General features: G+C 39.1%; 57 protein-coding genes, 1 pseudogene and 1 riboswitch (2 of these 59 running past the window's edge). Of the genes and pseudogenes, 17 read left to right on the plus strand and 41 right to left on the minus strand.

Going from position 1 to position 57671, the window contains the following annotated elements; translation table 11 throughout:
* The 3 genes from WKH56_RS13655 to WKH56_RS13665 all read right to left on the minus strand — a co-directional run.
* Positions 1–170, minus strand: partial view of an aldo/keto reductase gene (locus tag WKH56_RS13655; protein WP_048020102.1) — the beginning only. The gene continues 658 nt to the left of window position 1, outside the view; 170 of the gene's 828 nt are visible here — the first part of the coding sequence; it begins with the start codon at positions 168–170; its stop codon lies off the left edge, out of view.
* Positions 171–201: 31 nt separating this feature from the next.
* The gene (locus WKH56_RS13660) at positions 202–957 is read right to left on the minus strand and encodes an IclR family transcriptional regulator (RefSeq protein WP_310884217.1); all 756 of its coding nucleotides are present in this window, start codon (positions 955–957) and stop codon (positions 202–204) included.
* A gap of 217 nt (positions 958–1174) precedes the next feature.
* Positions 1175–1483, minus strand: coding sequence for a hypothetical protein (locus WKH56_RS13665; RefSeq protein WP_034269656.1), 309 nt, complete (start codon positions 1481–1483; stop codon positions 1175–1177).
* A 497-nt stretch (positions 1484–1980) separates the two neighbouring features.
* Here WKH56_RS13665 and WKH56_RS13670 point away from each other — a divergent pair, with 497 nt between their 5' ends.
* Both WKH56_RS13670 and WKH56_RS13675 read left to right on the plus strand, forming a co-directional pair.
* Positions 1981–2316 (plus strand): DUF485 domain-containing protein, encoded by a 336-nt coding sequence (locus WKH56_RS13670; protein WP_048020457.1) that lies wholly within the window; start codon positions 1981–1983, stop codon positions 2314–2316.
* A 16-nt stretch (positions 2317–2332) separates the two neighbouring features.
* On the plus strand, positions 2333–3883 hold the full coding sequence (locus WKH56_RS13675) for a solute symporter family protein (RefSeq protein WP_028412169.1): 1551 nt from the start codon (positions 2333–2335) through the stop codon (positions 3881–3883).
* Positions 3884–3923: 40 nt separating this feature from the next.
* On the opposite strand, the gene WKH56_RS13680 is transcribed toward WKH56_RS13675, so the two are convergent.
* Positions 3924–4409, minus strand: coding sequence for a DUF6985 domain-containing protein (locus WKH56_RS13680; RefSeq protein WP_028412168.1), 486 nt, complete (start codon positions 4407–4409; stop codon positions 3924–3926).
* 126 nt (positions 4410–4535) lie between these two features.
* Between WKH56_RS13680 and WKH56_RS13685 the strand changes: the two genes are divergently transcribed.
* Together WKH56_RS13685 and WKH56_RS13690 are read left to right on the plus strand one after the other, a co-directional pair.
* Entirely contained in the window at positions 4536–6278 is a 1743-nt protein-coding gene (locus WKH56_RS13685; protein WP_342835913.1) for an ABC transporter ATP-binding protein, read from the plus strand.
* A 16-nt stretch (positions 6279–6294) separates the two neighbouring features.
* The gene (locus WKH56_RS13690) at positions 6295–8079 is read left to right on the plus strand and encodes an ABC transporter ATP-binding protein (RefSeq protein WP_255906605.1); all 1785 of its coding nucleotides are present in this window, start codon (positions 6295–6297) and stop codon (positions 8077–8079) included.
* Positions 8080–8193: 114 nt separating this feature from the next.
* Here the strand turns inward: WKH56_RS13690 and WKH56_RS13695 are convergent, their stop codons facing one another.
* Complete coding sequence (locus tag WKH56_RS13695; protein WP_108674402.1) at positions 8194–9177, minus strand: zinc-binding dehydrogenase; 984 nt, start codon at positions 9175–9177, stop codon at positions 8194–8196.
* Positions 9178–9340: 163 nt separating this feature from the next.
* Here WKH56_RS13695 and WKH56_RS13700 point away from each other — a divergent pair, with 163 nt between their 5' ends.
* A complete protein-coding gene (locus WKH56_RS13700; RefSeq protein WP_014461394.1) occupies positions 9341–9688 on the plus strand; it encodes a winged helix-turn-helix transcriptional regulator in 348 nt (115 codons plus the stop codon).
* Positions 9689–9901: 213 nt separating this feature from the next.
* Positions 9902–11236, plus strand: coding sequence for an RNA polymerase factor sigma-54 (gene rpoN / locus WKH56_RS13705; RefSeq protein WP_342835917.1), 1335 nt, complete (start codon positions 9902–9904; stop codon positions 11234–11236).
* Positions 11237–11294: 58 nt separating this feature from the next.
* Here the strand turns inward: rpoN and WKH56_RS13710 are convergent, their stop codons facing one another.
* The 3 genes from WKH56_RS13710 to WKH56_RS13720 all read right to left on the minus strand — a co-directional run bounded on the left by WKH56_RS13710 (position 11295) and on the right by WKH56_RS13720 (position 15254).
* Positions 11295–12146 (minus strand): class I SAM-dependent methyltransferase, encoded by an 852-nt coding sequence (locus WKH56_RS13710; RefSeq protein WP_342835919.1) that lies wholly within the window; start codon positions 12144–12146, stop codon positions 11295–11297.
* A 97-nt stretch (positions 12147–12243) separates the two neighbouring features.
* Positions 12244–14577 carry a YhgE/Pip family protein gene (locus WKH56_RS13715; protein WP_342835921.1) on the minus strand — a complete coding sequence of 778 codons (2334 nt, stop codon included), beginning with the start codon at positions 14575–14577 and terminating at the stop codon, positions 12244–12246.
* A 191-nt stretch (positions 14578–14768) separates the two neighbouring features.
* Positions 14769–15254: a GNAT family N-acetyltransferase gene (locus WKH56_RS13720; RefSeq protein WP_013081920.1), complete on the minus strand. Its 486-nt coding sequence runs from the start codon at positions 15252–15254 to the stop codon at positions 14769–14771.
* A 178-nt stretch (positions 15255–15432) separates the two neighbouring features.
* On the opposite strand from WKH56_RS13720, the gene WKH56_RS13725 reads away from it, so the two are divergent.
* The 3 genes from WKH56_RS13725 to WKH56_RS13735 are packed head-to-tail and all read left to right on the plus strand — an operon-like array spanning position 15433 to position 17828.
* Entirely contained in the window at positions 15433–15660 is a 228-nt protein-coding gene (locus WKH56_RS13725) for a FeoA family protein (RefSeq protein WP_025749730.1), read from the plus strand.
* Complete coding sequence (feoB, locus tag WKH56_RS13730) at positions 15657–17627, plus strand: ferrous iron transport protein B (RefSeq protein ID WP_342835923.1); 1971 nt, start codon at positions 15657–15659, stop codon at positions 17625–17627. The genes WKH56_RS13725 and feoB overlap by 4 nt, the downstream gene beginning before the upstream one ends.
* 15 nt (positions 17628–17642) lie before the next feature.
* On the plus strand, positions 17643–17828 hold the full coding sequence (locus WKH56_RS13735; RefSeq protein ID WP_013081918.1) for a FeoB-associated Cys-rich membrane protein: 186 nt from the start codon (positions 17643–17645) through the stop codon (positions 17826–17828).
* A 43-nt stretch (positions 17829–17871) separates the two neighbouring features.
* Here WKH56_RS13735 and WKH56_RS13740 read toward each other — a convergent pair whose 3' ends face one another.
* Positions 17872–18195: a DUF3243 domain-containing protein gene (locus WKH56_RS13740; RefSeq protein WP_013081917.1), complete on the minus strand. Its 324-nt coding sequence runs from the start codon at positions 18193–18195 to the stop codon at positions 17872–17874.
* Positions 18196–18211: 16 nt separating this feature from the next.
* Positions 18212–18796, minus strand: coding sequence for a hypothetical protein (locus tag WKH56_RS13745; RefSeq protein WP_033578155.1), 585 nt, complete (start codon positions 18794–18796; stop codon positions 18212–18214).
* A 261-nt stretch (positions 18797–19057) separates the two neighbouring features.
* Here WKH56_RS13745 and hxlR point away from each other — a divergent pair, with 261 nt between their 5' ends.
* From hxlR to hxlB, 3 genes are all read left to right on the plus strand, one after another.
* The gene (hxlR, locus tag WKH56_RS13750; RefSeq protein ID WP_028412158.1) at positions 19058–19423 is read left to right on the plus strand and encodes a transcriptional activator HxlR; all 366 of its coding nucleotides are present in this window, start codon (positions 19058–19060) and stop codon (positions 19421–19423) included.
* Between the two features lie 268 nt (positions 19424–19691).
* On the plus strand, positions 19692–20321 hold the full coding sequence (gene hxlA / locus WKH56_RS13755; RefSeq protein WP_013055599.1) for a 3-hexulose-6-phosphate synthase: 630 nt from the start codon (positions 19692–19694) through the stop codon (positions 20319–20321).
* Between the two features lie 10 nt (positions 20322–20331).
* Positions 20332–20889, plus strand: coding sequence for a 6-phospho-3-hexuloisomerase (hxlB, locus tag WKH56_RS13760; RefSeq protein WP_342835926.1), 558 nt, complete (start codon positions 20332–20334; stop codon positions 20887–20889).
* 113 nt (positions 20890–21002) lie between these two features.
* On the opposite strand, the gene WKH56_RS13765 is transcribed toward hxlB, so the two are convergent.
* The 12 genes and pseudogenes from WKH56_RS13765 to nei all read right to left on the minus strand — a co-directional run bounded on the left by WKH56_RS13765 (position 21003) and on the right by nei (position 31497).
* Positions 21003–21248, minus strand: coding sequence for a ferredoxin (locus WKH56_RS13765; protein ID WP_028412157.1), 246 nt, complete (start codon positions 21246–21248; stop codon positions 21003–21005).
* An 86-nt stretch (positions 21249–21334) separates the two neighbouring features.
* The gene (locus tag WKH56_RS13770; protein WP_033578153.1) at positions 21335–22345 is read right to left on the minus strand and encodes an ABC transporter substrate-binding protein; all 1011 of its coding nucleotides are present in this window, start codon (positions 22343–22345) and stop codon (positions 21335–21337) included.
* The gene (locus tag WKH56_RS13775; protein WP_028412155.1) at positions 22342–23085 is read right to left on the minus strand and encodes an ABC transporter permease; all 744 of its coding nucleotides are present in this window, start codon (positions 23083–23085) and stop codon (positions 22342–22344) included. The genes WKH56_RS13770 and WKH56_RS13775 overlap by 4 nt, the downstream gene beginning before the upstream one ends.
* Positions 23082–23846: an ABC transporter ATP-binding protein gene (locus WKH56_RS13780; protein WP_028412154.1), complete on the minus strand. Its 765-nt coding sequence runs from the start codon at positions 23844–23846 to the stop codon at positions 23082–23084. The genes WKH56_RS13775 and WKH56_RS13780 overlap by 4 nt, the downstream gene beginning before the upstream one ends.
* Entirely contained in the window at positions 23839–24510 is a 672-nt protein-coding gene (gene tenA / locus WKH56_RS13785; protein ID WP_168760381.1) for a thiaminase II, read from the minus strand. The genes WKH56_RS13780 and tenA overlap by 8 nt, the downstream gene beginning before the upstream one ends.
* Before the next feature lie 5 nt (positions 24511–24515).
* Positions 24516–25793, minus strand: coding sequence for an acetylornithine deacetylase (locus WKH56_RS13790; RefSeq protein WP_034269620.1), 1278 nt, complete (start codon positions 25791–25793; stop codon positions 24516–24518).
* 114 nt (positions 25794–25907) lie between these two features.
* Positions 25908–26010, minus strand: a riboswitch (TPP riboswitch).
* Positions 26011–26232: 222 nt separating this feature from the next.
* Entirely contained in the window at positions 26233–27243 is a 1011-nt protein-coding gene (locus tag WKH56_RS13795; RefSeq protein WP_047751584.1) for a MupG family TIM beta-alpha barrel fold protein, read from the minus strand.
* Positions 27240–28601, minus strand: coding sequence for a PTS transporter subunit EIIC (locus WKH56_RS13800; protein ID WP_033578151.1), 1362 nt, complete (start codon positions 28599–28601; stop codon positions 27240–27242). The genes WKH56_RS13795 and WKH56_RS13800 overlap by 4 nt, the downstream gene beginning before the upstream one ends.
* Positions 28602–28690: 89 nt before the next feature.
* Positions 28691–29545 carry a MurR/RpiR family transcriptional regulator gene (locus tag WKH56_RS13805; RefSeq protein WP_033578150.1) on the minus strand — a complete coding sequence of 285 codons (855 nt, stop codon included), beginning with the start codon at positions 29543–29545 and terminating at the stop codon, positions 28691–28693.
* Positions 29517–29918, minus strand: a pseudogene (locus WKH56_RS13810) (N-acetylmuramic acid 6-phosphate etherase family protein); the annotation flags it as partial. The pseudogene WKH56_RS13810 and the gene WKH56_RS13805, both read right to left, overlap by 29 nt.
* Positions 29919–30196: 278 nt before the next feature.
* A complete protein-coding gene (locus tag WKH56_RS13815) occupies positions 30197–30574 on the minus strand; it encodes an FAS1-like dehydratase domain-containing protein (protein ID WP_013055587.1) in 378 nt (125 codons plus the stop codon).
* Positions 30575–30678: 104 nt separating this feature from the next.
* Positions 30679–31497, minus strand: coding sequence for an endonuclease VIII (gene nei / locus WKH56_RS13820; protein ID WP_028412142.1), 819 nt, complete (start codon positions 31495–31497; stop codon positions 30679–30681).
* 247 nt (positions 31498–31744) lie between these two features.
* Between nei and WKH56_RS13825 the strand changes: the two genes are divergently transcribed.
* The gene (locus WKH56_RS13825) at positions 31745–32746 is read left to right on the plus strand and encodes a DUF3231 family protein (RefSeq protein ID WP_033578148.1); all 1002 of its coding nucleotides are present in this window, start codon (positions 31745–31747) and stop codon (positions 32744–32746) included.
* Between the two features lie 26 nt (positions 32747–32772).
* Here the strand turns inward: WKH56_RS13825 and WKH56_RS13830 are convergent, their stop codons facing one another.
* From WKH56_RS13830 to WKH56_RS13890, 13 genes are all read right to left on the minus strand, one after another.
* Positions 32773–33789, minus strand: coding sequence for a FecCD family ABC transporter permease (locus WKH56_RS13830; RefSeq protein WP_342835931.1), 1017 nt, complete (start codon positions 33787–33789; stop codon positions 32773–32775).
* Positions 33790–33795: 6 nt separating this feature from the next.
* Positions 33796–34830, minus strand: a complete 1035-nt coding sequence (locus tag WKH56_RS13835) for a FecCD family ABC transporter permease (protein ID WP_033578146.1) — start codon at positions 34828–34830, stop codon at positions 33796–33798.
* A 79-nt stretch (positions 34831–34909) separates the two neighbouring features.
* A complete protein-coding gene (locus tag WKH56_RS13840; RefSeq protein WP_028412138.1) occupies positions 34910–35854 on the minus strand; it encodes an ABC transporter substrate-binding protein in 945 nt (314 codons plus the stop codon).
* Between the two features lie 302 nt (positions 35855–36156).
* Entirely contained in the window at positions 36157–37344 is a 1188-nt protein-coding gene (locus WKH56_RS13845) for an acyl-CoA dehydrogenase family protein (RefSeq protein WP_063248265.1), read from the minus strand.
* A gap of 15 nt (positions 37345–37359) precedes the next feature.
* Positions 37360–38493 carry an FMNH2-dependent alkanesulfonate monooxygenase gene (ssuD, locus tag WKH56_RS13850; RefSeq protein WP_168760377.1) on the minus strand — a complete coding sequence of 378 codons (1134 nt, stop codon included), beginning with the start codon at positions 38491–38493 and terminating at the stop codon, positions 37360–37362.
* A 106-nt stretch (positions 38494–38599) separates the two neighbouring features.
* Positions 38600–39781, minus strand: coding sequence for an acyl-CoA dehydrogenase family protein (locus tag WKH56_RS13855; RefSeq protein ID WP_063248267.1), 1182 nt, complete (start codon positions 39779–39781; stop codon positions 38600–38602).
* Entirely contained in the window at positions 39778–41163 is a 1386-nt protein-coding gene (locus WKH56_RS13860) for an LLM class flavin-dependent oxidoreductase (RefSeq protein WP_034269593.1), read from the minus strand. The genes WKH56_RS13855 and WKH56_RS13860 overlap by 4 nt, the downstream gene beginning before the upstream one ends.
* A gap of 306 nt (positions 41164–41469) precedes the next feature.
* Complete coding sequence (locus WKH56_RS13865; RefSeq protein ID WP_063248268.1) at positions 41470–42129, minus strand: HAD family hydrolase; 660 nt, start codon at positions 42127–42129, stop codon at positions 41470–41472.
* Positions 42130–42242: 113 nt separating this feature from the next.
* Positions 42243–43622: an APC family permease gene (locus WKH56_RS13870; RefSeq protein ID WP_168760376.1), complete on the minus strand. Its 1380-nt coding sequence runs from the start codon at positions 43620–43622 to the stop codon at positions 42243–42245.
* 301 nt (positions 43623–43923) lie between these two features.
* Complete coding sequence (gene speB, locus WKH56_RS13875; RefSeq protein WP_168760375.1) at positions 43924–44880, minus strand: agmatinase; 957 nt, start codon at positions 44878–44880, stop codon at positions 43924–43926.
* 122 nt (positions 44881–45002) lie between these two features.
* A complete protein-coding gene (locus tag WKH56_RS13880) occupies positions 45003–46379 on the minus strand; it encodes a putrescine aminotransferase (protein WP_033578138.1) in 1377 nt (458 codons plus the stop codon).
* A 25-nt stretch (positions 46380–46404) separates the two neighbouring features.
* The gene (locus WKH56_RS13885; RefSeq protein ID WP_047751593.1) at positions 46405–47892 is read right to left on the minus strand and encodes an aldehyde dehydrogenase family protein; all 1488 of its coding nucleotides are present in this window, start codon (positions 47890–47892) and stop codon (positions 46405–46407) included.
* Between the two features lie 135 nt (positions 47893–48027).
* Positions 48028–48615, minus strand: a complete 588-nt coding sequence (locus WKH56_RS13890; protein ID WP_028412132.1) for a TetR/AcrR family transcriptional regulator — start codon at positions 48613–48615, stop codon at positions 48028–48030.
* 595 nt (positions 48616–49210) lie between these two features.
* Between WKH56_RS13890 and WKH56_RS13895 the strand changes: the two genes are divergently transcribed.
* Genes WKH56_RS13895 through WKH56_RS13905 form a run of 3 tightly spaced genes read left to right on the plus strand, consistent with a single transcriptional unit; the run spans position 49211 to position 52153 of the window.
* A complete protein-coding gene (locus tag WKH56_RS13895; RefSeq protein WP_168760373.1) occupies positions 49211–50074 on the plus strand; it encodes a glycine betaine ABC transporter substrate-binding protein in 864 nt (287 codons plus the stop codon).
* Positions 50075–50109: 35 nt separating this feature from the next.
* The gene (locus WKH56_RS13900) at positions 50110–51315 is read left to right on the plus strand and encodes a quaternary amine ABC transporter ATP-binding protein (protein WP_013081886.1); all 1206 of its coding nucleotides are present in this window, start codon (positions 50110–50112) and stop codon (positions 51313–51315) included.
* Entirely contained in the window at positions 51308–52153 is an 846-nt protein-coding gene (locus WKH56_RS13905; protein WP_013081885.1) for an ABC transporter permease, read from the plus strand. The genes WKH56_RS13900 and WKH56_RS13905 overlap by 8 nt, the downstream gene beginning before the upstream one ends.
* 38 nt (positions 52154–52191) lie before the next feature.
* Here WKH56_RS13905 and WKH56_RS13910 read toward each other — a convergent pair whose 3' ends face one another.
* Complete coding sequence (locus WKH56_RS13910) at positions 52192–52965, minus strand: class I SAM-dependent methyltransferase (protein ID WP_048020081.1); 774 nt, start codon at positions 52963–52965, stop codon at positions 52192–52194.
* Positions 52966–53030: 65 nt separating this feature from the next.
* Positions 53031–54149, minus strand: a complete 1119-nt coding sequence (locus WKH56_RS13915) for an AbrB family transcriptional regulator (protein WP_028412129.1) — start codon at positions 54147–54149, stop codon at positions 53031–53033.
* 140 nt (positions 54150–54289) lie between these two features.
* Between WKH56_RS13915 and WKH56_RS13920 the strand changes: the two genes are divergently transcribed.
* Complete coding sequence (locus WKH56_RS13920) at positions 54290–55162, plus strand: LysR family transcriptional regulator (RefSeq protein ID WP_028412128.1); 873 nt, start codon at positions 54290–54292, stop codon at positions 55160–55162.
* A 74-nt stretch (positions 55163–55236) separates the two neighbouring features.
* On the opposite strand, the gene WKH56_RS13925 is transcribed toward WKH56_RS13920, so the two are convergent.
* The 4 genes from WKH56_RS13925 to WKH56_RS13940 form a co-directional block, all read right to left on the minus strand.
* The gene (locus WKH56_RS13925) at positions 55237–55374 is read right to left on the minus strand and encodes a hypothetical protein (RefSeq protein ID WP_310884215.1); all 138 of its coding nucleotides are present in this window, start codon (positions 55372–55374) and stop codon (positions 55237–55239) included.
* Between the two features lie 134 nt (positions 55375–55508).
* Positions 55509–56477, minus strand: a complete 969-nt coding sequence (locus tag WKH56_RS13930; RefSeq protein ID WP_310884214.1) for a tripartite tricarboxylate transporter substrate binding protein — start codon at positions 56475–56477, stop codon at positions 55509–55511.
* 24 nt (positions 56478–56501) lie between these two features.
* Positions 56502–57173, minus strand: a complete 672-nt coding sequence (locus WKH56_RS13935) for a response regulator (RefSeq protein ID WP_047751596.1) — start codon at positions 57171–57173, stop codon at positions 56502–56504.
* Positions 57174–57200: 27 nt separating this feature from the next.
* Positions 57201–57671: the final stretch of an ATP-binding protein gene (locus WKH56_RS13940; RefSeq protein ID WP_028412125.1), read on the minus strand. It continues 1119 nt past the right edge of the window; the window shows 471 of its 1590 coding nt (coding positions 1120–1590); its start codon lies off the right edge, out of view; its stop codon occupies positions 57201–57203.

Below are 57671 nucleotides of genomic sequence, written 5' to 3' on the forward strand. Positions count from 1 at the left end.
TCTTCATTTTCATAAATTTTAGCCGTATCAATGCTTTTGTATCCAGCTTTGATTGCATATTTAACTGAATCTACAACTTCTTGACCATCTTCTACTTTATAAACACCTAAACCTAACCACGGCATTTTAACGCCGTTTGCTAAGGTCGTTGTTGACTGTAAGTTTTCCATGTTGCTGTTCATCCCCTTTTTTACTGTTGAATTATTCGTAAAGAGTAATTGCTTGTGAAATTTGTTCTGCGCACTGTTTAACAAGTGCAGCATGTTCTTCGTCTTTCTCCTCTGAAATACGAACGGATGGACCTGATAAAGCAATAGCTGCCATTATTTTTCCTTTTCTGAAAATAGGGGCTGCAATACAGCGAACGCCAGGCTCCCGTTCTTCATCATCGACAGCATATCCTCTTTCCTTACTTAAAGCTAAGTCAGCTTCCAGCTCGTCCAGCTCGGTGATCGTTCGATCTGTATAAGCTTCAAGCGAAAGTTCGTGAAGAATAGATTTTTGCACGCTGTCCTCTTGATAAGCAAGAATACACTTTCCAATAGCATTTGCATGAAGCGGCTTTTTATTTCCTACTTCGGAATGCGTACGAGTGCCATATTGCCCGTTCACCACCTGAGTTGTAACCATCTGTTTATGATGGAGAATTCCCGCGTAAATGGTCTCATTGGTCTCTTCACTCAGCTTCTGCATAGCAGGAACAGAGAGCCAATTCATTTCATAGTTCGTATGCATCGTATTTTGTACGAGTGCCAGCACCAGTTGTGGTGAAACCGTATAGCGGTTAGACGGGTTTCTTACAATAAATCCGTTTTGTTCAAGCGTGCTCACAAGACGATACATCGTACTCTTATTAAAACCGAGCGCTTCCATCATTTCCGGAATAGTCATATTCGGACGGTTTAAAAGCAAAGAGAAGATATCTAATCCTTTTTTTAAAGTTCCAACCTCGGACATGCCCTTCTTCCTCCTTTTATCCGAACAACAATTTTATTATAAAACAAAGCTCTTTATCGTATCAAATAAGGAAACTAAACCAAGTTATTTTCCCTATATAAGAGAATACATAACGTAATTGTTCTTCTTAATCTATTCCACTGTTTTTTCTATTTAAACATAAAAAAAGCCGTAACAATAGAATTTTTTTACAGTTTTTTAAAATTAACTTTGCTTTTCATTCGTTAACTTCTTCAAATCGCTTCAGCTGCTCCAGCTGATTTTCCTTTTTCATAATTTCTTTCTGACGCTCGCCTAGTAAATCGAAATGAGGATAGCCGGATCGATTATCAATATACTTAGCGGGAATACCATACTTTTCTCCCCACTTAATCAGCTTATTTAAGTCACTGCAACCTACTTTTGTTACGGTAGTTGCGTGTGGAAAACGCTCATCGAGCCAGTAATGAGTTAAAAATGCGATCTCTCCTCGCTTAACAGCTGCTTTCCATGCGTTTAGTTCCGGGCGTTTGATTCCAAATGCCATTATTTCACCTTTTCTCTTTTATATAAGTAGTCACATTGTTTGTTTACTATAAAGAAAAAATATCATTCATATAGAAATCTTTCATAATATCTTGTCTATTTATAACCATCTCTGAATAATAGCGTACTTTCTTCACCTGTTTCCTATCTAACATTATTGTGTGCTTATGATTTTATCATCATCTTCTTTTATTTTTCAAAAGATCAAACAAAAAAATAACGTTTAGATAATAAAGAAAAGCCTTATATGTAAAAGAAACTAAGGGTTAATTTCAACATTTCTATTGTGAACGATTTCTCCTTTATATTGAATGTTGTTCTTTTTTTATTATGGCAGTATGCATTTAGTTTGAAGCTTTAGTATATTAAAAAACTTCCAAAGTTACCATTCTCACAAAAAGACAGAATTTACTTTTTATTCCGAAAATAATATAATTCAAGTGATATGGAGCTTTTTGCTTCATCTATTTATTATCAAAGGGGGAATTCCGCTTGGCGATGAATGAAAATTCTTTAAAGAAGGTAAACAATGCTTCTTCCTCTCCTGATTACACAGAAATTGTACAGTCTGCTTCATTTCAAAAACTTTTGAAACAAAAACGCAATTTTATTTTACCGCTCTCTCTGTTTTTTCTTGCTTTTTATTTTACCTTGCCCATCTTAACGGCTTACACAACCGTCTTAAACAAACCAGCTTTTGCTTCTATGACTTGGGCGTGGGTATTTGCTTTTGCACAGTTTGTGATGACTTGGGCCCTATGCATTTTATACACAAAAAGAGCCTCGAAATTTGATGAACTTGTTAACACGATAAAAAAAGAAGCTGCAAATTGAATAGGGGGTTAAATGAATGAACGTACTAGCTTTCTCACTTTTTTTAGCTATTGTAGGTCTTACGCTAATCATTACGTATGCGGCATCCAAGCGAACAAAAACGACCAGTGACTTTTATACAGCAGATGGAAGTTTAACCGGCTGGCAAAACGGCATGGCGATTGCCGGAGATTATATGTCTGCTGCGTCATTTTTAGGCATAGCTGGAATGGTAGCGCTTTCTGGATTTGACGGTTTTTTTTACAGCATCGGCTTTTTAGTTGCCTATCTCGTCGTGTTATACATTGTAGCTGAACCACTTCGCAACTTAGGAAAGTACACGATGGCAGATATGATAGCAGCTCGTTTTAACGAAAAGAAAGTGCGGGGAGTTGCCGCATTAAACACGATCACCATTTCCATTTTTTATATGATTGCGCAGCTTGTTGGAGCAGGAGCATTAATTCATTTATTACTTGGTCTAGATTACGTGTATTCTGTCTTGATTGTCGGCGTGTTGATGACGGTTTACGTTGTATTTGGAGGCATGACGGCGACCAGCTGGGTGCAGATTGTCAAAGCGTTGCTTCTCATGATTGGTACGTTCATTATCTCCATTATTGTATTTTCAAAATTTGATTTTAGCTTTGCTAAAATGTTTTCTGAGATGAAAACCGCAACTCCTCTTGGCGACGGATTTTTAAATCCAGGAAATAAATTCAAAAATCCGCTGGACATGATTTCGTTGAATTTAGCTCTTGTTCTTGGTACAGCAGGCCTTCCTCATATCCTTATTCGTTTCTTTACAGTAAAAGATGCCATCACCGCACGAAAGTCTGTTATTTATGCAACGTGGATCATTGGCGTTTTTTACATTATGACAATCTTTTTAGGGTTCGGTGCTGCTGCATTCGTAGGGTACGATGATATTATCAAAGCAAATGCAGCAGGAAACATGGCAGCTCCCCTGCTCGCTCAAGTTCTTGGCGGAGACTTTCTCTTTGCGTTTGTCTCAGCTGTAGCTTTTGCTACGATTTTAGCTGTTGTAGCTGGGCTGGTGCTCTCAGCAGCTTCAGCATTCGCTCACGACTTTTATAGTCATATTCTCCGTAAAGGGGCTGCAACTGAAAAAGAACAGGTAGTGGCTGCACGATGGGCTTCTATTGGGGTATCCATTCTATCTATTATTCTTGCATTATTTGCTCAAAACATGAACGTAGCATTTTTAGTTGCACTTGCATTTGCCGTAGCAGCGAGCGCTAACTTGCCAATTATTCTTCTTACTATTTTTTGGAAACGTTTTAATACAGCAGGAGCAGTCACTGGCATGCTGGTTGGACTATTCAGCTCACTGTTTTTAGTTGCCATTAGTCCAAACGTGTGGGCACCTGAGCCTGGAGCTGCTATCTTTGTAGGTGAGCCGCTCATCACATTAACAAACCCTGGTATTATCTCCATTCCTCTAGGCTTCTTAGCTGCTTTTATAGGAACACTTCTTTCGTCTAAAAAAGCAGACGAAAAGAAATTTGATGAGATTTTAGTAAAAGCAAATACAGGTATGGGAATCGAAGAGCCTGTCAAACATTAATGCCAAAAAGCCTTGAAGCAGGTTGCTTCAAGGCTTTTTACTAGAATAAATCTTCTTGTAAGCCAATAGCGGCAATTTGTTCATTTCTAAACTTTACAGCTAACATATGCTCTTCTTCCCACGTACATTCAAAAAACAAACCAACTTCTCTTGTATCATGGGGTGCTTCAGGAACAAAGATTTGAATACACTCAACTAAAAAACCGATGTCTTTTCGCTTTTTTACATTCGGAACTAATAAGTCTACCACGTCTTTTTCAACTTGAGTTCTGTATTCATCTCGCACCTGTTGATAATAATCAAAAAGAGCTTTTTCCGTCCTCTTTAACAATAATTCGCTTTGAAGCCAAAATGCTTGAAAAGCCTCTTCTTGCCGTTTTTGAAATGGCTTCTCTTTATCTCCATCAATTGTCAGCAACACATGTTGTTGTTGTCCAAAGAAAGTGACCTGTTTTTCTCCAACCCAGGCCGAGTCATATAACAAAGATCCAAAAAGTGGATGATGTACTCGTAATGTTTGATTCATTGCATACCTGACCCTCTCAAAAAGTGGATTTCTGCTTGCATTGGCGTATAATAAATGGTGCTTGAAACAAACTTCTAAACTTATTCTATGTTACCATATTTTTTACAGAAAGGAGTGCCACAATGTGTGAATACAATTAAATCTTTATACCCTTACTTAAAACCTTACAAATGGCTCGCGCTGTTTGCCCCGCTATTGATGGTCATTGAAGTGTTAGCTGACCTTCTTCAGCCTACTATTATGCAGCATATCATTGATTATGGCATTGCAAACAACAATCAAACATATGTTATCACCCGAAGTATCCTTATGCTTATGTTAGCAATCATTGGCTTAGCTGCTGGTATCGTCTGCGCCATCCTTAGCACAAAAGCAGCAGTAAATTTTTCTACCGATATTCGAAAATCGCTTTTTGAAAAGATTGAAAACCTCTCAAACAGCAACAGAGATAAACTAGGGACTGGTCACTTAATCACTGTCATGACAAATGATGTAACGAGTGTTCAAAACGCATTGAATATGACGCTAAAAGTATTAGTTAGAGGACCTTTACTTTTTGCAGGAAGTATTGTGATCGTGTTATTAACCGCTCGTTCTTTGTTTCCTATTATCGTCGTGGTCGTCCCTATTTTATTTTTATGCATTTGGTTTGTGATCACGAAAGCCGGAAAACTTTTCAAAAAAGTTCAGCGAAGCGTTGATCGTGTAAACACAAAAGTCCAAGAAAATTTATCAGGGATGCGCGTAGTAAAAGCGTATGTAAGAGAATCATATGAAATCAATCAGTTTAAAGAAGCAAACAGCTCCTTGACGCAAGCTAATATGAGTGCTGTTCAGCTTATTTCGCTTTTAATGCCCGTTATTTTATTTGTAGTAAATATCGGCATGGTAGCTACTCTATGGCTGGGTGGACTTCAAGTTGAAGCAGGAAAAATTGAAGCAGGTGTGATTTTAGCTTTTATTAATTACTTAACGATTATTTTAAACGGACTTATGTCAAGCAGCATGGTGCTGATGCAAATTACACGTGCATTCCCTTCAGCTGAACGAATCGATTCTGTTTTAAAAACAAAAATAGACATTCCTCCAGCAAACTCTGCTGCTCAAATCAACAGGCTTAAAGGTGATATATCGTTTCAAAACGTTACATATAGCTACAGTAAAAATGGAGAAAACGTATTAAAAGATATTTCATTTACTGCTAAACACGGGGAAACTATTGGCATTATCGGCTCTACTGGAAGCGGAAAATCGACGCTTGCAAAACTTATTTCGCGCTTATATGATCCTGATGGCGGCGAAATTTTTGTAGATGGAAAAAATCTGACAAACTATGACGTAAAAGAGCTTCGCTCATCCATTGGGTTTATTCCTCAAAAAGCTACACTGTTTACCGGAACGATTGATATGAATATTCGAATGGGAAACGATCATGCTTCTTCCTCAGAAATTGAAGATGCTGCAGCTTTTGCATGCGCAACGGAGTTTATTGAAAAACTCCCAGAAAAATATGAGTATCCTTTAACGCGAGGAGCAACCAACTTATCAGGAGGGCAAAAGCAGCGTCTTTCAATCGCGCGTGCATTTGTTAGAAAGCCTGCTATATTGGTCATTGATGATGCAACTTCCGCGTTGGATGCTGTCTCAGAAGCGCAGGTACTAACACATTTAAAAGAAGAGTTTTCCGATGCGACCGTCATTATTATTGCGTCTAAAATTTCGTCTCTTCTTCACGCTGATCATATTATCGTCATGGATGAAGGCAAAATTGCTGAACAAGGGACTCATGAAGAATTGCTTCGTCACCACTCTCTTTATTACGACATTTATCTAGCACAAGGCGGAAAAGAGGTGTTGCCTAGTGAATAATCAAGGTAAAAATCAAATGAGCTCTATTCGCGGCCCTAGAGGCATGATGAAGGGTCCTGTAGTGAAGCCAAAGAATGCGAAAAAAACACTATATAGAATCTGGTCATATATGGGAAAACGAAAGCCTCCGCTTGTGGCTGCGATCATCTTAGTTATTGTGACTTCCCTGCTTAATTTATTAGGCCCTTATTTAATTGGGGTTATTATTGACGAGCATATTATTCCCAAAGATATCAGCGGAACGATACGAATGTCACTCACTCTTGCAGGAATTTACATTACGACATCTTTGTTAACATGGCTGCAAACCTATTTAATGGTAAACGTTTCGTTTACGACCATCGGAATGCTCCGCCAAGATTTATTTGCAAAGCTTCAAACTCTCTCTCTTCGCTTTTTTGATAAGCGAGCTCACGGAGAGTTAATGAGCCGGGTTACGAATGATATTGATAACCTGAATAACGCTCTGAGTCAAAGCGTTATTCAGGCTATGTCCTCTATTTTATCTCTAGTCGGTATTACCATTGCGATGTTCTCGCTCAACTGGATTCTTGCCATTATCACACTGATTGTTATTCCATTAATGGTTATAATCGTTCGACAAATATTAAAACGAAGCAGTGAAAATTTTGTCAAACGCCAAAAAGACTTAGGTGAGCTAAACGGCTTTGTAGAAGAAGCAATCTCTGGAGGAGAAGTTGTTACGCTTTTTAGTAAGGAAAAAGATTTTTTAACTGTTTTTAATGAACGAAATGAACAGCTGAGAAGTTCAGCAACAAAAGCAGAAACATTTTCAGGCTTTTTAGGTCCTGTCACAAACTTTATTAACAACTTAGGCTTAGCACTAGTGATTGGAGCAGGAGCATTTATGGCTGTTCAAGGTAGCGTTACAGTTGGGATGATCGCTTCATTTGTTAACTACTCACGTCAGTTCTCTCGCCCAATCAGTCAAATGGCAAACTTAGTAAACACTATTCTTTCGGCTATTGCCGGCGCAGAGCGCGTGTTTGCGATTATGGATGAGCAGCCGGACGTCACAAACAAGCCAAACGCTCTTTCTGTTACAAAATTTGCAGGAGACGTTGCTTTTGAGAACGTATCATTTGGCTATACTGACGAAAAAATGATTTTAAAAAATGTTACACTTACAGCAAAAAAAGGTGAAATGGTTGCTTTGGTCGGTCCTACAGGTTCTGGTAAAACAACAATCATTAACTTGCTCACACGATTTTATGACATCGCAAACGGAGACATTAAAATTGACGGCCGTTCCATCAGTGACTATAACATCCATGATTTACGAAACCGAATTGGCATTGTTCTTCAGGATACCTATTTATTTTCCGGTACGATTGCGGATAACATTCGATTCGGCCGATTAGATGCCAGCGATGAAGAAGTGAAAAGCGCAGCAAAAATGGCAAATGCTCATTCTTTTATCAAGCACCTGCCGCAGCAATACGATACCGTGATTTCAGCCGGTGGAGGAAATTTAAGTGAAGGTCAAAAGCAACTCTTATCGATTGCCCGAGCCATGCTCTCTGACTGTGATATTTTAATTTTAGACGAAGCTACTTCCAATATTGATACAAAAACAGAAATTGATATTCAAAAAGGAATGAGTAATCTATTAAAAGGAAAAACAAGCTTTGTAATTGCCCACCGCCTCAAAACGATTGAAAATGCAAATCAAATTCTTGTCTTAAAAGACGGACAGATTATTGAAAAAGGAAATCATCACGAGCTATTAGAGAAACAAGGTTTTTACCACAAGCTCTATACGCAGCAGTTTACGATTTAAAAGAGGCTGGAACATAACTTAGCCCAATCTAAAGACGAGAAAACGAACTATTGATCAATAGTTCGTTTTTTACTTCAACTAAAATACTTTTGTCTCAAGCTCTTTTTCGCTCTATCATTTATCTATCACAGCTACAATTTTCCCTTTTACTCGACGAGTCGCCAGTTCATCTAAAGCTGCCGGCACTTCGTCTAGTGAAATGACTTTTTCCACAAGAGCATTCAGCTTATTTTCTTGTAAAAGCAAAAGCATTTTATTTCCCATCTCCGCAAGTTTTTGCTGTTCTTTTACGTTATTAGACTGATGTACGCTTCCTAATGCAACTTGATGAAACGATAGTGGATGCGCAAACGAAATCGCATCATTTACATTAGGAGGTCCTGCGATAAATGCAATTTGACCATTAAAAGCAAGAGCCTTTACCGACTCGTCTGCATTGTCACGCCCAACTGTATCCAAGACTAAATCTACACCGAGTCCATCGGTAAGCTCCAGCACTTTTTTCACAAAATCTTCTTTACGGTAGTCGATTGCATAGTCAGCACCTAAACTTTTTACAAACTCATGATTGGCAGAAGATGCGGTTGTAAGCACTGTAAGACCTGCATTTTTAGCAAGCTGAATGGCAAACCCTCCAACCCCTCCAGCACCTGCGTGAATTAAAATCGTTTGTCCTTTTGAAGCGTTCATTTTGTGAAACAATGCTTGATATGCTGTATACCCCGCACATGGAATAGCTGCAGCGTCTTCAAATGAAACTCCTTGTGGAATAAGGGAAACCGTATGAGCTGTTGTCACTCCGTACTGTGCAAACCCGCCTTTTTTTGATAAATCGCTATGATATACAACACGGTCTCCGATTTTGACAGTTGTGACTTCTTCTCCCACTTCCTCGACAACGCCAGCTGAATCAAGTCCTAATACGTGAGGGTATGTCCAACTGGGATTACCGCCGTTTCCTGTTTTATAATCTACAGGGTTCAAGGCAGTAGCTTTAATTTTAACTAAAATTTCACCTTTAGCTGGATGCGGCTTTTGGATATTTCCGACTTTCATCTCACTTACTTTCCCTTTGCCTTCTAGCAGTAAAGCTTTCATCAAGATCTCCCCTTTTACATTTCTTCCTTCAATTAAAAGTTCTTTTTCAGTATAATAAATACATGTTGTTTACAAAAGACGGCACTTTCATGTAACCAGGTACCTTCCCGGTAACCTAGGTCTATGGATATTAAATTATTATATCCATATTTCATATCTGTTTATGAATGGAGGATTAGCGGTGAAAGCACCCCACTATAATGTACCTGTTGAAGCAACACTTGAAGTAATCGGCGGGAAATGGAAAGTCGTTATTTTATGCCTCTTAAAAGAAGGCGAAAAACGTTTTAGCGAACTTCAGCGAGCTATGCCTGCTATTACTAAAAAAATGCTGTCTCAACAGCTAAAAGAATTAGAAAAAGACGGTGTAGTTAATAGAAAAGTATACAATGAAGTTCCTCCTAAAGTAGAGTACTCACTCAGTGAAGAAGGCGAAACCTTACGAGAAATTTTAAATATGATGTGCGCATGGGGAGATAGAAGAATGGGAAACACCCCAAATTGCAGCTAAGTTCTCCTAGCAGCTTTGTTAAAATAACCGAATAGCTGCTGGGAAGAGCTATTCGGTTGTTTTATCTATTTCCCTACTCTTTCTTATGAGTCGCCCTTGTGTAAGAACATCTGACAACACTATAGAATTCTTTCGCATTTTCATATATGATGATGTCGAACGATGCAGCCAGAATTGTCGAAATAAAACTCAAGAATGATAGGTGATTCAATGATGCAATTAGGTTTAGATTTATCTCAAAAACAACTATTAAAATTGGCCATGACACCTGAATTACGTCAGTCTATCAACATTTTAAATTATTCTACGGCCGATTTAGTTCATTATCTTCATGAGCAAGTCAATGAAAATCCTGTAATTAAACTGTCTGCTGGCGATTCTCAGCAAAAAAATTCATTTAATACTCGAGAAAAGCGTTCATATTCAAAAGGTCACACCGATGACGAGTATAATCCGTTTAATTATATATCCGATCAAACTGTGACATTAGAGAGCCATTTATTAGAGCAGCTGTCTATGCTAAATCATTTACACTCACAGCAAAAACACATCGTTCAATTTCTAATTGGAAACTTAAATAAAAACGGCTTTTTAGCAATTGAACCAAAATTGGCAGCCGAACTGCTTAACGTTTCAATTGACGAAGTCAACGATATGATTCACGTTTTACAAAGCTTTGATCCAATCGGAGTGGGCGCTCAAAACTTTGTCGATTCACTGCTTATTCAAATTAAGGCCAAAAAGTCAAAGCCTCCTCTTTTATACGATGTGGTGAAACACGATATTGAAGATATTGCTAACAAAAAATATCGGAACATTTCAAAAAAATACTCTATTTCAATGCGCGAAGTACAAGAAATTGTTGACTGCTTGCGGACATTGAATCCTCGTCCAGCAGGAGATTTCTATGTTCCGCTTACGAAGTACATTTCGCCTGATGTAACGGTACAAAAAATAGACGGCCGCTATCATGTTATTCTTCATAGCGAGCTGCTTCCGCCCATCGAGATTAACAGCACCTACCAAAAACTGGTTCATCGCTCTGCATGCGTAACAACCGATCGATACGTACAGGAAAAAATCCATGAAGCTACTTGGCTAATTAATAGTATTGAGCAGCGTAATGCGACGATTTACAACGTGTCTAAAGCCATTGTGGAACATCAGCAAGATTTTTTTGAAATGGGTATTTCGGGGCTAAAGCCGCTTACCTTAAAAGATATTGCTCAAAAAGTAGACTGTCACGAATCAACGGTAAGCCGTGCAACTAACGGAAAGTATATTCAAACGCCGCGCGGACTGTTTGAACTAAAATACTTTTTCACTAATTCTTTAGAGAGAACCGATGGCGAACAAAGCAATTCTACCGCCTTTATAAAAGAGAAAATTAAAACATTAATTGCCGAAGAAAATAAATTAAAACCTCTTTCAGATCAAAAGCTCATGTCTCTTCTTTCCAGCGAAGGAATTCAAATTTCAAGAAGAACAGTAGCTAAATACCGTGAAGAAGCTGGAATTGAAAGTTCTTCTAAGCGGCGACGATTTTAATATTATTTATTCTAAATTACAGCTTTATCACTACTAAAAAGAACCCGTTGAATAAAAATCAACGGGTTCTTTTTATCGGTTTCCAATAAATAAAAGCCATATGATATTGATACGTATATTCATATGTGTCATTTATTTTCTTTACATGCTGTAAAATAATCTTCTCAGTTTCTAATTTGTCAACATCTTTCGAAAGCAGCTTTGTCGAGTTCTTCTTGATGAGATCTTCGTACGTCTCATACGTTACCGTTTTGGTTATAGGAACCAGCTTACAATCTGCATAAATGCCCAGTTCATATAAAATATTTAGTAAGTCAATATATTCCTTACGGCGCCATTTAATCTCGTACCCAAGTTTTCTATGTAACTCTACGTAATGAGGCTTTTCTGGACCCGCTGACATGCCAATAACCGCCAAACGATTAGCCGAATCATTCATATTTAAGAGACCATCGACAATGTTATGCATACGGTAAAAACAGTTTATTCCTACTACCGCGTCATAGTTATCTGTTAGACGCTCATACTCCCATTTACCTTCTATGAACTTTAGATTAGAGCGGGCATTTGATTGTTTTTGTAAGTAGCCGATGATGCTTGGCGAACAATCCATACACGTAAGTTCTTTTACATAATCCGCAATTGAAAACGTATAATTTCCCCACCCAGGGCCAATTTCCATGACAGAGTCACTTGGATTCAAAAAAGCAAGAAGTTCTTGCTGAAGCTGTTTCACTACAGGATCATTTTCTGAATCAAAAGACATTTTTTCTAGATATTGCTGCCAAAATTCATCTTCAGCTTTGTCATTTATCATCCGTTCCGATATTGAACCGTCCCATTCTTTCAGCCCTTCCTGCCACTTTTTCACACGATCACTTTCATACACCGCAAATTTTGTAAGCTGCATGCATTCACATTCCCCTCTTTTATACGTAAACCTATACTAACATAAAGAAAAAGAGAGTTCCTTTTTAAACTGGAACTCTCTTTTTCTATTAGTTAAATTAGGCTGCTGTCTCTTCCTCTGTATGATGCTTCTCTTTTCTGGCATTGATATAAAACATTATCAATGAAAGAGTGATGAAGATTGCTGCAAAGATTCCAAGCACGCCAGCCTGATGCCATACATAGCCGAAATCATCACCAATTGAAATAATTTCACGGAAACCGCGAATTGCATAGGTCATAGGCAAGTATGGATTGATTGCCTGGAAGAATTCCGGCACAAGTGCTTTAGGGAATGTACCTGCACTGCCGCCAATTTGAAGCAGCAGAATAATAAAGGCTAAATACTGCCCTACTTTTCCTAACCCTGTTGTTAAGAACAAGATCAGTGTAAAGAACGTTACACCTGTAATCATGGTAAAGATATAGAAGTGCCAAATGCTTGTTACGTTTAAATGCAAGCCCCAAAGAAGAGCTGTAACAGCAATCGCTGCTTGCAGCATACCTACAATAGTGATGACACTAAACTTACTTAAGAACCACGAAATACCTGATGTCGGTCGAATTGATGGCTCTTTCATTGGGTACACCGCTGAAAACATTAATGTTCCCGCAAACAAGCCAATACATAAGATGTATGGAGCTAATCCGACACCGTACTTATCTACGTTGTTTTGTTTATCTGATTTTAAATCCGTTGGATTTGAAAACATGCTGTATGTTTTATCATCTGCTTTAACATCTTTTGCATCTTTTGCACCGTCCGCTAAAGATGAATGAAGCTCGCTTGTTCCATCTGATAATTTAGATGAACCGTCATATAGTTTGGATGAACCATTTGTTAACTCTTTAGAACCATTTGCTAATTTGGTTGCCCCGTTTTCTAGCTGCGTTAAACCATTTGCTAGCGCTGCACTTCCTTGTTCAGACTTCTTAAGCCCATCCACAAGTTGCTGCTGCCCATCAGCAAGCTTTCCAGCCCCTGTATGAGCGTCAGCTATACCGCTGTTTAGCTCTGCAAATTTACTGTTGAACTGCTTTTCTCCGTCTGCTAGTTTAACAGCACCGTTATATACTTTCGTTTGTCCATCGTACAGCTGACTTTGTCCGTCAGCAATTTTATTAATTGCGCTTTGGATATCTTCTCCGCCTTTAGAAAGCTTTTGCAGCGCCGCAGATAACTCTTGCACTTTATCTACTTTTGCTTTTAGCTGCTCTGCTTTTTGCTGCTGTTCATCCATAAACTGCTGAGACGTCAGCTTTTTAATTCCTGCAATCAGCGTTTGTTTTTGCTCATCGGGAATGGATTCGTTGCTGTTAATGCTGTCAATGAGAGCTTGCTGCTGCTGTTCAAACTCCGCTTTTTTTGAATCTACCTGCTGTTTAATCTGCGTAATTTCCTGTTCCGCTTGATTAATTTGCTGCGTAACGCTGCTCACTTCAGCATCCACTTGGTTTAAGCCGCTCGTGAACTGCGGAAGCTTTCCTTGAAGTGTCTGTGTTCCATCATTAAGTTGTTTGGTTGCACTTTGTAGCTTTGACAACCCATCTCGAACACCAACAGCTCCAGTTTCTAATTGACTAGAAGCACTATATAATTGACTGCTTCCATTCTCTAGCTTCCCTAAACCGCTGTTTAGGCTGCCTAAGTTTTCATTAATTGTGTCCGCACCGTTTAGTAGCTTAGCTGCACCAGCATTTAAATCTGTTGCTCCTTTTCGTGCATCCGTTAACCCGCTTGCTAATTTAGCTGTACCGTCTTCAAACGTAACCGTGCTGTCTGCTAGTTTCTTCATGTTATCTCGCAGCGTTTTTGAACCATTTTCTAACTCTCCTGCACCGTCACTTGCTTTTTGAAGACCGTCCGCTACTTGCTTAAAGCTGTCAAATACCGTTTCAGCATACTGCTTTGTGACTGCTTCTTTAATCTGATCATTGATTTTAGCTACTGCATTTGAGCTAATTTGAGCGCCTGAATAGTTCTTTCCGGCATTTGTATGGTAGATAAATTTCATTTTTTTAGGATTCTCATCCATTAATGTTGTTGCATTTTTGGAGAAATTCTTTGGAATTTCCAAAACTAAGTAGTAGTCCTCATTTTTTAAGCCTTCTAACGCTTTTTCTTTGTTCGTAAATTTCCAGTCAAATTTATCGTTTTTCTTTAAATCATCAACAAAATCACGACCAACATTCAATTTCTTTCCATCTAATGTAGCACCTTTATCTTCATTTACCACTGCAACTGGAATTTGATCTGTTTTTCCATATGGATCCCAGTAAGCAGATAAAAAGATGACATTATAAAGTAATGGAACAAATAACAATCCGCAAATCACAACAATAGTCATTGGTTTGGAAAAGATTTTTTTCCATTCTCCTTTAATCATATTCATGTTTTTTAGCCTCCAATAATCCTTACTTCCGCCTGACTGTTTGACCGAAAAACATTTTCGGTCATGAAGTTCTGATTAATGTTACCATATTCACAAGAATAAGGTCAATCGTTATTCTGTAATTAAAAGCTGATTTTAGCAGAAAGTTTAAAATCAGCTTTTTAAGATAACGTTCACACTAAATATCAGGCTTAAATCATGAGTTTCATTCGCATCGTTCTTAGTAAATGCCCGTCAAATTCATCATCAAATTCATCCACAAGCTGGAAACCTTTTGATTGATAAAATGCACGGCCTATTCCGTTTTCTCTTTCTACGTTAATGTAAACGATTTTTAATTCCTTCGAGCGCTTCATTCCTTTTTCTAACAATTGCGAACCGATTCCTTTTCCTTGATAAGCAGGCAGTATATAGATAGATCCTAGTTCTATTTCCCCTCTGTTTTGTAGTCGGAAAAAGTTAGCGTATCCTACGATTTTCTCATCAATAGTTGCCACATAAATGAACGAATTACGCAAGCGCCACAGCAGCCTTTTATTGGAGTATGCTTCTGAAAGAAACCGATTCTGAACGCTTCTAGGAATAATTCCTTCATATGTATCATACCAACTCATCTTTGCGACGTATTGAACAGACGTAATATCTTCTTTTCTCATTTTGCGAATGATTACCTCCACTCACATCCCTCCTGACAATTTACTGCTAAAATCGTACATAATTTCACCTGAAAAATATAGTTATAAATATATATTTTTAATTGTAACGCTCTAGAAGCATTGATTGATTTTAGAACCTTATGTATAATCGAGATAGATACAAATTGAAAATGATTATCATTAACAGGAGTGCTGAATGATGAATTTAACTACCGTGAGTATTGGCGACAAAGTAAAAGTTAAAAACATTGAATTTTTAGATAGATCATTAGAACGCCGCCTTCTTTCTTTTGGAGTAAAAAAAGGCTGCGAACTGTGCATGAAGCAAAAAACCATCTTAGGAGGACCTTGTATTATTGAATGTCAAGGTCAAATGATTAGCATCCGAAAACGCGATGCGGCCAAAATTGAGGTTGAGACAGCATGAGTACAATTGCACTTTTAGGAAATCCAAACACAGGAAAAACTTCTTTATTCAATATATTAACAGATTCCTATGAATACGTAGGAAACTGGAGCGGTGTAACCGTTGAAAAGAAAGTTGGATCTATTAAAAAGCAAAACAGCCAGCTGGTTGATTTGCCGGGTGTGTATGACTTTACTCCTCTTTCTTCAGATGAAGCAGTGGTAACTAACTTTTTGTTAACCGGAGAATTTAACAGTATGCTGAATATTGTAGACGCTTCTCAGTTTGAAAGAAGCATGCATCTCACTATTCAAGCATTGGAATATGGAAAGCCATTAGTAATCGGCTTAAATATGATTGATGTAGCGGAAAAACGCGGACTGACTTTTAATTTGGAGAAGCTTAGCAAATCATTACATATTCCGGTTTCAGCGATTGTTGCCCGTAATGGAAAAGGAATTAACGAGCTGCTCTCCACTTTGAAGCAAGATTTAAAAGCCCCTTCATTTCAATTAAATTATGGAGAAACTGCTGAACAAGCAATTCATATGATTCAAACAAAAGCGGACGTCAGCAGATGGATTGCCATTCAGTTTTTAGCGGAAAACAGCGTAATCGAATCAACATTAAAAGAAAAAGCGAGTTACTCAGAGCTGCTTGAGCTTCGAAAAGCCGCTGCACAAAAATTAACCAAGCCGCTTAGCGAGCATTTCTTCGACGTGCGTACAACATTTATTGAACGCATTTCGAGCGAGTGTATCATAAAGGGCAGCGAAACACCTTTAACTTTCACGGATCGAATCGATCGTATTGTGACGCATAAGTGGCTTGGTCTCCCTATTTTTCTTGGCTTAATGTATTTGATTTTTAATATTACGTTTACGTGGATTGGCGTTCCGCTTTCTGATAAACTGGACGGCTTCTTTGGCGGAACGCTTAGTGAAGGCGCCGATTCTCTTTTAAATGCAGCTGGTGCCGCTCCATTTATTCATGATTTAATTGTGGACGGCATCATCGCAGGCGTAGGCGGCGTACTAGTATTTGTACCACAAATTTTTGTCCTGTTCTTTTTCATTTCACTGCTTGAAGATTCAGGATACATGGCTCGAATCGCTGTAGTAATGGATCGTATAATGGAATTTTTTGGTTTGAACGGAAAAGCATTTATTCCGATGATTATTAGCTTTGGATGTAACGTACCGGGGATTATGGCCGCGCGTACAATTGAACAGCGAAAAGAGCGCCTTATGACCATTTTAGTCAATCCATTTATGAGCTGCTCAGCACGTCTTCCTGTATACGCTTTGTTTGTAGGTGCGTTTTTTGTGCAAAACGGAGCAGCTGTGGTGTTTTCTATGTACTTGCTTGGCATTATTTTAGCACTTGTTGTAACGAAAATTTTATCAGTAACGCTTCTTAAAGACGAACAATCAACTTTTATTGTTGAACTTCCTCCTTACCGCGTACCTCAAGCCAAGACTCTTTGGAGAAGCACGTGGGAAAAAGGCCGAAATTTCGTCCGAAAAGCAGGTACGGTTATTTTAGCTGGCTCTGTATTTATCTGGCTATCATCTTACGCTGGCCCTGGCGGTTTTGGAGTAGATATGGAAAATAGCTTTATGGCTATTATTGGAGGTGCTATCGCTCCTCTATTTATCCCTTTAGGTTTTGCGACATGGCAAGCTGTAGCATCACTGATTACAGGGTTCCTAGCGAAAGAAGTGGTTGTTTCAACTATGAGCATCATTTATAAAGTACAAGAAGGACAGCTTGGCGACACAATGAAGACATTCTTTACACCGCTAACAGCCTATACGTTTATGGTGTTTGTTCTTCTTTATGTTCCGTGTCTAGCAACCGTCGCTGTTATTCGACGAGAAACCGGCTCATTAAAATGGACAGCATTTGCTGTGGCCTACCCTTTGGTTGTCGCTTATCTCGTAGCTTTGCTTGTACACACTATTGGAAAAGTACTTGGTTTTTCTTAAAAGGAGTGAATAATATTGATTATTAACATTTTAATTGGGGTTTTGATTTTTGGGTATGCCCTTTATCATATGACAAAATTCTTCCGCAAGAGTACTCAGGGAAAATGTGCAAGCTGCGCACAGCAATCTTCTTGTGCAACGGACGATTGCGGTATTGACTGGGATAAAACGATTCAAGAAGCTCAAAATCAATCATCTTAATACATTAAAAAAGCATCCTGATAGACGGGATGCTTTTTTAATGTTACGCAACTAGTTTTAAAATGAGATGAGAAAGGACTTCCTTTTCCTCTTCACTGCTGACTTTCCATAACTCATGAAGGACTTTTTCTTCTCGGTTTCGAGGCTCCTCATTTTTGGCTAAATAGCTAGCCACTTTTTTTGTAGCAGCTGCTAATTGTTCCTCATTTAACCCGAGCTTTTTACCGACATGAACTTTTTGAGTTAAATAATCAGTAAACGTATCAAAATTCTGCAAAATTGCTTCTTTTTTCTCCGTCCCTAAATTATCTACCGTTTCTTCAATTTTATTCATGTCTTTTGTAGTTCCTTCATTCATTTGACTCACAGTTAACATCTCCTTCTTAGTGAATAGACTGATATGTTCTTTCACGCTCAGATTCTGGTTTTTCGTCCGGCGTCATCTTTTCCTTACTTATTTCAGAAGTTGCATCTTTCACTTTTTCACCAATTTGCTGTAAATCACTTTTAGCATCTTCTACCGTTGATTTTGCATCATGCGTAACGCTTTTCACATCTTCTGCTTGCTTAAAGAAATCTTCATTTACACGCTCGTACAAATGTTTGGCATCATTAATTGCATCTTTTAAAAGATTCGATGCATTTTTCATTTGCTGCACCATTTTTTCTTTTGTTTCTTGAGGGTTCTCTTTTACTTGATTAATCATGTTTGCAGAAGAGTCCTTTAATGTAACGGCTCTTCTTTTAACAGATGAGCGAGTTTTATTATCAAGTAATGTTATACATCCACCTACAACTGCCCCGACAACAACACCTTTTACTAGCTTGCTGCTGTAGCTTTTCCCCGTGGTGCTAACAGCAGCAGTGCTATTGGCTGTCTGTGGATTGTTATTAATTCCTACATCGTTGTTGATGCCTGCGCTGTTGCTTAAAGCAGGGTTTTGTAATTCAGATCGGTTTCTTTCCATTTTTACTGCCTCCTTTAGCATCGTTATTGAGTGATTTCCCATCTTTTTTTATATTTAAACAATTGAATTCGTTAAAAATAAAAAACATGACTAAAGGCCACCTTTTATATCTCACTAGTCAAGAATAACTATATAGTAAAAAAAGCTAAATTTTTTAATGGGAAGATACAAGCCAGATTTTTGTAAAAGGATTGTCAGCACCGGTATAATAAGAAGTACTGTAAAAGAAATTTTATACTATTGGTCATAGGGGTGAAACAATTGAGCCAGCTTAATAAGGAATTTAATTGTGAAAAAGAATTAACGCTTGCTATTATCGGCGGAAAATGGAAGATGCTGATACTATGGCACTTAGGACGTGAAGGAACCAAACGGTTCGGGGAACTAAAATCGCTTATTCCTGATATTACGCCGCGCATGCTGGTTAACCAGCTGCGGGAACTGGAAGAAGATCTAATTGTTAACCGTAAAGTTTATCCTGTCGTACCACCTAAAGTCGAATACTCACTTACAAAAGAAGGAGAAAGTTTAATGCCTATTTTAACAGCCATGTACGATTGGGGTAAAAATTACCGTGATACAGTGCTGGTCAATCAAGAACAAAAGGCAGAAACGTTAATTAAATGATGGAAACGAATCCTTCTATTCCATAGTTTTTATTTTTTTATGCGGATGATATTACTCAATATCATCCGCATTTTTAATGAAAATTAAGCGGTTACAAGACTGATATGTCCATTAGTATACTTCTGTATACTATCATTCCCCACACTATTTGTGGGAAAAGTGCGTACTTTTAAGAACCTCAAACTGCGGGTACAATAACTACACCAGCTGCTTTTTATGTAAAAAGGCACAAAAGGTATCTATAGATTTCTGTAAGGAGTGGAGTAGAATGGAATTACAATTAGCATTAGATCTTGTTAATATTTCTCAAGCAAAAGAGGTAGTAAAAGAAGTTGAAGAACATATTGATATCGTGGAAATCGGTACACCTGTTGTAATCAATGAAGGGCTTCGCGCCGTTAAAGAAATTAAAGAAGCATTTCCTAATTTAAAAGTATTAGCTGACCTAAAAATCATGGATGCAGCTGGTTATGAAGTACAGCAAGCTTCTCAAGCTGGAGCAGACATCATTACCATCTTAGGTGTGGCTGAAGATATGTCAATTAAAGGTGCAGTTGAAGAAGCGAAAAAACAAGGTAAAAAAATTCTAGTCGATATGATTGGTGTAAAAGATATTAAAGGACGCGCAAAAGAGCTAGACGAATTTGGCGTTGACTATATCTGCGTACACACAGGATACGATCTTCAAGCAGTTGGTCAAAACTCTTTTGAAGATTTAGTAACAATCAAAAGCGTTGTAAAAAATGCAAAAACAGCCGTTGCTGGCGGCATTAAATTAGAATCTTTACCTGAAGTAGTAAAAGCACAGCCTGATCTTGTTATCGTTGGCGGAGGCATCACGAGCCAAGATGATAAAAAATCAGTTGCTTCTCAAATGAAAGAGCTTATTACAAATTAAGGAGCTTTCTATGCAGACGAGCGAACATTTAAAAACGGTTACGAATGAGCTTTTACAAACAACAGCTCTAATCGCTGACGATGAAGCTGAACAGCTTGTAAATGGCATCATCTCATCTAAAAAAGTGTTTGTCACAGGAGCAGGCCGTTCAGGTCTTATGGGCAAGTCGTTTGCTATGCGTATGATGCATATGGGCATTGATGCTTATGTCATTGGAGAAACCGTGACGTCCACTTTCACGCAGGATGATTTATTAATCATCGGATCAGGTTCTGGCGAAACGAAGAGCTTGATTCCTATTGCTCAAAAAGCAAAAGAACTTGGAGGAAAAGTTGGAGTAGTCACGATTTCCCCCGATTCCACGCTTGGCAAGCTGGCTGACTTCATCGTGAAGCTGCCCGGCGCTCCGAAGGATCAAGAACAAAGCAGTTATCAAACCGTACAGCCTATGGCGTCACTGTTTGAACAAACGCTTCTTCTTTTTTACGATGCGCTGATTCTTCGCTTCATGGAGAAGAAAGAACTTGATACTCATACGATGTACGGAAAGCATGCAAATTTAGAGTAGAAAAAGGTCTTGCCTAGGCAAGACCTTTTTTGTTTTGGAACTTTCTATATAACCAAATATTCACTTATCAGATAACTAAATGTACTTTATCATTATTTATTTTTTCAAAAGCCCTATTCGAATTTTGCTGCATCTCCATAAAACGGCTGCTCTGCAACTTTAATCGAGTCTGTTGGACACCCTTCGTACGCTTCCATCATCTCATCTTGCTGATGTTCAGGAACTTCTTTTGTTCCTTCGTTGTTATCTAATACGGCATAAGCAAGACCTTCTGAATCATAATCATAAAGATCTGGCGCACTCCCTCCACATGCTCCGCAAGCAATACATGTTTCCTTCTCTACTATCGTAAAAGCCATAAAAAAACCTCCTTGACCTTTTCACTTTCTCTTTCAGAAAGTTACGTTCAGTATAAGGAGTTTTTTTTAAATTCGTCTTAAATTATTTACTGAGATTCCCCAATATTCTCAAACATCTCATCTACATTTGGCTTTTTCTTAATTAACCCTGACTCTTTTAACCAGTTAACATTTGATTGCCATGATTCTTTCGTTTGACTGCCGAATCCTTGTTCAGACTTCATTTTTGGAAGTAAGATATTCAAACTTTTTGTTTCCACATCTTTTTCAAGCGGGAAGTTTGATTTATCTTGATTATCTAACAAAATTTGAAGTGATTCTTTTGGATGTTTCTCCGTGTATTCATACCCTTTTGTCGCGGCACGCCAAAACGCTTTAATCGTATCAGAATCTTTTGCCCACGTTTGATCCCCTGTAACGGCCACTAGCTCGTAATAAGATGGTACGCCGTAATCTGACGGATCAATGTCAACCGTTTTGTATCCTTTTTTGTGAAGCAATGGTACTTCGTGGTTAATATACGCACCTATTACAGCATCTACTTTTTTGCTAATCAGCGATGAATTTAACTCAAACCCTACGTCTACTAGTTTTACTTTATTCGGATCTCCTCCATCGCTTTTCACCATTTTCTTTAGAACAGATTCACTTAATGGTGTTCCGCTGTATCCTACTACTTTTCCTTCTAAATCTTTAGGACGCTTAATACCGCTATCTTTCAATGCCACAACCCGGTTTAGCGGAGATCTTACAATCGCTCCTACCGACTTTACCGGCACATCTTCATTTGCTCGTGCCATTGCTACATCAGGCTGATAGTAAAGGCCGAGCGTGACTTTCCCTGCAGCTGCTAAATTAAGCGAGTCTGTTGGATTAGCAGGAAATTGTACTTTTACATTCAGCCCTTCTTTTTTGAAATATCCTTTTTCTTGTGCAGCGTAAATGAAGCTGTGCACTGCATTTGGATACCAATCAAGCATAATTGTAACGTCTTTTAATTTTTTACTGTCACCAGCTTTATTTTCCTTGTCCTGACCGCAAGCAGCGAGCATCAAAACAAGCAGCAGGCTTAAGCTAATCGCAAACCATTTTTTCATTCTGTTTTCCTCCACTTTAATGAACGTTTTTCGAAACCTACTACAATAATAAAAAATAAAATACCAAGCGCGGATAAAATCACAATTGGTGCAAATACACCAGCTGCATCAAACTGTGTCATCATGCGACGACTGAAATATCCTAAGCCTGCTTGCGCACCCAACCATTCCCCAATGGCAGCACCTATTATACTAAAGGTAACCGCTACTTTGAGTCCCGAATAAAAATGAGGCAGTGCAGAAGGAATGTTCAACTTAAAGAAAATATCTTTTTTTGTTGCTCCCATCGTTAACATGAGTTCTTTTAACTCTTTGTTTGTAGAACGAAGCCCGTCAAATGTGCTAACGGTAATGGGAAAAAACGTAATTAATACGGTCACAATCACTTTGCTCCAAATGGAGTAGCCAAACCACAGCACAAATACAGGAGCAATGGCAATGGTCGGAATCATTTGTGACGCAATAATAAGCGGATAAAAAGCACGCTCAATAAGCGGACTCCAATTCATCCACACAGCCAGCAGAACCCCTAGCACAACGGATATTACAAGCCCAATTACGACAATAGATAACGTAGCTGGTAAATGCTTAAACAATAAATCCATTCGCAGCTCCCAAAGCTTCGTTAAAATACCGCTGGGCGTTGGTAAAATAAACGGATAGTTTACAATGCGTGCTCCAATTTCCCAAGCAGCCAGCAAAATGACTACTAAAATCACTGAAGCCCCGTACTTTTTCATGTGTTCACCTTCGATCTTAGCTGTTCAATTAAATAATCTTTCACATCAAGCACTCGCTGTTGATTCAGATCTTTTTGCGTTCGAGGTCTGCTAAGCGGCACTTGAATTTCTTCAAGACAACTTACTGGCTTGTCTGAAAAGATAAAAATGCGATCTGATAAAAAAAGCGCTTCATTGACGTCATGAGTGATAAATAAGATGCTATGCTTACGCTTTTGCCATTGGTCAAGCAGCCATTCCTGCATCGATAAACGTGTGATTGCATCAAGTGCACTAAAAGGCTCATCTAAAAGCAGCACGTTAGAACCGCTTAATACCGTCCGAAGAAAAGAAACGCGCTGCTTCATCCCTCCGGATAAATCACTTGGAAAACGGTTTTCATACCCTTTTAGGCCAAACTCTTCAAGCAGCTGAGACACTTGCTTATGAGCACTTGCTTTTGATACATTGTGAAGCTCAAGAGGCAGTGCTGCATTGTCTAGAATCGTACGCCACGGAAGCAGCAAATCTTGCTGCGGCATATAGCCTACTTTTCCTAGTCGCTTTTCATAAGACTTTCCGTTAATCACGATATCGCCTTCACTCTGCTGTTCAAGACCTGTAATAAGACGAAACAACGTACTTTTCCCAGAGCCGCTCGCTCCAACGATACTGACAAACTCGCCTTCTTTCACGTCTAAGTTTAATGATTTTAAAATCGCTTGATCACCGTTCTTGTACGTAAAACTGACGTTTTGAAAAGATAACACAGACCTATTCATGAATTGGCCACATCGCTTCGTTATAAGCCATATCCCAGAACATATACTCAAAACGCGTCGTATTCAAGAAAATTTCTTCAAGCTTTTCTAATTCCACTTCTGATTTATCTTCAGTAAGTGAGTCAAATAAATTGATACACCATGTCGCCAGTTCTCCAAATTCTTCTGAGCTGTACATTTCAATCCACTCACGGTAAAACTCATTGTTAGCTCCAGGCTTTTCACTAAGTTCTTTTCCTATTTCCCAGTAGCTCCACATACAAGGCAAAAGAGCGGCTACTAATTCAGCTAATGTTCCACTTTGACCAACGTGCAGCATATAGTGCGTGTATGCAAGCGTTGTAGGAGATGGCTGCGCTTTTTCTAATTCTTTTTCGCTGATTTCAAATCTCTTGGCATACTCACGGTGCAGACTCATTTCTTCGTTTAATGTAGAGTCTAAAAGGGCTGCAAATTTCCCCATCGTTTGAAGATCGGTAGCTTTCATGGCTCCAATCGCAAATAATTTGGCATAATCAATTAGGTAAAGGTAATCTTGAATCATGTAGAAGCGAAACTTCTCCTTTTCAAGCGTTCCATCTCCCATCCCCTGTACGAAGGGATGATTATGATTTTGACGCCAAATAGGCTGCAGCTTTTCGTATAATCGTTCACTAAATTTCATGATGATCACTCCTTATGCGTATGCAGCCACGTATAAATGAACTGCACTATCACTTTTGTATATTGAACAAGCTGATTAATATCTAATTGTTCGTTCACAGCATGTGCATTTGCTAAATTTCCCGGACCGTAAATAGCGGCGGGAATTCCCGCATCAGCTAGCCATCCCCCGTCTGTTACGCTAGTTGACACATCAATTGGAGGCTTTTTCCCTTCCATTTGTTCATGAGTATTTGCAAGCAGCTGCACTCCTGCATGATTTTCATCAATTTCTAATGACGGAAAGATTTCTCCTCTGTCTTCAATCATTGATGTGCCTCCCCATTCAAAGGTTGGCAGATTATCTTTTAACCATGGATCTGCTTTTGCAATAGCTATAATATATTCTTCCACTTCTTTTGATACTTGGTCGTACGATTCATTAGGATAATAGTGAACGGTGATCCACAGCCTGCATTCATCTGCAATAAAAGCAGCATGTCTTCCGCCTTCGATTACTGCTGGATTAATCGTATTTGTCCCTGGCAAAAATCCTGGATAGCTCTTTGTAACAGCCCAGTGACGCTCCAATTCTTGTAGCCCTCCGATCACTTTTGCCATCTTTTCAATAGCGCTTGCGGCTAACAGCCCTCCTCCAGCATGAATCATACTTCGGCGTGTACCGTCATGATAGGTTTTACTGCTTTTTATCGTAATCCATCCCGTGATCACTCCGCCTTGACCTTGAATATGTAAATCACTTGTATCGACTACAAGCGCAAAATCAGCTGTATACCCTTTCTGACAGCATTGCAGCGTACCTGCCTCTCCTACTTCTTCTCCTACAACGGATTCAAAAATCAAGTCTCCTGGCAGCTCGATTCCTGTTTCTGTTAAAAGCTGAACTGCAAATAATGCTCCCGCCAAACCGCCTTTCATATCAGCAACTCCGCGTCCAATTATCATATTGTCTTTCACAACAGCTTCAAACGGATTGGTTTCCCAATTTTCATTTTCTTGTACCTCAGCAACATCCATATGGCCGTTAATAATCAAGCTTTGATAGTCAGCCGATTTTTGTCCTTTTAACGTTCCCACTACGATAGGGTCGTTAGAATATAAGTCCCACATATCAATGGAAAAACCGCAGTTTTTAAGAAAATCCGCTACGTACAGCTGCGCTTCATGAGAATTTCGTGCAGGAGGCGCTGGCGTTTTATACGAAACAAGCGTTGTTAATAACTGGATTAACTCTCCTTTGCGCTCCTCTACCTGTTTGACAAGCAAATCAATTGTTTCTTTCATGTATGACACCTTCCTTTACGCATAAAAAAACACTTCTTTCGCAGGAAAGAAGTGTTTTTGTTTATGTACACAAAATTATTATAACGAGTTCGTAAGGAAATCCCATACAAAACATCCATTACAATACCTCTTTCCTACGCTAGTATTACCTAGTTCAGGTTATAAGGGTTAAGACTTATCGTCTCTCTCAGCTTCGAAAGCACCCCTAGTGGTGTTGTATCTCTATGAAATTAATCTATTATCATATGTTTACCTGTAATAGTTTTATCATAGTAAAGCGTTTTATTCAATAGAAAGGTTCATGATATGGTAATGAAAATAGTTTCCTTTTTAGTAGTAAAAGAAAAAGCACACACCTTTTTCATGCAGTGTGTGCTCTTTGTTTTTGTGACATTACTAGTTAGCTATTGGCTTCTTTAAAAATACACCGTTTTTTCCTTCAGACAGTAATAAGCTCAAGCTTTTGCCCCGGTCTCACTAATGAAAGCAGCTCGTGATCTTCTTCTATTACATACCCAATCACATTCACATTAGCATTTGCAGACAAATTCCTTTTAGCTATTTGAACCTCTCCTCTATAACGTCCGTAGCCATCATTGTCCATTGTAATTGCTCCGATTCTGCGTTCTACTGTATGAAATGGCAGCACTGGTTTTACAGATCGTGTATCAACCAATCGCAGAACGTCTCTTGATACATCCGGACGCACGCTGTACGTTCCCTGTATATGAGGTGAACGAATGCGTAGCGGAATAATGCGGTTTTCTTGATATTGAACTAAACGTTTTAATAAATTTGAACTGGCGTATGGATCTCCAATATAAACCTCCGTTACTCCGCATCCGTATAAATCTACTGCAGAGGTAAAAGGACATTTATTACGGTCTTTTTCTCTAGTAGGAAGTCCTTGATAAATAGGTCCTCTCTTTTCGCCTTCTCCAGGAATATAAGCACAAACTGGAATACGAAGTTCATTAAATAAATCTGTCTGCTGTTGAAAAAACGTTTCTTCAAGCCCTGTTTCAGGCCGCGGATAAAAATTATGCCAAGCAAGCAGCTGATGATGATGAAGACCTGCAGATAATAGCGCTTCTATTTCTAGTTTTGACACTGTACTTGCATTAAGGGCAATATAAAACTCATCCGCAAGTAAAATCGTTTCTTCTACGCTAAAGCCATCGTCTAGTCTAATACCTGATACGCCAAGTGAAGATAGAGTCATAAGGCTTTCGATACCTAAATGAACCGGTGTATGCTTAGATACATCTGCATACACGCTTATTCCACAATCTCTAGCCACATGAAGCAATTCTTTTGCCCGTTCAGCCAAATCTCCTTTTTCCTCTGGAATGTGAAGTGAAGTGAATGCGCGTGTAACGCCGCATTCACTCGCTTCTACTAATCTTTGTTTGGCATCTCTATCGTTCAAATAAAATGAAATGCCAATCATTCAAACTCCCTCGCCATTTCATCGTTAAATCCAAAGAAATAGGTACAAATAAAGCCTGCTGCGTAAGCAATAACTAATCCAAGTAAATAAAGAAGAATTTGATGCGCATGAACTAAAAACGTAAGCGGCAAACCCGATACTCCCACTGCTACAGTTGCAATATGGAAGTGCGCCTGAAACGCTCCGCCGATTCCAGCTCCAAGACAAGCGGTTAAAAATGGACGCCCTAAAGGAAGTGTGACTCCAAAAATAAGCGGCTCTCCGATTCCCAGCAGCCCTGAAGGAAGTGCGCCTCCAATTGCTCGCTTTAAGCGTTTTTTCTTTGTTTTGATATAAATAGCAAAAGCTGCACCAACCTGACCGGCTCCGCCCATTGCTAGTATAGGAAGAAGCGGATCATCTCCAATCGAATTAATAAGCTCTAAATGGACCGGAGTAAGACCTTGATGCAGTCCTGTAATAACGAGCGGCAAAAACGTTGCCCCTAAAACAAAGCCTGCTACAACTCCTCCAACCTCTAAAACTCCTAAAAGACCTTTTGTGATTCCATCTGAAATGAAGCCGCCAATTGGCATGAATACCACATACGTAATAATTCCTGTAATTAACACCGTAACGGTTGGTGTAATAATAATATCCAGTGACTGTGGGACAAATTTACGTACTCGTTTTTCTAACACGGCCATAAAGATTGCTGCAAGCAGCACTCCTATTAAGCCCCCACGCCCCGGCAAAAGTGCTTCACCAAAAAGTTTAATATCAGCTACGGCAGGATTAATGACTAAAATGCCCGCTAAGCCTCCTAGAGCTGGCGAACCACCAAATTCTTTTGCTGCATTAATACCTACTAAAATACCAAGATAGGCAAATAAACCGCTTCCGATAACGGTTAAAAGAATAGCAATCTGTGAATCTGCCGGAAGCCACTTCGCCTGCACAGCTGCTTTTGTCACTCCGGTAATAAGTCCAGATGCTACAAGAGCAGGTATCAACGGAATAAAAATACTTGCAATTCGGCGAAGCAACAGCTTAAACGGAGTTGCATTTTTTTCTTTCAGCTCCGATTTCCGCTGTGCTGCACGATCTTCTAAGTTAATACCGCCGGATTCATCAATTAACTTTCCAAATTCTTCTGTTACTTTGTTCACTTTGCCCGGCCCAATAATGATTTGCAGCGTTTCTTCTTCCACTAATCCGAGCACGCCTTCAAGTTTTCGTATATCTGCCTTTTTAACAATTGAATCATCTTTTATAGTCACACGCAGCCGCGTCATGCAATGCGTATACGCTTCAATATTGGATGCTCCCCCAAGCATCTCCAAAACAGCCTTTGCTAATTGATGATTATCTAAAGACATGTTAATCCCCCCTTGTATTTTCCTCTTAGATGGATACGCCACTGAGGAAACAGACCACAAAACCCCCTTTTTGTAATCGTTTTCTTTTTTTATTTCTTATCTTTCAAAAACTGAATGGCATCTCTTGTTTTGTCAATATACTCAATCGTCTGGTCGTACTGCTGCGCTGCAATACTTAAAAATAAAACATCAATCACATAAAGCTGGGCTAAACGAGACGATGTTGCTGCGCTTCGAAACGGCGCTTCTTGAGAATAAGACGTATACAAACAAATATCTGCTAAAGACGAAACGGTAGACTGTCCGTACTTAGTTAAGCTAATCGTCTTTACTCCGCGATTTTTAGCTAAAGATAAGACGTTGCTTACTTCAGGAGTCTCTCCTGAAAAAGAAATACCCACAACTACATCGTCTTTACTTGCATTTGCGATGAGTGTAGCTGCTAAATGGCTATCCGCAAAAGCCGTCGCATTTTTATTAATTCGAAGAAATTTTTGCTGCGCATCTATAGCAATAATATGTGAAGCACCAATTCCGAAAAAATGAATGTTTTTTGCTCCAATCAGCGCCAAAACAGCCCGCTCTACTTCTTTATAATTCACAAGCTCAGCCGTATCACTTAGACTTTGAATGCTGTTGCTTGCCGTTTTTTTGACAATAGATTGAATTGTTTCATTTGTTTCAATATCACGGTATCCTTGTTCTGTATCTTTAGCTAAATCACCGGCTACTCTAACCTTTAATTCTTGAAAGCCGCTAACCCCGATAGATTTACACAAACGAATAACAGCAGCACTGCTCGCATTCGCTAGTCTTCCTAGTTCCCCAGCCGTACTGTTTACCACAGTATGCGGGTTGTTTAAAATATATTCAGCAATTTTCCGCTCCGAATCTGGAAGCTTAGCCACCGTATTTTTAATCATTGTTAATCCGCCTGTTGACATCGTTTCTCTCCTTACATACGTAATATTTAATCTCTCTTCTTACATAACCGTCCGCATTATTCAGTAATATCTTCGCGGTGTCATAATTTTCGTTTGTTTTGAACATAACCACTGCTGTTTTTATCTCATTATTTGCTTCTTCGAGCGTTTGACTTGCCTGACCATAAAAAACACCAGTAATTTCACAAATAATACCTATCATTAAGTTTTCATAGACTTTTCCTATTTTAATCATAGCCGCGGTGGAAATCATGTTGAGAATCATTTTGTGAGTGCTTGCTGCTTTTAACCTTGTGGAACCCGTTAGCACTTCTGGACCTACTACCAACTCAATACTATGGTCCGCTGCTTTTCCAATAAGAGAACTACCATTTATTCATTACGTTTAAAATTTCTTTTTTACTAGACGCATCTATCTTCATTGTCTACTCGTTTTGAGACTCTGTGGTTAACAACGTAAGCTGTTCATTCACCTTTTTAGCTCCTTTTTAATCTTGTAGTAAAGTTATGGTTATTATAATCTCTTTAAAATATAATTTCAATAATTTTATTTATTTTTAAAATTATGTTTTAAAAATAACATAAAAAAAGCCACGAATCCGTGACTTTTTTAACAACCTTCATAACTTATTTTTTGTTAGCGCTTTCATTTCAATCTCTTATAATTCCATTACTTGTCCCTATCAGTACTTCTTTACCTTGTTGATTTCGATACACTGATTTGATTTTCACTTTTTGAAAACCATCTGCTTTTTCTACTTCAGTTAATATACATTCACAGGTAACTGTATCTCCTGCAAAAACTGGACGAAGAAATTCACTCACCATTTCTCTTGCAATGTAGTTTAAGTCTCCCCCTATCTTTGTCCCAATACTAGCAGTCATAAGCCCATGTACCATTAGCCGCCCTTTTTCGTCACGTTCTATATGATGTTTGCCCCGGTCTCCAGTCATCTCCGCAAACTGCATGATTTCTTCCTCTTGAAACGTTCTTTGCCACGTAAATGTATCTCCTGCTTTACATTCCATCTTATCCCTCCCCTTAAGGTTATGACTTTACTTTTTAACTATATCACAAAAATGAATGTTCATTCATTTTTACATCAAAAAAATAGCAGAATAAATATATCCTGCTATTTCTGACAAGTAGGACAGTAATAAAGCCTTCTAGAAGCAGCTTGGACTTTTAGAATAGGCGTGCCGTCAATTCGACAAGCTTCTCCTTCACGGTTAAAAACCCAGTGGCGGTATGCAGAGCGCTTTTGCCCTTTCTTTTTTAACGATTCAGCAAGCTTTACATCATTTGTAATGCCACCTGTTTTATAGGACTGTTTTACAAGAGAAATGGTTGCTTCAGCTGCCTTTTTAAGCTGTTCTTCCGTGCAGTCTATGGGACGAGCTGCAGGGTTAATTCCCGCTACAAATAGGATTTCACTGCGCAAGTAATTGCCAATCCCAGCTATAAAGCTTTGGTCTAGCAGCAGCGATGCCCACTTTCTACGATAAAATGGTTTAGAATAAAAACGGTCTAAAAGCTCACCTGCCGTTACTTCTTCACTTAAGATATCAGGACCAACCCTTGATACAAAAGGATGAGCTGGAACTTCTTCATCACGCAATACTTCAATATCAGAAGCGCTATAAAGCAGCGCTGATTTTTTTTCATTATGAATTGCAAGGCGCAGCTGTCTGTTTGTAGATGGATAATTGTAAGATGAACGAACATACCATTTTCCATAAAGCTGATTATGTGAGTAAATGGTATAGCCGTTGTCAAAACGAATAAGCATAGCTTTTCCTTTTGTATCTACTCTCTCAATACGAGCTCCTGTTAATACTTCTTCATAATGTTGCAAAGATGGAAAAGCAAACCATATCTCGCGAACAGGAAGACCGATAATCGCTTTTTCCACTTCGTCGGCTGCTCGTCTAATTTCTGGACCTTCTGGCATATAATGAAACTCCTTTCTTGCCTAACTTTCTTCATTTATTATTTCGGTTTTATTTCTGCTTTGCAAGAAAGAAGCGGCTGCGCCCTTCTTTTGCTAAAAGAACCTTTAAATTATGCATGACGTTTACTCTTATAGTAAAATGTTGATACCTTTTTTACTTTCTATAGTGTTTATCTTACTTCCTTTGACTTATACTAGTTGGTAACCTTTTAGAAACTTGTTAATTACTTAGCATGAGGAGTTTATTATGAATAATCAATCATTTTCTCCACTATCAGCCGCTGAGATGGCTGTTATTTGGAAGCAATATATGAACGATAAAGCGATTTCTTGTATGCTCAAACAATTTCTTTGTCATGTAGACGATTTAGAGATTCAAAAAGCGATTCAAGGTACACTGCATATCACAACAAAAAACAGTGATGCGCTCACTGCTATCTTTTTAAAAGAAAATATGCCAATCCCGCTTGGTTTCGGAGAAGAAGACCTTGACGCTGAAGCTCCAAAATTATTTTCGGATTCTTTTTATTTGCTTTATTTAAAGCATATTTCAAATGTCCTTCTGCTGTCAGCAACTACGGGCGTCGATGTTGCCGCAAGAAATGATGTACGATCTTTTTTTCGCAGCTTGCTGTTAAAAGCAGAAAAGCTTAACCAAACGATTACAGATTTGTTGTTAGAAAAACAAATTTTTATAGAACTGCCTCCCATTCCTATTGCAGATGCGTCTGATATGAACGATAAAGAACTCTTCTTAGGAAGCTATTTTGATGAAAAGCGGCCGTTAACCGTCATTGAAATTTCTCATATCGTGTCAAGCATACAGACGAACTTAATTGCAAAGGATTTAATTTTAGGGTTTGCTCAAACAGCTCCTTCTCAGGACATTCAGGCTTTTTTATTAAAGGGTAGAGAGCTTGTGCAGCAGCATATTGAATCCCTGTCACAACCGCTAATGGTAGAAAACATACCGGTCACAATGAAGTGGGATTACGGAGTAGAAAAGTCTTCTGTTCCCCCATTTTCAGAAAAACTCATGATGTTTCACCTAGCTGCGATGATTACTGAAAATGTACGTGGCTACGGGCTTGCGATGTCAACAAGCCCCCGTTTAGATCTCGCTTTAAACTATACAAACTTCACGACTGAAATTTTGGAATATGCCAAAGAAGTATCAAGAATAAGTATTGAACAAGGATGGCTAGAAGAGCCTCCGCATATTCCATTTCCCAAAATTCACTTGGAATAAAAATAAGCTCGCGCTAAAGCGCGAGCTTATTTTTTAGATTCTCTCCACAGTAAATAAAGAAAATACGGAGCGCCGATAATGCCAATGATTAATCCGGCCGGAATTTCAATCGGAGGAGCAATTCCTCGCCCAACCAAATCTGCCGCTAGTACAAACAAAGCTCCAAGTAAAGCGGCTGTAGGAATCAGTTGTTTATGTCTCGGTCCCACTAACCGTTTGGCCACATGAGGAATAATAAGCCCGACAAAGCCAATGGTACCAACAACCGATACAACGGCAGCTGTCATTGCCACTGCGCTTGCTAGTAATACTAGACGAATTAGCTCTACTCTAGCCCCTAGCCCTCGAGCCACTTCATCGCCTAAGTGAATTAAATCTAACCGAGCAGCTAACAGCCAAATCAGCGGTACTAGTATAACGACCCACGGAAGTAAACCAATCAATTGATCCCATGTTCTTCCCCATAAGCTGCCGCTCAGCCAAATGAGTGCTGCGTTTACGTTTGGATTTGCTTTTGAAATTAACAAGTGAATACCGGATGAACAAAAAGCGCTGACTGCTACACCTATTAACGCAAATCGAATAGGCTCTACTCCTTTTTTATAAGCAAGCAAATAGACGATTACAAAGACAAGCGAGCCTCCTGCAAACGCAGCGGCGGATAAAACAGATGGGCTTGCTAAAGGCAGTAAAATAGTGACTGCAACAGCTGCTAATCCTGATCCACTTGAAAGACCTAATGTATCTGGACTAGCCAGCGGATTTCTCATAATAGATTGTACGACGACTCCGGACACAGCTAGGCCGACTCCCGTTAAAATAGCCAGCAAAATACGAGGCAGGCGAAATTCTACCAAAATAGATGTCAAGTCAGGATCGCCAATGCCAATAAAAGACGTAATAATATCTAAAGGAGGTATGTTAATGTCTCCTAAGCTAAGGCTTATCACGCTCAGCGCTATAATTAAGACAGAAAGAATGATAAACAGGCCGACAGACTTGAATCGAGATGGCTGCTTTTTTGTTTTATTGACAGTCTGCATATATACTCATGCCTTCCTTTCTGTTTTTTTGCGTCTCGCTAAGTAAATAAAGTACGGTGTTCCAAGCAATGCTGTCACTGCACCTACAGGGGTCTCATACGGGTATGTAATAAATCGCGACAATACGTCTGCTAATAGCAGTAAAGATGCTCCAAGCAGCGCGCTCATTGGCAAAACAACTCGGTAATCTACACCTATTAAATAGCGCACCATATGAGGAACAACAAGCCCTACAAATCCAATAGGACCCGCAATCGCCACTGAAACACCAGCTAATACAATCACAACAACTGCAGTGAACGCTCTAATGGCAAAGACTCGCTGCCCGAGTCCTCTAGCTACATCATCTCCTAAAGATAGCAAAGAAGACGCTCTTCCCAGACCAAACGCAACAAGCAGACCTACAATGCTAAAAGGAAGCAACACGTGAACATGTCCCCAGTCCCGCCCAATAACTGAGCCGGTGAGCCAGAACATAACGCCTTCTGTTTTGCTTTCATTAAAAATTAGCAGCGTTTGTGTAAGAGACATAAGCATACCTTGTATAGCGACACCCGTTAAAGCAAGCTTTACATCGCTGTCTCCTCCTTTAATCAACGAACTCATGACGTAGACAATAACAGCAGCAAAGGCGCCTCCTAAAAATGCTCCAAACACCCCGCCAATCATGCTTACACCTGGCACTAAAACCGTTAAAAATACCATTGCCGCTGATGCCCCGGCATTAATACCAAAAATACCAGGAGAAGCTAATGGGTTTCTAGTTAATGCTTGCATCAACGCTCCGGCGACAGCCAAATTAGCACCAACAAATGCCGTGACCAATAAGCGAGGCAGGCGGACAGTTTGAATAATCGATTGTTCTTTTGATCCGTCAAAATCTAGTAAAGCTTGCTTAATCGTCCCAAAAGAAATATGTATAGAACCGATGGAAATAGATAAAAACATAGAAATCAGTAAAAGAATGATAACAGCAAGAAAAATAGCTATTATGCGAAGTGGAGATTTGTTTCTTTTGGATAAACCGTGAACAGCTTTCATAGTAGACTGCGCCTCCTTCCATTTGAAAGTTCAATAAAAAGAAAAAAACAACCCCGCTGGATTGTTCTTTTCTTCGTTATTATTTGCCTTCAAATAATAACTTTTCTGCTTCATCTGCAATACCATTTGCACCTTGTACACTTCGGCGAAGAGACCATTTAAATACATCAACTTCATACACTTGATTATTTTTAACCGCTTTTAGCTCTTTCCATAATGGCTGTTTTGCTAAAGGCGTATGACCTTTTTCATTTCGCATAACAATGAGTTTGTCTGGATCTGCTTTTACGAGCTGTTCCATTGTCATTTTTACACTGTACTCTTTTGTAGGATCTGTTAATGCATTTTTGAAGCCTAATTGCTCAAGAACACCCGTTGTAAAGAAATTTGAAGTTCTAGCATTAATATTACCATTTGCATCAGCGATAACAAGTACATTGCCCGGATTTTTTGGCGCTTTTGCTTTTAAATCTTTCATTTTTTGCTTATGCTCTTCTACAACTTTTTCAACTTTTGCCTTCTTGCCAACCGCTTCTCCTACTTTTAACTCCGTATTTAGTAAATCATCGTAATTAGCATTTAAATTTTTTAATTCAATTGTTGGCGCAATTTTCGATAATTCTTTATATACATTTTTATGACGTTCTGAATCAGCGATAATCAAATCTGGCTTCAACAGTTTAATCGACTCCAAGCTAGGCTGTGCTCGCGTGCCAACTGATTTGTATCCTTTGATTTCTTTTAGTACATCTTTATCAATAAGCTGTTCTGCTTTATCATCATCAGCTACTCCTACAGGTTTAATACCAGCATCTAACAATGCATCAATAAAACCTAACTCTAATACAACTACTCGCTTTGGATTTTCTTTTACTTTTGTCTCTCCAAGCTCATGTTTAACCACTCTTGTTTTTTCATTTTTTTCATCGGCTGAATTTTCCTTGTTCGTACTGCTGCAGCCGATAAGCATTCCGATTGCCAGCATTGTAATAAAAGCCAGCAGTCCTATTTTTTTCTTATTCAAATGTCATTCCTCCTGCTTGTATCTTTATGTAGATAATTGACTCTTGAAACTGATAATCGTTATCATTATATCAGTTTTATCTATTTAAACAAGCTGATTCGTTATTTTTTAATTAAAAAAGTTATACCCATTCTATTAAAAAAGAAATTGCTACATAATGAAACCCATCCAATCAACAGCTAGAAGCAACTCAACATATGAAACCTACGTTCACCTTAACCATAAAAAATCCGAACGATTCATCGTTCGGATTTTCCTACAATTAAAATACTTTTGTCCCAACCTCTTTTTTTAGTAGACTTCTATGAATATGGGGTAATCGGCGGCAGTTCACTGCTAAGATACCATTTACCTATGTCACGAAGCTTGTAAGCAACAGGATCGTGTAAGCTAATTGTTCGTGAGTTGCGCCAGTAGCGATCAAATTTGTACTGATCAGACGTGGCCCTAGCACCCATCCCATCAAATATAGTGGAAGTAATATGTAAGGCCGTTTTGGCAGTAAACGTTTTAGCCATCGCAATGGCGACTCCACACTCGCCACGCTGCTGTTCCGTTAGCGCATCTTCTTTTGCCCATGCACGATCAAATTCTGTAACAGCTTTTTCTATAAGTGCTGAACAAGCATGAAGGTTTAAACTCATTTCACCGTATTGCTGAATAATATAAGGATCTTGCTCCGCTGCTTCAACACCTGAACTTAGCCACGGTTTTGTATGAGCCTTCAGATAAGCTTTTGATTCTTCCAAAGCGCCTTGAGCAATACCGTACAATAAGTGAGTGAGCATAAGCTGAGCTAAATGTGTTCGTACCGTAGGAAAAACCTTTTGCTCTCCATCTGCTTTATGCAATATTTCTTCTTCATAAACGATAACACCTTCAAACTTTACACTTCCGCTGTCCGTTTGACGCTGCCCAAATCCGTCCCAATTATCTTCAGTAACAATTCCGGCTCTATGAGTAGGAAGTACACATAGCAATACCTCACCGTTTTCTTCTTGAGCCGATACTAACAAACGATCGGAATCCGTTGCCCCCGAACAAAAACTCTTGCTTCCGCTGAGCATTAATCGTCCATTTTCTCGAACTGCTTTCAACCCTGAATCTCTAGGATTAAAGGCATTGCCCCAAAAAAGCTGCTGAGCTGCTGTTTCTTCGTAAAAAGTTTTGTACTGCTGAGTACTTCCGAACAGAAACGTCGAACAAACCGTCAAATAATGATACCCCAACAAGTGTGCAAGTGAACTATCTGCTTTCGCAATGATATTCACGACTTTAAAAACAATCGGCCAGCCGGCTCCATAACCTCCGTATTCTTTAGGAATGGGGAGTGCTAAAAGACCGCTTTTTCTAAGTAGATTACGCTCATATAGAGGCGTTCCACCTTCTCTATCTCTTTTTGCGGCTGTTTTGAAAAACTCTTTAGCCAACTGATTAGCCAATTCAAGGATTTTCTCTTGAGACGCTGCAACCGTTTGTGTGTTGTTCATGATCCCCCTCCTTTCTCACCTTTTAGCGGGTGCTTTATCATTCACTTTCACTTCACCAAATGGACTGATAAATGTGCGCTTGTTCTCATCTTGCTTACGCTGAACTGGAAGTCTTGGAAACAAAAGCTCTGCTGTTCGATATGCTTCTTCTAAATGAGGATATCCAGATAAAATAAATGTTTCGATACCTAACTCAGCATATTCTTTGATTCGCTGTGCCACCGTATCAGCATCCCCTACTAAAGCAGTCCCTGCGCCTCCTCGAACTAACCCTACACCAGCCCATAGATTAGGGCTTACCTCTAAATTTGAACGGTCGCCTTGATGCAAGGCGCTCATACGTTTTTGACCTTCTGAATCCATTCGAGAAAATACTTTTTGGGCTGATTTAACGGCTTCTTCATCTACATGTTGAATCAGTTCATCTGCCGCTTTCCAGGCTTGTTCTTCAGTTTCACGAACAATGACATGAAGCCTGATGCCAAATCGAATTTTTCTTCCTGTCTGCCTAGCTTTTTCTTTCATTCGTTCAATTTTTTCTTTTACTTGCGCAGGTGGCTCTCCCCAAGTTAAATAGACGTCTATATGCCTTGAGGCAACGTCCATCGCTACAGGAGAAGAACCTCCAAAATAAAGCGGAGGATACGGTTTTTGGATCGGCGGATAAAGCACGTCTCCACCTTTAACACTCAAGTAGTCTCCGTGGAAGTGAACATCGGATTCATTTAATACCCTTCTCCATATCGTTAAAAATTCATCTGTCAGCTCATAGCGGTCGTGATGGTTCAAAAACACCCCGTCTCCTTCTAGCTCCACAGGATCTCCTCCTGCTACGACATTAATAAGAAGCCTTCCTTTAGAAAAGCGGTCAAATGTTGCCGCCATTCTTGCGGCTTGTGTAGGGGACATTAAACCGGGGCGTACCGCCACTAAAAACTTCAGATTTTCAGTGACTGGCACTAAAGTAGATGCAGCAATCCACGCATCCTCGCATGACTTTCCCGTCGGAAGCAAAACCCCGCTATATCCTAGCTCATCCGCAGCTTGTGCAACTTGTTTGCAGTAAGAATAGCTTGCAGCCCTGGCTCCTTCATGGCTTCCTAAATAACGTCCATCTCCGTACGTTGGAATAAACCAAAATAACTCCACTTGTATTCGCCCCTTTTGAAAGCTACAAAAAAAACTCCGTTATTACAAATAAACTGCAATAAGGAGCCTCAGTTGTCTGATAGCTTCATTTTTTACTATTTTTAAATCAAGCATACGGATTAGGTGTAGGGTACTGCTGATTCAACACCCAGTTCCCAACCGTTCGAAGCTTGTATTCAGCTGGATTATGAAGAGTATGAGTTCTTACATTACGCCAGAATCGGTCGTATCCGTATTCAGCATGAACCGAACGCGCTCCCATAACTTCGAATATCTTACTTGTGATATCCAGTGCAGCATTACCAGCGAAAACATTGGCAGCCGCTACGTGAACTGCTAGATTTCCACGTTCTTCTTCCGTTAATTTTCTGCCTTTTTCCCACGCTTCATCCAATATGAGAGCTGCTTCATCTGCAAGTGCACTGGCTGCTTTCGCTTGAATCCAAAGTTCACCGTATTTTCGCAGTATACCTGGATCATCCGAAGCTTTTTCTACCCCTGATGTTAACCAAGGCCGTGTTTTAGAAGCCGTGTAGTTTTGTGCTTCTTCAATTGCTCCAAAAGCGCTTCCTATAAAGACATTCGTTAAAATAATTTGCGACAGCGAGGCTCCAATAGTTGAAAAAGGAGTAGGATTTTTAACAAAATCTTGAACCACTTCATATTCTTCTATTCGTACATTTTTAAAATCTACATTTCCACTTCCCGTCTGTCTTTGTCCCATCGCATTCCAGTCATCCTTGACGGTAATGCCTGTTCTCGCAGTAGGCACGACTCCGTTTAAATATTGCCCCGTTTCTCTATCATTAAACGATAGCCATAAGTACTGAGAATCAGGTGAACCAGAACCAAAAGCTTTTGTTCCATTTAATAGATAACCTTTTGATTGCTTATCGCCTTTTAGACTTTCTACTAAAGGATTAGAGGCATTTCCCCAAAAAGCTTGCTGCTGAACAGATAAAGGATAAAAATAAGCCTGCTGTTCTTCTGTACCTTTGATTCGAATATCTGAGACAAACAAGGAGTGATAGCCGTATAAGTGGCCTAATGCTGCATCGCCTTTGGCCAACTCTCGAACAATAGCCAAAGCTGTTGACCATTTCCCGCCTTCTCCGCCATATTTTTGAGGAATTAATAAATTTAACAGCCCGCTTTGGCGAATAGCATCTTTTTGCTGCTTGGGTGTTCCGCCTTTTTTATCTCTTTGCGCTGCATCCTTTGCAAAAGAAACGGACAGCTTTTTTGCTTGATCAAGATAAATTTCTTCCTTTACAGTGGTCGCGGTCATGTTAAACTCTCCTTTTGGCTCGTCTTTCGATATCGAGCGCCATAGTGTTCATCAGGCAAGAAATGTGATTTTTTAAATAGCTTTTCTCTATAAGTTCCTTCACTGTAATCCATTTTGAATAAATCTCTTTCCTGCAAAACAGGAATCACTAAATCAATAAAATCAGCAAACGTTCCCGGTGTGGTCACATAAGCCATATTAAACCCATCCATGCCCGTATCGTTTATCCATTCTTCCATAAAATCAGCTACTTGTTCTGGACTACCCACAGTAACTGGGCCCATCCCTCCGATACTGACAAATTTCACTACTTCTTCTATCGTCCACTTTCTATCGGGATCACTTATTGTAAATTTCTCTAAAGCAGAACGAACCGAATTCGTTGCAATAAATTCAATGAGCTGTTCTGGCTCATAGGCAGAAACATCAATTCCCGTCCAGCCGCTAAACAGCGTGGCTGCTCCTTCGAAATTGACATAGCTCTCAAACTGGGCAAGCTTTTCCTCCGCCTCTTTTTCAGTTCGTCCAACAATTGGTGTAAATAAATTGAAAATTAATACGCTCTGTGGGTCTCTGCCTTCTGCAGCAATTTGAGCGCGCATTTTTTTCACGTAATCTGCGGCTACTTTTTTAGTAGGAAAACTTGTAAAGATGCATTCAGCGTGTTTGGCAGCAAATTCTCTTCCTGGTGCAGAAGCTCCTGCTTGGAATAAAACTGGAGTCCGCTGCGGTGAAGGTTCTGATAAATGTACGCCTGGAACACTAAACCACTTCCCTTTATGATTAATCGGATGAACCCGGTCTGGAAGTGTAAAAATTCCTTTTTCTTTATCTTTTACAACAGCTCCTTCCTCCCAACTTCCTTCCCACAACTTATAGCAGACTTCTAAAAATTCATCGGCAATATCATAGCGGGTTTCATGCGTAAAGTGTTCTTCTAATCCTAGATTGATTGATCCACTTTCAAGGTATGAAGTCACAATATTCCATGCAATACGGCCATTTGTTAAATGATCCAATGTCGAAAATTTTCGCGCAAACGCATAAGGCTTCTCATAAGTAGTAGATACCGTTACCCCAAACCCTAAATGCTTTGTAGCATACGCCATAGCGGAAATAAGTGCAGTTGGTTCATTCACCGGAAGCTGAGCAGCTTGTTTAAGAGCTCCTTCGTTACTTTGCCTATAAACGTCATAAATGCCTAATACATCAGCTAAAAACAAACCGTCAAACTTTCCTTTTTCCAATAGCTTAGCTAACTCTACCCAGTAATCTAACGTTTTATATTCGGACGCCTGATCACTCGGGTACGTCCATAAACCAGGTGTCTGATGTACAACACAATTCATATCAAACGCATTTAAATAAATATGTTTCCCCATAAAAACCTCCAAAACTAATTAAATACATAAATTAACTAAGAATTAAGACTGTTTGGAAGTAATCTTAAAACATATTCTTCCAGAGTGTCAATGAAACTTCTTCCCTTATAACGAAACATAAATGAAGCTATTACTAATACTGAATTAGGATTTCTTTAAAGGTGATTGACTTATTATTCTAACAACTAAAAAACATTACGACGGCGTCTATAACCCTGTAGATAATCCTTTTGATTTGACTGAAGAAGCAGTAAAACAATAAAAAAAGCGGCACATTTTCTTTTGGAAAATGTGCCGCTTTTCGCTTTAGTCTTCAATACAAAGATACTGAATCACTTCTTTTAAACTTTTCTCTTTCATCGATTCGATATGTAAGTGATATCTTTCGAATGACAGATGTTTAGTTAACGGATTTGGTACAATCACACAGCGCAAGCCTGCTGCCATGGCAGCTTTTGCTCCATTAGAAGAATCTTCAAATGCTAAAGCTTCAGAGGGTTCTACTCCTAGCTTTTCAATTGCATTTCGGTAAAGAGTCGGATCTGGCTTCACTTTTTCTACATCATCGCGCGTTTGAATGACTTCAAAATAGTGCAGCAAATCTAGCTCTTTTAAAAATGCTGTTACCCAGTCGCGATATGAGCTGCTTGCTAAACCAATTTTTAATCCAAGTTCTTTTGCTTCTGCCAAGTACTCTGCTACACCTTCTCGGGCTACTAATGATTTCATTTTTTCTTGATGACGTCTTAACGATTCTTGAGCCAGTTCCTCTTTCGTGAACTCATTGTTAAACTGCTGAAGCAAATAATCGTAAAGTGCCGTAGCATCCGTTCCCACATAAGAAGCAAACGTTGCAATCGGTAGATCTACTCCCCTGTCTTCTAACATTTCGCGGTACACCTCGTACCACACTGATTCTGTATCAATAATTAATCCATCAAAATCAAACACAACTGCTTTAATCATAATTTACCTACCTTTTTCTATCTTATCGTTCTTACATAGTAACACGTTCAAAATACGTAATCCATAAATGTGGCTTCCTTAATAAGATAGGCTTAAACAGGTAGTTTCTATCCTTACTTTTCTCCGACTTTCATCAAAGGTGACATTTCTTCTGTTTCCTTAAACTCAATGGAAGACAGCTGCCTTCTAAAACCTTTCGTTGCATACACCAAATAAACTAAACCAGCAATCGCCCAGCCAATCCCAAGTAAAAATGAATTGCGCTCCAAGTTGAGCCATAAAACGCCAATCGCTGCTGCTCCTAATAGTGGCATAACAATGTATGACCAAAATCCCTTAGCCGACCGGTGCTGCTTTTGATGAACAGCATAGTGCGCGATAACCGAAATATTAACAAAAGAAAACGCAATGAGTGCTCCAAAATTAATAAATGAAGTAGCCGTTGCCAGACTGAAGAAAATGGCAGTTGCTGATACAACTCCGACCAATACAATATTTCGCGAGGGAGTGCGCAGCTTAGGATGAACATAACCAAAAAATGACTGAGGTAAAATTCGATCCCGTCCCATTACGTATAATAAACGTGAAACGCTTGCATGCGATGACATGCCTGATGATAATGTTCCTGCAATTCCTCCAGCTAAAAAGACAATTTGAAACAGCGTGCCGCTCACATACATAGCAATTTCAGGAGCTGCAGCGTCTGGATGCTTGAATCCTTCTAACGTTGGAAAAACCGCTTGGATAAAATAAGATGTCACGGTAAACATGACTCCTCCAATTAACGCAACTAAAAAAATAGCTCGCGGAATCGTTTTTTTAGGATTGGGCGTTTCTTCTGATAACATGGCCACTGCATCAAACCCTAAATAGGAAAAACACATAAGTGTCGCTCCCGCTATTAGCCCTGATGACGTCATGTTCTGATTAAAAAAAGGCTTCATAGAAAAAAGGGTTCCTTCCCCCATTCCGCCTAGCAACGCTTTGACTGAAACAGCAACAAACAATACTAAAATCGTCATTTGAAATACAACAAGAAACGTATTGAAATTGGCGGTAAAATTAACGCTTCGTAAATTTAGCAGCGTAACGATAATGACGAAACTGACAACCCAAATCCACGATGGTACCGAAGGAAAAATAGATGATAAATAAATTTGAAAAATAAGTGCGTTAACCATCGGTAAAAAGAGATAATCCATTAGTGCAGACCAGCCAACTAGGAACCCTAAATGTGGATTGATTGTCTTTTGCGTATATGTATAGGCTGAGCCTGCATTTGGAAACACTTGAATCATCTTTTTGTAGCTTACTGCCGTGAGAAGCATCCCGACAAGGGCTATGATATAAGATGTGGGAACGTGTCCATTCGTCATATCAGACGCAATCCCAAACGTATCAAACACTACCATCGGAGTCATATATCCGATCCCCATTAATACAATCTGCCATAATTTCAACGACCTTTTTAATGTTAGTGTTTCATGTTTCATTTATCTTCCCCCTTCACTTTATTAAGAACATTCTGACAATTTAACCCATAAATGCATATGATTTAATTTCTTTATATAAAAATGAATGACTTTCATTCATTTTTATATAAAGAGTTGTTACATTTACTATAAGCAAATATATGATTTATTTCTTTAAGTTGGTAAGGGTTGCTAACAAACTATCTTTTTCTTTTATCATATTATGAAAGCGCTTTATTTTAAATAGCTATATATTCCTAATCTCCTGCTATATCCACGCAGAAATACCCTCTGAATAAGAGGGATTTCTGCTTACAAACTGTTATTTAATCATCGTATCCAATGACTCTCTTTTCGTTTTCACTGCAACTAAACTAGCAAAATCATGAATGATTGTAGCTGCAAGCAAAGAGGTTATCTGCGTTGGATCATAAGCGGGCAGCACTTCTACCAAGTCGAATCCAACATAGTTAAATCCCGTCAGAGAACGGATCATTTGCAGCGTTTCTCTGCTGCTGAATCCGCCTACTTCAAGCGTTCCCGTTCCCGGTGCACACGAAGGGTCAACAAAATCAATATCAAATGTTAAAAAGCACGGGGTATCTCCAATCGCTGTCTTCATTTGCTCCAAAATCAATGAAAACCCTTGATGTTCAAGCTCTCTTGCCGTTACTACATGGTAACCGAGATCTTTGCTTTCTTGAACATCTCCCGGATGATTTAATGTTCCGCGAATACCAATTTGAAAAACTTTCTTCGGATCTACTAGCCCTTCTTCATATGCGCGTATAAAAGGAGATCCGTGCCAATATTTTTCATCATAATACGTATCCCACGTATCTGTATGAGAATCAAAATGAATCATAGCCACTGGGCCATATCTTTTAGCAGAAGCACGAAGGCTTGCTAAAGTAACAGAATGATCTCCTCCGATTCCAATTGGAACGATTCCTCTATCCATAAGAGCTCCTACCGCTTCTTCCATCAATTCATAGCTTCTGTGAATATTGTGCGGAATAACCGGCACATCACCAATATCAATGGCATTTGTATCATCAAATGGGTATACGTCGTGTACCGGGTGATAAGGAAACAGCGTCATGGAAGCTTGACGAATGGCTTGAGGTGCAAAGCGTGCACCTACTCTGAAAGATGCTGCCGTATCAAACGGCATTCCTACTAGCCCTACTTTTGCATTTTCTCTTTCCGCTGGCAGCCTCATAAATGAGCCCGTTGTACAAAACTCTGGTTTGACATCTGGGGACAATGGATATTTCATAATTTACTCCTCCGTTTCAATGATTTCAGTTAGTCGCTAGGCATTTCCACTACTAAAATCATTGAAAGCAATACAGGAATAAGAAACGTTTGACGACTCATATTCATTGCTCCTTGTTACATTTATTGGTGGTTCAGCTCATTTAATACTTTTTCAAATGTAGAAATGACTTGATCTACTTCTTCAGCTGCAATAGTCAACGGTGGCTCAATACGAATTGTTTTAGAGTTTACAAGCGTCCCAGCTACTAGAATTCCTTCATCAAACATTCCCTTAGAAAGCGCGTAGCCAATTTCATCTTGGTGGAACTCAATTCCAATCATTAAGCCTTGCCCTCTGATTTCAAGTACTTTATCTCCATGGTTTTCAGCAGCTTTCTTTAAACCAGCAAGGAAATATTCTCCTAGCTCTTTTGCACGGTTTGGCAGCTGTTCTTCAATCAACACGTTAATAGTTGCAATAGCCGCTGCGCAGGCAAGCGGGTTGCCTCCAAACGTTGTTGTGTGCATAAACGGATTATCAAAGAAGCTTGAAAACACTTTTTCTTTTGCTACAACCGCGCCAGCAGGCATAACTCCTCCTCCAAACGCTTTAGCAAGACATAAAATATCGGGTACAACATCGTATAATTCTGATGCAAACATTTCACCGGTACGTCCCATGCCTGTTTGAACTTCATCAAAAATTAAGATAGCGTCGTACTCATCACATAGTGCACGCACTTCTTTTAAATAATTTTCAGGAGGAAGAATAATGCCCCCTTCTCCTTGAATTGGTTCTAATAAAACAGCTGCCACATCTTCCCCTACAAGCGCGCACGTTTCAAATGTTTTGCGCATCATGTCAATATCACCAAACGGTACATGACGGAAACCTGGAATTAACGGCAGAAATGGTTTACGGAACATTCCTTTTGCCGTACCTGATAAAGAACCTAGACTTTTTCCATGAAAAGAACGTGTTGTGGAAATAAACGTTGTTCGATCACTATACATTTTCGCTAGTTTTAAAGCGGCTTCTACACTTTCTGTTCCGCTGTTTGTGAAAAAGGAATACTTCAAATCCCCCGGTGTAATATCTGCTAAAATTTTAGCAAGCATCGCACGAAGTGGATCTAATAAGTCTTGGCTATGAAGGGCTTGACGCTGAAGCTGATCTTGAACAGCTTTGACTACTTTAGGATGACGGTGTCCCACGTTATAAATTCCAAACCCGCCCAAACAATCAATGTATTTTTTACCGTTTACATCCGTAAAACAAGAACCTTCATCTGACCATTCAACAGCTGCAAACTGCGTATCCACCGTTACTGTTTTACGATATTCTAAAAAGCCTGGGTTGACATGCTCGCGAAATCCGTCTACTGTTTCTTTCGTAATCCACTGTGCTTCTTCAGCTGACACTTCGCTTTTTTCAATAAGTCCCAGTACTTTGTTGATGTATTCGTTTACTTCACCATATGCTTTGTTTACCTCTTGATTTTTCGTCACTGTATTCATTTTAATATCGCTCCTTCTCTACTTTTTAATTTTTAAACCAGCCGATTGGCTCTACTTGTAAATTAATATTAATTTGTTTTACTTCTTGAAATTCTTCCAATCCAAACGTGCCCAGTCCTCGGCCAATTCCGCTCTGCTTATATCCGCCCCAAGGTGCTTCGTTAAACGTAAAATGATACGTGTTTACCCAAGTGATGCCCGCACGCAGCTTTTTAATCACCCGAAGAGCTTTTGCACCGTCAGTTGTAAACACGCTGCCTGCCAAACCATATTCCGTATCATTTGCAAGCTTAATAGCTTCTTTTTCATCTTTAAACGTTTGAATAACAACCACGGGCCCAAAGATTTCATCTTGCACAATTTTCATATTTGACGTAACGCTACTAAAAACCGTAGGTTCTACAAAGAATCCTTTTTCCAATCCACTGCTGGTGATTCGATTGCCTCCACATACAAGGCGGGCGCCTTCTTGCTTTCCAATTTCGATGTACTTTAATACTTTTTTCATATGTTCTTCACTTACAAGAGGACCCATTTCAATCTCTTGGTCCATTCCATTTCCTACTTTAATTTTTTGAGCACGTTCTGCAAAACGTTCGATAAATCGCTCAGCAATGCTTTCTTCTACTAAAATACGAGAACCTGCAGCGCAAATTTGGCCGCTCCCTGCAAAAATTCCAAACAAGGCATAATCTACAGCTGTTTCAAAATCAGCGTCAGCAAATATAATGTTCGGTGACTTTCCTCCAAGTTCTAAAGATACCTTCGTTACATTTTCTGCTGCTTGACGCATAATGTGTTTTCCAGTTACCGTTCCGCCTGTAAAAGAAATCTTATCAACACGCTTATCTTGAATAAGCGTATTTCCCACAGTATCTCCGGCTCCCATAACAAGGTTTGCCACTCCTTTTGGCAATCCTACGCTTTCTAAAATCTCAAAAAGTTTTGTAGGAGTAACTGGTGTCACTTCAGAAGGTTTAAATACAATCGTATTTCCTGCAGCTAAAGCAGGTGCAATTTTCCACACGCTCATTAATAGCGGATAATTCCAAGGTACAATCAATCCGCACACGCCGATTGGTTCTTTTATAACCATTGCTTGCATAGGTGCAGGAACGCTGTACGTTTGACCGTCTGGCTTTGTAATTAACCCAGCGTAATACCTAAAACAAGCAGCTGCATCTTCCACATCAGCCTCAGCTTCACGATAGGGCTTTCCGTTATCCATTGTTTCTAATGCTGCTAGTTCTTCTTTCGCTTCCTCAAGCTTATCGGCAATCTTGAATAAGATGGCTGCTCTGTCAGATGCAGAAGTCTCAGACCAAATTCCGTTGTCAAAGGCTTCTCGTGCTGCTTCAATTGCTGCTTTCATATCTTCTGCGCTGCCTTCTGCAGCATATCCAATCACTTCACCTGTCGCTGGATTAACAGTAGAGCGCTGCTTCTCTGCTTTTCTCCACTCTCCGTTTATGTACATATTCAAGGTTAAAGTTTTAACGGCTGTACGATCCATAAAATACCTCCTTATCGAATAACGACTGATTGTCAGTCATTTTAAACCTTAAAAAACTTATAATTCTGATAATTAATTGTATATTTTGAATGAATGTCAGTCATTTTAGTAGATGTAATATCAGCAGTGCTAATATTACACGGATGGCACAAGAGAACGCTTTAAGAATTGAAAAAGTTCTTCCTTTGATTGCTCAAGTGTGACATCTTGCTCTCGCCCGATATAAAAAAGTTCAGCAGCATTTTCAATCAAATTAATCATCGTCTTAGCTGTCCATTTAACGTTAAGCTGCTTGATGACTTCTTCCTTTCTAACAGCCTGATTTAATACCTCTTCAAACCAGTTGTAATAAGGTAAATAAATAGCTTCCCATGTTTCTAATGAATAGTCAAAAGCGAGCCCTGAATAGCATAAAACAAGAACATCCCTATATTCATCTGTTGTTTTATACGTTTCGTCAATCATTACCTCTAATGTACTTAAAAAATCCGTTGCTGTTTTAGCTCGTTCTTTGATTTTTTCAAGTGACAAAGAAAGTAAGTTTTCTGCAATAGCCGGAACAAGAGCATTTTTAGATCTGAAATAAAGATAAAAAGTCCCTTGTGCTACGCCTGCACGCTTTACAATGTCTGAAATTGATGTTTTATCAAGTCCTTTTTCAGATATGACTTCAATCGCTGCCTGTAAAATCTTATCGTATTTTTCACTTGTGCTTGTAACCAACTTTTTCCCTCCACCTATAAAATGAATGACTTTCATTCATTTTACTATAAGGAGTTGAAATTATGCAAGATAAAATTTTCTGAATCTTTAAATTCAATCAAAAATTTATCCGTATGCTGGCTTCAAAAATATTTTTTTATTTTATCAATTTCCTCTCACGTTTCTTATATGTCTCACTGTTATCTTTCTTCCTTTTACAATTCAAGGTAAAAGCTGATGCAAAGCTCTTTAATCACCTATTCTTCCTAAAAAATAACTTTATTAAAAAGATATTTTTTCGTATCGGTTTATACGGCTCAATTGCCGAATTACTCTTGACTTGAAGTTGACGGAGTAAAAAAAAGAGTGATAACATGTAAGACTGATTCTACAGTCACTTATTTTATCCATTTATTTCCCATATTTTCTCTTAACTACGATGTACATTTTCAGCTAAAAATAACTTTATAACGCCGAAAAATCACCCACTCTATTTCACATTTTATATTTTTTATGTTTACCACCTAAAAAAACCGGGTATACACTTCGTTGTGTTTAGCATCCGTTCTACATATCAGTCATATTGATTTAAAACTTTATAAAGGAGTTACATTGCATGAAGAAACTATTTTTAATCAGCATGATTTGTTTTCTTCTAGTTATTACTTCAGCTTGCGGCAACGGTAATGGCGCCTTTAAAGATAAAAAAACCATTACCATCGGCATGAATAACTATACTGAAAACATTGCCTACACGTACGTATGGAAACAGATTTTAGAAGATCGAGGTTATAAGGTTAGAACTGTTTTCTTAGAGAAAGCCGGTGTTTGGGTAGGAACAGCTAATAACGACATTGACATTTCGTTTGCACCATGGCTTCCTACAACAGATGCGCCTTTTTACAAAAAGTATAAAGATCAAGTAAACATTGAAGACCCTTGGCTTAAAAATGCGCGCTTAGGATTTGCGGTTCCCGCCTATATGAAAGACGTGAACACAACAGAAGACCTTGCTAAGGTTGCTTCTGTTGTCGATAACAAAGTTATTGGAATTGACCCAGGCTCCAGCATTAACGGATTAGCCGAACAAGCGTTAAAAGATTATAACCTTAAAAGCTATACGCTTGTAAAATCGTCTGAGGCAGCTATGCTCAGTGAACTGCGCAAAGCCTATGAGGCAAAAAAACCAATTGTTGTTACTATGTGGAATCCTCACTGGGCTTTTGCAGACTTTGACATCAAATATTTAGAAGATCCTAAAAATTCGTTTGGAGACCCTGACAACATTTACACAATGACAAGCAAGGAATTTAAAAAGACAAATCCTCAAGTCATAAAATGGATGAATAATGCACAGATGAACGATAAATTAATCAGTCCTCTTCTGTCACAAGTTGAAAAATCTTCAAACCCTGAAGAAGCAGCACAGAAATGGGTAAAAAAACATAAAAAGTTAATCGATAGTTGGACAAAAAAGTAATGAACGTAAAAGAAAACAACAATTGAGGTGGACATATGGAACACGTAAAATTAAAAGTACAAAATATAACCAAAGTGTTTGGTAAGAATCCGTCAAAAGCGATTGATTTACTTCAAAAAGGAAAAACAAAAAAAGAAATTCTAGAAGAAACAGGAATGACAATTGGAGTTAATCAAGCAAACTTCGAAATCAAATCCGGTGAAATCTTCGTCATTATGGGCCTGTCTGGAAGCGGTAAATCCACTTTAGTTCGCATGTTTAACCGCCTTGTTGAACCAACATCTGGATCTCTTATTTTAGACGGTGACGATGTAGTAAAAATGAACAAAGAGGAACTTCGCGACATGCGCCGAAAAAAAATGAGCATGGTTTTCCAAAACTTTGCCTTATTCCCTCACCGTACGGTTCTTGATAACACAGAATACGGATTAGAAGTTCAAGGTACACCAAAAGCCGAACGCGAAAAGAAAGCAAAAGAAGCGCTTGAATTAGTAGGTTTAAAAGGATACGAAAATCAATATCCCGGTGAACTGAGCGGCGGTATGCAGCAGCGCGTCGGACTAGCTCGAGCACTTGCCAATGACCCTGACATTTTATTAATGGATGAGGCATTCAGTGCACTAGATCCGCTTATTCGTAAAGACATGCAAGATTTTTTGCTGGAGCTTCAAGAAAAAATGGAGCGAACAATCATTTTTATTACCCATGATCTTGATGAAGCTCTTCGAATCGGAGATCGCATCGTTTTAATGAAAGACGGCAGTGTTGTTCAAGTAGGAACACCTGAAGAAATTATGACAAACCCTGCCAATGATTATGTAGAGCGCTTTGTCGAAGACGTTAATGTAGCTAAAGTATACACAGCTGAAAGCGTGATGAATCGTGCCGAATCCATTACCGTAGACCGTGGTCCGCGCGTGGCTCTTAAAATTATGCAAGAAGCTGGTTACTCAAGCATCTACGTCGTAGACAAGAAAAAAACTCTTCTAGGAGTTGTAACGGCAGATGATATCAGCCGCGCCATTAAACAAGATAAACTGACAGCAGACGTATTAGATACGGATATTCCGACTGTTACGACAGATACGCTACTAGAAAACTTGTACGACAAAATGGTTATCAGCCGTTTCCCGCTACCGGTTGTAGATGAAAACCATCGTCTGCGCGGCATCATTAAAAAAGAGCGAGTGATTGAAGCACTTGCCGGTACTGATAGTAATGAGGTGAACGTAAATGAATAGTATTCCTAAAATTCCCGTTGGCAATTGGATTGACCATTTTGTCACGTTTTTAAATGATAATATCAAAGGGTTTTTTGATGTTATTTCAGCTATTGTCGATGGTATTGTAAGTTTTATTGTACTAGTGCTAACCTTTCCACCAGCATTAATTTTAATCTTAATTGTCGGAATCATTGCTTGGTTTTCAAGTAAAAAATGGTCATTTACTATTTTATCGATGATTGGTCTATTATTTATTCTTAATCTTGGCTACTGGCAAGAAACAATGGACACACTAGCCCTCGTTTTAACAAGCGTATTAATTTCAATTATAGTAGGAATCCCGCTAGGCATTTGGGCATCTCAAAGCGAAAAGACAGCTCGGATTATTACGCCAATCTTAGACTTTATGCAAACGATGCCGGCATTTGTGTATTTGATTCCAGCACTTTTCTTCTTTGGAATTGGTGTGGTGCCAGGTGTTATCTCATCTGTTATCTTTGCAATGCCTCCAACGATTCGCTTAACGAACCTAGGTATTCGTGAAGTACCCGCTGACTTAGTAGAAGCAGCAAATGCCTACGGTTCAACAACAAAACAAAAATTATTTAAAGTACAGCTTCCATTAGCTACAAAAACAATTATGGCAGGAATTAACCAAAGCATCATGCTATCTCTTTCAATGGTCGTTATTGCCTCTCTTGTAGGTGCTCCGGGACTTGGTGCAGAAGTATATCGTGCAGTTTCTCGACTTGAAGTCGGCACGGGCTTTGAAGCTGGAATTTCAATCGTTATTTTAGCAATTATTTTAGACCGTATTACGCAATATTTTGGAAATCGTTCAAACCAACGAGCATAAGTAAAAAAAGAAGCCAACTCACCAGAGTTGGCTTCTTTTTATTTATGTTTGTAGCACGCTACAAAGATTGCTTCTCCTTGAAACGATTCAATTCCCTGTTGATTCGTTTTGATTTCGAAAAACTTTTTAAATCCGCTTGGTACATTCAGCATATATTGAGTAAGCTCACGCTTTGTCTCTTGGGGAACATTCATCATCGCACACCAGTCATCAAATAAAAAGCGCTTTGGAAAAGTTGTCAGCACTTCTGTACGGAATCCTTGCATTTCAAGCATAGAAAGCCACTCTGTTTTTTTATAGGCACGATAATGGCTTGGATCTCTTGTCTTTTCAACTCGATTATAAAACTCGTCATAAGCATTCACTTCCGGTGCTACATTATCAATGAGCAAGAACTGTCCTCCTGGCTTTAACACTCGGTATACCTCTTTGATGAACTGTTTAATATTAGGAAAATGGTGCGGTGCAATTCTGCACGCTACCGTATCAAACTTGTCATCTTGAAATGGCATATCCTCAGCATCTCCTTGAACAAACGATACATTTTCATGACCATTTTCTTTAATGAAGCCTTCAGCACTTTGCAACATTTGAGGAGTTAAGTCAAAAGCCGTTACTTCTTGAAAGACAGGTGCTAGCTTATTTGCCACGTGTCCTCCTCCTGTCGCTACATCAAGCAGCTTTCCTCCTCTATTTTCTTCAGCAATTTCCGCTAAAACCGCTAAATCTTTGCCTTTTGCATGACCTTTACTTTTGACATACTTTCCGGCATTCCCCCCGAACTGACTGACCACCATTTCTTTATTACTCATCTATTCTCCCCCCATTTCTCTCTTTAAAACTCTCTCTTACTCTACCTAGTGCATTCACATATTTATTATGAAACGTGTGAATGTATTCTTTTTCTTTCTCCCCACTGATGAAACATGCGAAACAGCGGAGGCAGAAGCAGCCAAATTGTTAAAATACGAAGCACTTGGACCGCTACTACTAACGTCGAATCAGCCTGCAGTACAATGGATGTAGTCGCCATTTCTGCAATGCCTCCAGGAGCAAACGCTAAAATAGACGTGATAAGCTCAATTCCAGTTATTTTGGAAACGAATAGTGCACATACAAACATGGCGGCGATTAAACCAATTGTATTAATAAGCGCCACAACCATAATTTTTTTTACTCCAATGAACATTTCCTTATGAAAGCGAGAACCAATGCTTGAAGCAATAAAAATTTGCGATAAAATCATCACAGAATGAGGCCAGTATGCTTGAAGATTATACCCCACGTACGATGAAGCAGCTGTTTGAACAATTGCAACAGTAAGCATTCCTCCTACTAACCAAGGAGCAGGAAATTTTAGTTTTTTCCCTATATAATAGCCGACTACTGCTGTAACAATTAAAACGCCTGTCCACAACAGTGATCCCCACTCAAAAACACTCGGGGTAACGGACACTGCATGCCGTCCTGTATTACTTCCCCAATAGACTACAAATAAAGGAACAGCAAGCACAACTAAAAACACGCGCATCGTTTGAATGATGCTTACAACTGCCGTATTGGCTCCTACTTCTTCAGCCATGCCTGGCATGGCGCTCATTCCACCCGGAGTCGTACCGAAAAAGCTTGTTAATAAGTCTGTGGAACTGAACTTCCATAGCAAATAACCGGATAAAAGAGAAAAAACAACGGACAGCAAAAGCATAATCGTAATGGTGGACCAGTGAGATTGAAACGTAGTCACCACAGATAAGTTAATCTTTTGACCTAATTCAATCCCTAAAATGCACTGTCCAGCGTACAGCCAATATTTTGGAATGCCTTTTTTGCTTGTTTGAGATAAAAAACGCGGCTTTCGAAAAGCTAGAATAGCAGCTAAAATGAGAGTCCCAAGCATCCAGCCAATGGATAAGCCTGTTAACGATAAAAGAAATCCTCCCACGCTTGTTAATAGAATAAAAAATATAGATTGTAAAAAAACAACTCTTGCGTTCATACCTACTTCCTTCCTTCTACAAGGCTTTTCTTTCTTACACCGAACATTTCTCTTCTTAACTATAGTATAATTTTAGAAATAATTAAAATATCGAAATTTTATTATAAACCATTCATTTTTTTTATTCCTGGAGGGATAGTATGGACGATCGAGATTGGCTTATTCTACAAGTATTGTACCGTGAGAAAAATATTACAAAAGCAGCCAAGGAGCTATTTATATCTCAGCCTGCGCTTACGCATAGACTGCAGCAGATGGAGAAGGAATTTCATGTTCAGATTGTAAATAGAGGGCGCCGCGGAGTTCAGTTTACACCGCAGGGAGAATATTTAGTGAAGTGCGCAGAAGAAATGCTGCTTACGGTTCAAAAAATAAAAGAAAATGTGTTAAACATGGATGATCAATTAACCGGAACTTTACGTCTAGGCGTGTCTAACTTTTTCACTGACTACAAGCTCCCTGGGCTATTGCGTTTATTTAAAGAGCGATTTCCTGATGTTGAATTCAAAGTCACAACCGGATGGAGCAGCGACATGGCTCATCTGCTTTATAAGCACGATGTTCATATTGCGTTTGTAAAAGGTGATTATAACTGGCAAGATCAAAAAGAGCTGCTTTTTAAAGAAACAATTTGCATTGCGTCTGCACAGCCTGTCGACATAAACAATCTTCCCAATCTACCTCGAATTGATTATCATCAAGATCGTTTTTTAAAAACATCCGTTGATAACTGGTGGGCTGAAAATTACTCTCAGCCTCCCCTTGTCAGCATTGAAGTAGATAAAGCAGAAACATGTAAAAAGATGGTTGTAAACGGACTGGGATATGCGATTTTGCCGAGTATGCTGCTTGACGATGCTGCAGAGATTTACAGATACACGTTAAAAACTAAAGATCAAGTACCTTTAACGCGCAGCACATGGATGTTTTATCATGAGGACTCCTTAAAAATTAACATTGTAAAAGCTTTTATTGAGTTCATTCAAAACTTGGATTTAAAAGATGTACACTGACAGAAAAAGGTTGAGACATACCGAAATGAATCTAATTCTAAAGACGAACAAATGGGATATATGAGCGGAACTGCTTAAGACACCGCAGTTGATTTCCGTGCAAGACTTCGCTTTCCGCGGGCGGCCGGTGAGCCTCCTCGTCGCTCACGCTCCTGTGGGGTCTCGCCTGCTCCGCTTTTCCCGCAGGAGTCTTCGTCTTGCTCTCCAATCAACTGCTAGAAGGAACGAAACAGATGAAACTACACTTACCACAACAAAAAAACGAACCAAGAATTAAAAACTTTAATCAATGGTTCGTTTATCACTCCATCTAAAATCCTTTTGTCCCAACCTTTTTCTATTGTATTTATTCATCATTTGCTCCGCCCATTAAGTCAGAATACAGCTTGCTTTGCTGCTCAAGAAAGACTTTAGCACCGCTGCTATTTTTATAAAAAGAGGTTAAATCATTATCTTTAAGAAGCTGTTCCCATTCTTTTGTATGAACCATTTCATACACGGCCTTATTCCAATATGCTACCTGTTCTTTGGTCATATTAGGCGGTCCCATTAGACCTCTCCAATGGCTAAACGTTACGTCAATTCCCGCTTCTTTCCACGTCGGTATCTCTTTTAGCTCTTCTAGCCTTTTAGGAGAAGAAACGGCGAGTATCCTTACCTGCCCTTGTTCATACTGCTTTTTTATTTCTGATAATGACATGGGTGCTACATCTAGCTGATGATGAACGAGCGCATCAATTACTTTATGACTGCTGTTATAAACGAAGAACTCAAGCTTGGAAGAGTCTACGCCTGCTTTTTTATTTAGCTGCATGAACGATAAATGATCGTCGTTTCCTAATCGAGGTGATATTCCCACTTTCATACTGGATTCACTTTGATTTAACGTGCGTATGAGCTGTTTTAAATTGTATATAGGAGAGTTAACAGGAACTACGATGACCTCCCATTCAGATGTTAAAATAGCGAGCGGAGTAAAGTCTTTATAGGTTAATTGACTTTGCCCTAGCAAATTATTTGTAATCAGCAAACTGGAATTCCCGGAAACAATATTTCCTTCTTTTCTCTGTTTAATATATTTCCATCCTTCTTCACCTTGCCCACCTATTTTATTACTAACAGAAACGGGTACCTTCACAATCTTCTTTTCCGTTAGCACTTGTTGAATGGCTCTTACTGTTGCATCTGCTCCTCCGCCTTTTGCACCGGCTGCCACAATTTCAATTTTTTCCATACTAATGCGGTCTTTTTTAGAGGGAGTAGAACAGCTAACAAGCAATGCACTTATAAACACTATCATGAGCTTTTTGATCATATATACCATCCTTCAAGGCTAATGCTACGCTAAATAGTACTTGCGCTCCGGTCTTCCAATAATCCCATAATCATATTCAACGTGACATTCACCGGCTGATACTAGATACTCTAAATATCGTCTAGCTGTCGTTCTAGATACTCCCATGTGTTGCCCCATCTCTTCGATCGTAATTCCTTTGATGCTTTTCAAAATGTCTTTTGACTTTTGTAATGTGATACCATCAATACCTGAAGGAAGAGATTTATCCGCTTTTGGCTTTGTTCTGACATGTCCAAAGTACGCATCAATAAATGATTGATCAACTTCTTCATGCGTACTAAACAGTTCCTTTTTCTCTTGATACTGTTTAATAGCATTAATGAAGGATTCCATCATAACCGGCTTAATCAAATAATTAACGACGCCGTTTCTTAAACAGATTTCTACAATGTTTTTTTCTGTTGCAGCCGTTACCACGATAACGTCAACTTGTGGAAACTGGGCTCTGATTTTTGGGAGTAAATCTGTTCCCATTTCATCTGGCATATAGATGTCTAAAAGAAGTAAATCAACTTTCTTCTCCTTTAGCATTTCAAGCGTCTCTTTTGCATTCAACGCTTTGCCTACGACTTCTACACCATCTACTTCTAATAAAAATCGCTCTTGAACTTGAGCAATTCGAAAATCGTCTTCTGCAATTGCGACTCGTAACATTTCGACTCTCCCCTTACTTCTCATGATTCAGTTTTTTGGAAGGTAAACTGAAAAAATGGCTCCTCCTTCTGGCTGATTATACACTTCAATAGATCCTCCAAGTTCATCTACCATTTTCTTTATATTTGCCAGTCCGTACCCTCTGTCTGTACCTTTGGTTGAAAACCCTTTTGTGAAAATTTGATTTAGTACTTCTTCTGATATACCGGGTCCGTTGTCCATCACTTCAATAATTAAATCATGACCAATATCGGTAATAAAAAACGACACTTCTTTTTTAGACCGCTGACTCACGGCTTCAAATGCATTATCAATTAAGTTCCCAATAATGATAATGAGATGAGAAATTTCAATATGTTCTGGGAGCGTATCGAGTGTACTCTCCGAATCAACCGAAAAATGAATTTTCTTTTCAGATGCTTTTCCAATCTTCCCAAGCAATATTGCTTGAACTTTGGAATCTAATATCTGATCAAATAGAATACGATTTTGCGTTTG

This window comes from Priestia sp. SB1 (genome assembly GCF_038898415.1).

What these genes read in the sequence shown, in the direction of transcription:
- WKH56_RS13660 (WP_310884217.1), bottom strand. Translation starts at nt 957, where the DNA reads ATGTCCGAGGTTGGAACTTTAAAAAAAGGATTAGATATCTTCTCTTTG.
- WKH56_RS13665 (WP_034269656.1), bottom strand. Translation starts at nt 1,483, where the DNA reads ATGGCATTTGGAATCAAACGCCCGGAACTAAACGCATGGAAAGCAGCT.
- WKH56_RS13670 (WP_048020457.1), top strand. Translation starts at nt 1,981, where the DNA reads ATGAATGAAAATTCTTTAAAGAAGGTAAACAATGCTTCTTCCTCTCCT.
- WKH56_RS13675 (WP_028412169.1), top strand. Translation starts at nt 2,333, where the DNA reads ATGAACGTACTAGCTTTCTCACTTTTTTTAGCTATTGTAGGTCTTACG.
- WKH56_RS13680 (WP_028412168.1), bottom strand. Translation starts at nt 4,409, where the DNA reads ATGAATCAAACATTACGAGTACATCATCCACTTTTTGGATCTTTGTTA.
- WKH56_RS13690 (WP_255906605.1), top strand. Translation starts at nt 6,295, where the DNA reads ATGAGCTCTATTCGCGGCCCTAGAGGCATGATGAAGGGTCCTGTAGTG.
- WKH56_RS13695 (WP_108674402.1), bottom strand. Translation starts at nt 9,177, where the DNA reads ATGAAAGCTTTACTGCTAGAAGGCAAAGGGAAAGTAAGTGAGATGAAA.
- WKH56_RS13700 (WP_014461394.1), top strand. Translation starts at nt 9,341, where the DNA reads ATGAATGGAGGATTAGCGGTGAAAGCACCCCACTATAATGTACCTGTT.
- rpoN (WP_342835917.1), top strand. Translation starts at nt 9,902, where the DNA reads ATGCAATTAGGTTTAGATTTATCTCAAAAACAACTATTAAAATTGGCC.
- WKH56_RS13710 (WP_342835919.1), bottom strand. Translation starts at nt 12,146, where the DNA reads ATGCAGCTTACAAAATTTGCGGTGTATGAAAGTGATCGTGTGAAAAAG.
- WKH56_RS13715 (WP_342835921.1), bottom strand. Translation starts at nt 14,577, where the DNA reads ATGAATATGATTAAAGGAGAATGGAAAAAAATCTTTTCCAAACCAATG.
- WKH56_RS13725 (WP_025749730.1), top strand. Translation starts at nt 15,433, where the DNA reads ATGAATTTAACTACCGTGAGTATTGGCGACAAAGTAAAAGTTAAAAAC.
- feoB (WP_342835923.1), top strand. Translation starts at nt 15,657, where the DNA reads ATGAGTACAATTGCACTTTTAGGAAATCCAAACACAGGAAAAACTTCT.
- WKH56_RS13745 (WP_033578155.1), bottom strand. Translation starts at nt 18,796, where the DNA reads ATGGAAAGAAACCGATCTGAATTACAAAACCCTGCTTTAAGCAACAGC.
- hxlA (WP_013055599.1), top strand. Translation starts at nt 19,692, where the DNA reads ATGGAATTACAATTAGCATTAGATCTTGTTAATATTTCTCAAGCAAAA.
- hxlB (WP_342835926.1), top strand. Translation starts at nt 20,332, where the DNA reads ATGCAGACGAGCGAACATTTAAAAACGGTTACGAATGAGCTTTTACAA.
- WKH56_RS13765 (WP_028412157.1), bottom strand. Translation starts at nt 21,248, where the DNA reads ATGGCTTTTACGATAGTAGAGAAGGAAACATGTATTGCTTGCGGAGCA.
- WKH56_RS13770 (WP_033578153.1), bottom strand. Translation starts at nt 22,345, where the DNA reads ATGAAAAAATGGTTTGCGATTAGCTTAAGCCTGCTGCTTGTTTTGATG.
- WKH56_RS13775 (WP_028412155.1), bottom strand. Translation starts at nt 23,085, where the DNA reads ATGAAAAAGTACGGGGCTTCAGTGATTTTAGTAGTCATTTTGCTGGCT.
- WKH56_RS13780 (WP_028412154.1), bottom strand. Translation starts at nt 23,846, where the DNA reads ATGAATAGGTCTGTGTTATCTTTTCAAAACGTCAGTTTTACGTACAAG.
- tenA (WP_168760381.1), bottom strand. Translation starts at nt 24,510, where the DNA reads ATGAAATTTAGTGAACGATTATACGAAAAGCTGCAGCCTATTTGGCGT.
- WKH56_RS13790 (WP_034269620.1), bottom strand. Translation starts at nt 25,793, where the DNA reads ATGAAAGAAACAATTGATTTGCTTGTCAAACAGGTAGAGGAGCGCAAA.
- WKH56_RS13795 (WP_047751584.1), bottom strand. Translation starts at nt 27,243, where the DNA reads ATGATTGGCATTTCATTTTATTTGAACGATAGAGATGCCAAACAAAGA.
- WKH56_RS13800 (WP_033578151.1), bottom strand. Translation starts at nt 28,601, where the DNA reads ATGTCTTTAGATAATCATCAATTAGCAAAGGCTGTTTTGGAGATGCTT.
- WKH56_RS13805 (WP_033578150.1), bottom strand. Translation starts at nt 29,545, where the DNA reads ATGTCAACAGGCGGATTAACAATGATTAAAAATACGGTGGCTAAGCTT.
- WKH56_RS13815 (WP_013055587.1), bottom strand. Translation starts at nt 30,574, where the DNA reads ATGGAATGTAAAGCAGGAGATACATTTACGTGGCAAAGAACGTTTCAA.
- nei (WP_028412142.1), bottom strand. Translation starts at nt 31,497, where the DNA reads ATGCCAGAAGGTCCAGAAATTAGACGAGCAGCCGACGAAGTGGAAAAA.
- WKH56_RS13825 (WP_033578148.1), top strand. Translation starts at nt 31,745, where the DNA reads ATGAATAATCAATCATTTTCTCCACTATCAGCCGCTGAGATGGCTGTT.
- WKH56_RS13830 (WP_342835931.1), bottom strand. Translation starts at nt 33,789, where the DNA reads ATGCAGACTGTCAATAAAACAAAAAAGCAGCCATCTCGATTCAAGTCT.
- WKH56_RS13835 (WP_033578146.1), bottom strand. Translation starts at nt 34,830, where the DNA reads ATGAAAGCTGTTCACGGTTTATCCAAAAGAAACAAATCTCCACTTCGC.
- WKH56_RS13845 (WP_063248265.1), bottom strand. Translation starts at nt 37,344, where the DNA reads ATGAACAACACACAAACGGTTGCAGCGTCTCAAGAGAAAATCCTTGAA.
- WKH56_RS13855 (WP_063248267.1), bottom strand. Translation starts at nt 39,781, where the DNA reads ATGACCGCGACCACTGTAAAGGAAGAAATTTATCTTGATCAAGCAAAA.
- WKH56_RS13860 (WP_034269593.1), bottom strand. Translation starts at nt 41,163, where the DNA reads ATGGGGAAACATATTTATTTAAATGCGTTTGATATGAATTGTGTTGTA.
- WKH56_RS13865 (WP_063248268.1), bottom strand. Translation starts at nt 42,129, where the DNA reads ATGATTAAAGCAGTTGTGTTTGATTTTGATGGATTAATTATTGATACA.
- WKH56_RS13870 (WP_168760376.1), bottom strand. Translation starts at nt 43,622, where the DNA reads ATGAAACATGAAACACTAACATTAAAAAGGTCGTTGAAATTATGGCAG.
- speB (WP_168760375.1), bottom strand. Translation starts at nt 44,880, where the DNA reads ATGAAATATCCATTGTCCCCAGATGTCAAACCAGAGTTTTGTACAACG.
- WKH56_RS13880 (WP_033578138.1), bottom strand. Translation starts at nt 46,379, where the DNA reads ATGAATACAGTGACGAAAAATCAAGAGGTAAACAAAGCATATGGTGAA.
- WKH56_RS13885 (WP_047751593.1), bottom strand. Translation starts at nt 47,892, where the DNA reads ATGGATCGTACAGCCGTTAAAACTTTAACCTTGAATATGTACATAAAC.
- WKH56_RS13895 (WP_168760373.1), top strand. Translation starts at nt 49,211, where the DNA reads ATGAAGAAACTATTTTTAATCAGCATGATTTGTTTTCTTCTAGTTATT.
- WKH56_RS13900 (WP_013081886.1), top strand. Translation starts at nt 50,110, where the DNA reads ATGGAACACGTAAAATTAAAAGTACAAAATATAACCAAAGTGTTTGGT.
- WKH56_RS13905 (WP_013081885.1), top strand. Translation starts at nt 51,308, where the DNA reads ATGAATAGTATTCCTAAAATTCCCGTTGGCAATTGGATTGACCATTTT.
- WKH56_RS13910 (WP_048020081.1), bottom strand. Translation starts at nt 52,965, where the DNA reads ATGAGTAATAAAGAAATGGTGGTCAGTCAGTTCGGGGGGAATGCCGGA.
- WKH56_RS13915 (WP_028412129.1), bottom strand. Translation starts at nt 54,149, where the DNA reads ATGAACGCAAGAGTTGTTTTTTTACAATCTATATTTTTTATTCTATTA.
- WKH56_RS13920 (WP_028412128.1), top strand. Translation starts at nt 54,290, where the DNA reads ATGGACGATCGAGATTGGCTTATTCTACAAGTATTGTACCGTGAGAAA.
- WKH56_RS13930 (WP_310884214.1), bottom strand. Translation starts at nt 56,477, where the DNA reads ATGATCAAAAAGCTCATGATAGTGTTTATAAGTGCATTGCTTGTTAGC.
- WKH56_RS13935 (WP_047751596.1), bottom strand. Translation starts at nt 57,173, where the DNA reads ATGTTACGAGTCGCAATTGCAGAAGACGATTTTCGAATTGCTCAAGTT.